A 57,671-nucleotide genomic window follows, 5' to 3' on the forward strand; every position below is an offset into this window, starting at 1 on the left:
TATCAGCCCCACTAGAATCCATAATAACAAATCCAGATGCATCTACTACTAAAATCCTAGCCCCATTTTCACTACTTTTACTAGAAATTAAAGTTTTAAATAAGTTATAGTTACTATTATCTATTAAATAGTTACCTTCCTTAACTTGAGTAGCTACCATATTAGCTTTTCCTAACCATCCCTTTTCACTTTCTGTAAGATAGTAAGTCTCCATACGGTCTAAAATAACAGAAGAGAAAAACATAAGAGGTATATAGCTAATAATGAAAAATAAAAATAAAAGTTTCCATCTTAAGCTATGAAACCATTTCATCTTAATCTTTAAAATAGTAACCTACCCCCCATTTTGTATAGATGTATTCAGGTTGTCCTGGATTAGGTTCTATTTTTTCACGTAAACGTCGTACATGAACATCTACCGTTCTTACATCTCCCGGATATTCTCGTCCCCAAATAGTATCTAAAAGCTGGTCTCTACTATACACCTTACCTGGATGTGTAGCAAATAATTCTAGCATGTCAAATTCTTTAGCAGTTAAATTCATTTCTTGATTTTTAATAAAGACGCGACGACTATTTACTTCTAAGCGTAATTCTCCCACTTCTATTGTTTTTTTATTCGGCACTTTTTCAGCATGTTGTGATCGTCTTAATATAGCTTTAATTCTCGCTTTAAGCTCTAAAATATTAAAAGGTTTTGTTACATAATCATCAGCACCATACTCAAGTCCCATAATTTTATCCATGTCTTCACCTTTAGCTGTAAGCATAATAATAGGAATATTAGAAAATTCTCTTACCAACTGACATACTTGCAAGCCATCATATTTAGGTAACATCACATCTAAAAGCATCACGTCATATTTATTATTTTTTACATAATTAAGGGCTTCTTCACCATCATAAGCTGCATCTACTTCCCAGCCTTCTTGTTCTAAACTAAACTTAATGCCTTTAACAATTAACTTCTCATCATCTACAACTAAAATTTTGCTGTTCATTCCCTCTCCTCCTCTTTTGTTAAATAGTAACTTCATACTGTAATAAGTGCTTTTAATTTATCAAAGGTCTTATCTCCAATACCAGAAACTTCTTTTAGATCATCAATACTTCCAAAAGCTCTTACGGTTTTTCTGTAATCAATAATGGCATTAGCTTTAACTTCTCCAATACCTGGAAGACTCATTAACTCAGTACTGTTTGCTGTATTAATATTAACAAGAGTTGACTCTCTTATATGACTCTCTTCTTTATTGTCATATGAAGTAACTGTTTTGTCAATTTCTTCTCCTATTTTAGGCACAATAATTTTCTCATTAGGTACGATAGAAGCGGCTAAGTTAATTGCTGTCATATCCGCTTCCTCACTGAATCCACCACTTAAACGGATTACTTCATCCACAATAGCCGTAGCTGTTACATAATATACTCCAGGTACCTTGACAGCACCACAAACATAAATCGGTACCTTAGTTGGTATAGTAGGTGAAGGCATCACTGCTATAGATTCACTTACTCCTATCTCACTCTTCGTAGGAGTTACGGCACTTTTTAAATCTTGTTCCATCAAGTTTTCGGTACCCTCATGGGTCGTTTGTGTACTAGCTATATTTTCACTTGGAACAGTAGTAAGCTGAATAGGATTCTCTTTATTGGTTTGGTATAATAAAACACATAAATTAATAATAAATAAGACACCAAATAAAATCACTATTTTATAGCGTTTAACTAATTCTACCATATTATCACTCCTTATACAAAAGTGTTAACATATTTTTGATAAATTAGACGGTTTTACTTACTAAAATGTTAAAAATCTGTTATACTATTAGCTATTGAAAGGAGTTATTTTACGAATGAAACGAAAAGTCTATTTATGTTTAAGCTTAATCTTGACATTATTTTTTTCATGTCCAATTATTCAAGCAGAAGAAACAGCGCCACAAATAGAAGCAGAGTCTGCTATTTTAATTGATGCTACAACTAAAACTGTTTTATATGAAAAAAATGCCTATAGTAAACAATATCCAGCAAGTATTACCAAGCTTATGACAGCTTTATTAGCTATAGAAAACCTACAACCTACAGATACCATTACTTTTTCAAAAGAAGCTATATTTGGTATTGAAAGAGGAAGTAGTCATATTGGTATGGATGTAGGTGAACAAATTACTGTGGATCAAGCTTTACATGGTTTATTACTTATGTCGGCTAATGAAGTAGCAAATGGTCTTGCAGAAGCTGTTAGTGGTTCAATTGATGCCTTTGCAATACGTATGAGTGATCGTGCTAAGGAGTTAGGTGCACTTAATACGCACTTTGTAAACCCTCATGGTTTACATGATGAAAATCACTATACCACTGCTTACGATATGTCTTTAATTGCTAGCTACTTAGCAGATAATGAATACTTTCTAAATATTATGAAGGATTATATTTACCAAATTAATGGTACTAACAAAACAGATGAAATCCGCTACCTCTCTCAGGACCACAAAATGTTCAATCCTTTAAAAGATGCCTCTATTTTTAGAGAAGATGTTATTGGTGGTAAAACAGGCTATACAGATCAAGCTAGACATACTCTCGTAACTATTGCCAAAGAAGGAAAAACAACTTTAGTTGCAGTGGTAATGAAATCTGAAAAAGGTACCTTGTATTCGGATACTAATACACTTTTAGATTACGGCTTTAATTCTTACCATTCATTAGCATTGCATAGCCCAAATGAAACCATTAAAACATTACCTCTTTATACGATTAAAAGTGGTCAACCTTACCAAGCAGGGAGTTGTTCTATTGGTGTAGAAAAAGACTTATCTGTTCTTGTTCGCAATGATACAACTCTACAAGAGATTACTACCAGCCTAGAATTACCTGAATATATTGATATGACAGCTAAAGAAGGTGACGTTATTGGCGAGATCACTTATATGGTTCACTCCAAAATTCTAGGAACAAATAAACTGGTTATTCAAAAAATAGATTATCAATCATCTCCATATACAGCAGTCGTTCCACCTATAGAAAAAGCCCCGGCTCTTACATTTGTCTATGTCATTGGTCTTATTGCTGTTCTTGTACTCATTCTTATGTTAATCTTATTGATTAGAAAAAAACGTAGACAACGCTCTAATCAATTAAAGTTCAAAAAGCTATTTAAATAAAAAGATAGTTCTACTTAAAAATAAGTAGAACTATCTTTTTATTTAAATGAATCATTAATTTAAAATTCTATTCTTATGGCATCTTGCCAAAGCCTCGATAAACCGTAAAATTGAGCATGCTCTTCATCTAAAATATGAACGATAACTTCTCCATAATCTAATAAAATCCAATTTGATGTTTGATAGCCCTCTTTATGAATAGGTATTCTCCCATATGACGCTAAACATTCTTCAACTTCATCTGCCATTGCCTTAGTTTGTTTAACGTTGGCTGCAATAGCAATAATGAAAAGTTCTGCTAGCGGTGTAAGTTGTGCTACATCTAATACATCTAGTTTTACTACCTTTTTATTATTGATAGCTGTCGCAATTTGTTTACCAAGTGTGTAAGTTTCAGTATTCAAAAGTATAAATTCCCCTTTCTTAAATAGCTGCCAGATTTAACTGAGAAATAATCAAGTAGCCATAGTAAATAATAAATAGCATTAAAAAGCTCATACCTTCTTTTTTTGAAATTTTTTTGTCTGTTATACTAAAGAAGAAAAGAATAATGGTGGTAACAATCATAACAATTAAGTCTAATCCTATAGGATCCTTAGGTATAATACTGCCAAATAGAGCAGCCGGAAAACCTGCAACAAAGCAAATATTGAATATATTACTACCTATTATATTCCCAATAGCTAAATCTTGTTTACCTTTTTTTGCAGCTATAATAGAAGTTACTAATTCAGGTAAGGAAGTTCCAAATGCTACAATGGTTAATGCAATAAAACGTTGACTAACACCTAGAACTTCAGCAATGGCAGTAGCTGAACTTACTACAAAATTACCACCAATAATAATGGCAGCTAATCCTAAAATAGAATAAACTATAGCTTGTTTAAGAGAATACTTACTTTCAATTTGTTCTGCCTCTCCGCCTTTAGCCAATGTAACTAAATAATAAATAAATATAGAGAAGAAAATTAAAATTGCTATGCCATCCGCTCTTGAAATCATATTGACGCTCCCATTTCCTAAAGGAATGTCCATAATAAGTACACTCATTAATAAAGAAACTAAAAATAAAAATGGTATTTCTTTTTTAATCGTATTATTTTTCACATGAATAGGGGCAATCATAGCTGAAATACCTAATATTAATAATATATTTAAGATATTACTTCCTAAGATATTTCCCATCACCATATCACTGTTTTGGCTTAGTACAGCTTTAATACTTACCGAAGCTTCAGGTGCACTGGTTCCAAAAGCTACAATAGTTAATCCAATTAAAATATCTGGCACATTGAGATGTTTTGCAATCGAGGAAGCACCATCTACAAAAGTATCTGCACCTTTAATCAGTACCACAAAACTAACAACTAAAATAATCATCTGCCACAACATATGCTAGTCTCCTTTAATTAGTTGATTATTTCTCTACATCAAATTGTTTATAATAAGCTAACAGTTCATGCGTAACAGGATGAACGTCTTGCTTCAAAATATTAGTTACATAATTATAAGAAGAATAAAGTGCTTTGTACATAGCACGGTCTAAGTTATACTGGGCCAAATGCTTAATCTGCTCTTTTCCTTTATAGGAACTTCTACCTTCTTCTGTCATATCTGCTAAATAAATAACCTTTTCTAAGTCTGTCATATTTAGTCTGCCTACTGTGTGATATTTTATACTATTAATAATAGATGGCTTATGAATCCCCCACTCATGTTCTAGAATAGCAGCTCCTATTTTTCCATGTGCCAAATGCAAATGTGATTTTTCAAAATCATCTAAATCAATTTGATAGCGTTCACATAGTCTCAAACTTTCTTCTTTAGGCAATTCCTTCGCAATATCGTGGAACAGTGCGGCAATAAAGGTTTCATCATAATCTAATCCATTTAATTTAGCATATTCTAGTGCCATCTCTACAACACCTCTTGTATGCGCATAACGTTTAGGCGAAAGCCTAGAGGCTACATAACTATACATCTGGGCTTTTTCATCTTCAGTTAAATGCAAATCATAATCATATAAACTATGCTTCTTAATGTAGTTTTCAACCTCTTCTGGTACTAAATATTTAATAGGCTTTAACTCGCCGATTCTTTTTCTAATATTAGACGAAGAAATGGCTAAAGCAGGTACCTCTAAGAAATGGATATTCGTTTCATATGTTCGATTGAGTTCTTCAACTTGTTTAAGAAGTTCATCTTTATTATAACCTGGTCTTGTCACAGCAACAAAGTCACAAATCTGCAATAACTCACTGCAATCCTTCCAACCTAAAATTTTGTGAATAGCATCTGCTCCTGTAATAAAGTATAATCTTACATTCTCGCCATAAATACGTTTTAGCTCTTTAATGGTATCAATCGTATAAGTAACACCTTCACGCTCTATTTCAATGCGTGATACCTTGAAACTAGGATTAGCAGCTGTTGCTAATACCGTCATCAAATAACGATGTTCACTAGTAGTCATATTGATATTAGATTTATGTGGTGGATGTCCTGTTGGTACAAATAATACCTCATCTACACCAAATTCATGTCTTACCTCTTCCGCCGTTACAAGATGTCCTATATGTATGGGGTCGAAGGTACCACCCATAATCGCTAATTTTCTAATTGCTTTTTGCTTGTACATAACAAAGTCTCCTTAACTTAAGTTCAACATCTCTTCTATTATACCCGATTTTTAGCAAAATTAAATAATAAAATAAAGGTATCTAGAAGCGGCTAACTTCTAAATACCTTTTTATCGTGTTGATATTAAACTAATGTAATTTTTGGATTCTTTTTAGCTGGCTTGTAAAGCACAATCTTTTTTCCAATGACTTGTACAACTACTGATTTTGTACGCTCTGCTAACATGATACTCATTTCTTTTGGGTCTTCAAGGCAGTTTTGGAGTACACTTATTTTAACTAATTCCCTTGCATCTAGTGCAAGCGCTACTGCTTCCGTTACTTCAGGTGTTAAACCATTTTTACCAATTTGAAAAATAGATTCTGTTTTTTGTGCTAAAGATTTTAAATAAGCTCTTTGTTTACTTGTAAGTGTCATTAGACACCTCCCTCTTTATTTAACGTAATCAAACTCTAAATCATAAATATTAACGGTATCGCCTTCCTTGATACCTGCATTTTCTAATGCTTCTATAATGCCTTTTTCACGTAAATATTTTTGGAAGAACGCAAAGCCTTGTTCTGTATCAATAGCTGTATAACCCATCATACGCTCGATACCATGACCTTCTACAACGAAGTAGCCTTCATTTACTTCTTCTACAGTGAATGGTTCATTAGACATTGTACTAATTTCTTCGAATTCAGGCTCAAAGACAATGTTTTCGCTAGGCACAGTTGCTAGTAAGTCTGCGACATCTTTTAAAAGTTCTTGCAAGTTTTCATTACCTGCAGCTGAAATAGGAAGTACTTTAATTCCTTTTGGTTCAAATTCAGCTTTAAGACGTGCTATATTTTCTTCACAGTTACCCATATCTATTTTATTGGCTGCGATAATCTGTGGCTTTTCTTCTAAAATTTTAGGATTGAATAATTCAATTTCCTTTTGAATAGCATAAATATCCTCTACTGGATCTCTGCCTTCACTACCTGCAGCATCTACTACGTGTAAAAGTACCTTTGTTCTTTCTACATGGCGTAAGAAATCATGCCCTAAGCCAATGCCTTCTGCAGCACCTTCAATAAGTCCTGGAATATCAGCCATAACAAATTGCTTACCATACTGGTTTGTTACAACACCTAAATTAGGTGCAAGTGTTGTAAAGTGGTAGTTAGCGATTTTAGGCTGTGCATTACTTACCATAGAAAGTAATGTAGATTTTCCTACATTAGGGTAACCCACTAAACCAACATCTGCTATCATTTTTAATTCTAGGATAAGCCAGTATTCTTTAGCTGGTTTACCTTTTTCACTATAACGTGGTGCTTGTCTTGTTGCTGTGGCAAAATGTTGATTACCACGACCACCTTTACCACCTTTAAAGAGTATCTCTCTCTGACCTGCTGCATGTAAGTCTGCTACAACGTGTCCTGTTTCGGCTTCACGAATAACAGTCCCTTGAGGTACTTTAATAATGAGATCTTCTGCATCTTTACCATGACAACGCTTTTTACCACCGTTTTCACCATCAGCAGCTTTGAAATGTCTTTGATGTCTAAACTTCATAAGTGTATTGCACCCTGAATCTACTTCAAAGATGATATGGCCTCCACGACCACCATCTCCACCATCTGGTCCTCCATTAGGAACGTATTTTTCTCTTCTAAAAGAAACGTGTCCGTCTCCACCTTTTCCCGATCTTACAAATATCTTGACTTTATCTACAAACATGTTGTCACTCCCTTCTTTCTTTAGTTTGTACAACATTTAATTATTTTAAAATAAATCAATCTCACATTTATTTGCCTACCCTCTTTTTATGATATAGAGCCTAGTCAAAATAAATATCCCTATACCATAAAAAGAAGGTTTCAACAAATGCTGAAACCTTCTCAAAGTTAACTATGCTTCTTGTGCAACTGGATATACAGAAACTTGTTTTTTGTCTCTGCCTTTGCGTTCGAATTTAACTCTACCATCCACTAAAGCAAATAATGTATCATCGCCACCGCGACCTACATTGTTACCTGGATGAATTTTAGTTCCTCTTTGACGGTATAAAATATTCCCAGCTTTAACGATTTGTCCATCGGCTCTTTTAGCACCAAGACGTTTTGATTCTGAGTCACGACCGTTGCTTGTTGAACCTTGTCCTTTTTTATGAGCAAAGAATTGAAGGTCTAAACGTAACATGTGATCCACCTCCTATTTATTTAGAATATTAATGTATTTTTCTCCGTACATTTCCTTGACGGTCTCAAGACCTAATATCATACTTTTAATAAGTAGTTCGGCTTCTGGTGCATATTCCCCTGTCTTACGACGTGGAAATTCTACATCAATAACGCCTTCTTTTTGATTAATACAGATTTCTTTAAAAGGCTCATCTGTATAAGATTCTATAGCATTTAATGTGTTTATGGTAAGCATGCTAATTGCAGCACAAACAACATCTTCACCATGTTCAGCAAAACTAGCATGTCCGTCTACTCTAAAGCGATAAACATGTTCGTCTTTCTGATAAAATGTAACCTCCGTCATAACAATTAAGCTTCAATAGCTTTGATTGTCACTTTTGTGAAAGGTTGACGATGACCACGTTTTTTGTGGTAAGATTTTTTAGCTTTGTATTTGTAAACGATGATTTTTTTACCTTTACCTTCAGCTACTACTTCAGCTTTAACTGTTGCATTAGCAACAACTGGAGTACCTACAGTTAAAGAATCCTCTTTACCTACTGCTAAAACTTTGTCAAAAACAACTTCTTCACCAGCTGCAACATTTAATTTTTCAACGATAATGCTGTCTCCAACTTTAACGTTGTATTGTTTGCCACCTGTTTCAATAATTGCGTACATGTGTACACCTCCTTATTCCGAAAACTCGCCGAATACGGTACTGCCAAGACAGTTTAGACCTCTTCGTGCGGCTTAAAACACTTAAGTATTCTATCATAGGGCATCTATCCTGTCAACGCTTATCTTTGATAAAATTGACATAAAAACATTTTTTTTGAACTTGCAGTGCTTCTTTCTATTTGAAGTTGTAAATTATAAGCATTTTCTAATTGTTCAATACAATTATTTTTAAGAAGAAATTGATAAAAAATCGGAGCTACTTCCACAAAAACAGCTGTATGCTCTGTTTTTTCACTGATGTCCTTAATGGTCTTCTCTAGCTCCATCATATAGTAGGATAAGCTATTTTCACTATAGGGGGCTTCACATTGTATACAACTTGTAAAAAGTTGTTGTGGAAGTCCAATATACTTTTTAGTTCGAGAAAATTGTAATAAACCTAAATCTGTGAGAGGATAGACCTTTGTTCTTCTATCTCCCCACTTATTGAGTAATTCTTTGGCGTATTCATAGATGTACTGTTTATCTTCCTGACTAGGCATTTCAACTAAATCAATCACAATTATTCCAGATAAATTACGTCTAAGCATTTGCAATATACTTTCTTTAACAGCCAAAAGATTAAGATCTAAAACAGCCTTTTGAGGATTCTTAGTTAAAATGGCCTTAGCGCTATTCACATCAATAACTGTCATAGCTTCTGTATAATCTATTACTAAATTACCACCATTCTTAAGCCATATCTTCCTATTTAAGAGTTGTGTTCGCTTTTTTTCAATATCATAAACCTGAAAAAGTCCTTCTATCTCATTACATAACTTGAATGAAATGTGCTCCTCATCATCTTCTTCTCCTATATCAGCTTGAATAGCCGATAATACACTTTGTTGATTACAGATAATTTCTACTTTCTCCGCACCTTCTAGCTCTTCTCTAACAATCTGCATGAATAAAGGAGGATCTTCATAGAGCTGGGATCCCTTTGATAGATAATCTTTAGCTTTCATAAAAGCATCTGCTTTTTCTATCAGTTCAAGTGCATCTTTTTCTAAAAGTGATTCGCTAGCATTCTTAGCTGTAGTTCTCACAACAAAACCATACTTGCCATTAGACAAGCACTGTAACTTTTGTTTAAGTACTTCTCTAATTTCTTGTTCTTTTATTTTTTTAGAAATGTTTATACCCGTTTCAAAAGGTAAACAAACTAAAAATCTCCCCATCAAATTAACTTTCCCAGTTAATTTATAGCCCTTTTCCCCACTATTTTGCTTAACAACTTGTACAGGTAATCTACTACCAGGCGAAAGTTTATTTTGATAGCATTCGGGTACTTGTTTTATATGAAGTAAACCATTTTTTTCTTCTCCAAAATTTACAAAAACAGCTTTTAAATTTTTAACAACTTGTTCTACTTGTCCTACAACAATGCGATTTTGTTTATCACTCTTTATACAAGTCTCTAAATAAAAAGAAATAAATTCACTTTCTTGAAGAATAGCAATCTGTGTTGATAAAACATTTTTTTCAATTAAAATTTGTTTTCTCATTCAACTCTACCAAATGTATCAATTGCCTGATAGCCTTGGTGCCCTTCTGTATACATTTCCTTCCTTGTCACCTGAATCTCATAGTCTGTTGTATATTCTTCAATTAAGGCTTTTACTAAAAGTTCAGGATTTAAGTTTTGGCTACTCCCTGCTAATACCTGACTTTGAATATGAATACCATCTTCACACGCTACAATATTACAACTCAAAATAAGGGGTTTAATATCAATTGGTTTAATACCCTTCTTCCCTTTTTTCATAACTGTTAATTCATCTGAGCGACTTAATCGTTCTTTTAATAGCTCGGCTGATAAACTATCATTTTCTTTTAAAACAAGTCTAATGTCATAATCAGCAGCAGCTACTAAACTCATAAGTGAATCTCCCTTATCTTCTACTTGCCATGATTCTAGGATACAAATACCACCTACAAGTACTTTATTTAAACGATCCATAACGCTTTCAGGTGCTATATCTTCTGCTGTAATAATCTCCATATATTCTCCTGTACTACTTACACCCACGCCTAAAGGCAAGGCAAAATAAACAAGAGAATGAGGACTAAAACCTTGTGAATAAGCAACAGGAATGCCGGCTACCTTAATAGCCCTTTGGAAAAGGCGCATTGTGTCTAAGTGTCCTACATACTTTACTGGTCCTTGTTTTGTAAATTTCAATCTAATTTTCATGACATAATCCCTTTCCAAATCTACTTGCACCACATCCTGTACATTTTTCTCGGCAGTTTGGCGTAGTGGCTGCTGCCTTTGCTCTTTCATTCTCGCGTATTAAAAATTGTTTTGTAACGCCAATATCAATATGATCCCATGGTAAAATTTCTTCATAACTACGTTCACGGTGCGCATAAAACTCAAAATCAACCCCTGTTTCCTTAGCAGCTTCTAACCAAGCCTCTGGTTTGAAGTGCTCTGACCAACTATCAAAAGTACACCCTTTTCGATAGGCTTTATAAATAAGTTCAGCTACTTTTTGGTCACCTCGAGCAATCACCGCTTCTAAAACACTGGTTTTAGCATCATGGTGATTATACCTAATTTGTTTTCTTTTAATGGCACCTTTTAAAAGTTTAATTTTGTGTTTGAAGCTTTCTTCACTGTCTTGTGATGCCCATTGGAAAGGTGTAAACGGCTTTGGCACAAAACAAGAAGTACTTACAACTAACTGTAAGCCTGGTGCACGTTTTTCTTTATCAACTCCAAAATAGGTCATAGCAATCTTTTCTGCTAGTTCAGCAATTCCTAGAACGTCGCTTTCTTCTTCATTTGGTAAACCTAACATAAAGTATAATTTAACACGATTCCATCCACCCTCAAAAGCCAATTTACAACCACTTAATATTTCTTCTTCTGTTATATTTTTATTAATCACATCTCTTTGTTTTTGTGTACCTGCCTCGGGTGCAAAGGTCAAACTACTTTTTCGTACTTCCTGAACTTTTTGCATTAAATCTACTGAAAAAGCATCTACACGTAAAGATGGAAGAGAAATATTAACACACTCACTAGTGCAAAGTTCCATGAGTTCATTTGTAAAAGCTTCTAAATCTTCATAATCACTAGTACTTAAAGATGCTAATGATAATTCATCATAACCTGTGCTTGCTAATAAATTCTTAGCATGCTTTAACAGTGTTTCTTTGTTCTTTTGCCTTACAGGTCTATAAATCATTCCTGCTTGGCAAAAACGACACCCTCTGATGCATCCTCTAAACATTTCCAAGGTTGCCCTATCATGCACTGCACGGATCCAAGGTACCACCTGAGCTTTTGGGTAAAATGCTTCATTCATATCTGTCACAACTACTTTACGAATGGTATCTGGTGCATCTGGATGTAAGATTACACGCTCTTTAATAGTTCCATCTTCATGATAAAGCACTTCATAAAAGCGAGGTATATACATACCTGGTACTTTTAAAAGTTGAACTAAAAAGCTTTCTTTGTCACCGCCATTTTTCTTCCAAACTTTATAAAGATCAAAAATCTCATCATAACTTACCTCACCTTCTCCGATATAAAAAATATCAATAAAAGGTGCTAAAGGTTCTGGATTATAAGCACAGGGGCCACCTGCAATAATAAGAGGGTCCTCCTCAGTTCTATCCTTACTATAAATAGGGATATGAGCTAGCTCTAGCATATTAAGAATGTTTGTATAACTCATTTCATACTGTAAAGTAAAAGCTACAAAGTCAAACGCTTTAAGAGCTGTATGCGTCTCCAGACTGAATAATGGCAACTTTTCTTCGCGCATAATTTGCTCCATATCTGTCCATGGTGCAAAAACACGTTCACAATAAACATCTTCCCTTCTATTAAAGAAGTGGTATAAAATTTGCATTCCTAAGTGGCTCATACCTACTTCATATACATCAGGAAAACAAAATGCTACCCTTGTTAATTCCGGTGTTATTTCCTTTTTACTACTATTCAGCTCACCACCAATATAACGTGCGGGCTTATCTACTTTATTTAAAATCGAATCTGGTACTACTACTTTTGTCATTTTATCCTCCAGTATTTGTCACTCATTTCTTCTAGTTCATATATAAACTGTTTTACATCTTCTATTTCAACTGTTTGTGTTAACTCCTTCTTGATTTGTTCCTCAAACATAGTATTAGGCTCCATATACTTTAAAAATAATACCGCAATAATCATTATTATACAAATAGATGTTTGAATAAAAAAGCCATTTCCTCGAGTAGTTATACTGTTGGACTCAGTAGCTTCCTTCTTGTTATCTTCGGTAATATTTTTATTAACCTCTTCAATACTCATCTTTGATTTTTCTTCTCTTACTTGGTGCATATTAAGTCACCCCATATCTTTTTATACTATATATATGGACAATAGAAATGACTTATGCACCTGGCATTAAAATACCCACAAAATAAAAAAGACTTTAAAAAAGTCTTTTATCTCATTACCTCACGCCAGCTTAGATCACCTCTCTCTAATGCTTTTACAAGCAATTCTGCAGTGGCTAAATTTGTGGCAATAGGTATATTATGAATATCACAGAGTCTTTCGATACTGCCTAAATCAGGTTCATGAGGTTTCTGTGAAACAGGGTCTCTTAAAAAAATCACCATATCGATTTGATTATGAGCAATTTGTGCTCCTAATTGTTGTGCACCACCTAAATGACCTGCTAAATACTTATAGATATTCAAATTGGTGGCTTCCTCTACGAGTCTACCTGTAGTACCTGTTGCATACAAAGTATGTTTTGTTAAAATATGTCTATAAGCAATAGCAAAGTTTTCCATTAATTTCTTTTTTGCATCATGTGCAATTAATGCAACGTTCATATAATCACCCTCTCTAAAACATCTTTTCTTCCCTGCGCATTGCAACATTAAGGACCAATCCTAATCCCATCATATTAGCCCATAGAGAACTTCCTCCATAACTAATAAACGGAATAGGGATACCTGTATTAGGTAATAAATCTGTTACAACTCCCATATTGACAAAGCCTTGCATTGCAATCATTCCCATATAACCTACCACAATAAACCGACCTAAATCATCTGGTGCACCTCTAGCAATCCAAATGCCACGTAATATAAAAGCAAGTAAAAGAACTACTACACTTACTGCCCCTATAAAGCCGAATTCTTCTCCAATAACTGCCATAATAAAGTCGTTGTGAGACTCTGGTAAATAATTAAGTTGACTGATAGAACCCTGGTATAATCCCTTGCCTTGTAAACCACCTGAACCTATAGCTTGTACGGCTCGTTGTGTTTGATATTTATCAGCTGAAGCATCTCCACCATTTACTAAGCTCATAATACGATTACGTTGATAATCTTGAATAAGCTTTTGATCAGGATTTTTAACAATATATACAAAAGCTATTACAACTACTAATAAGCTGACAACTGTTGCAGTAATAATATACTTAAAATCTATTTTTGACATAAATAATTGTATCACTAAAATCACAACAATGACAATACTAGTTGATAAATTAGGTTGTTTATTAACTAAAATAAATGGAATAAATTCAAATGCACCTATTATTAAGATTGGCCATAACTGATTAATACGGTTGTTATATTTATTAATGATTGTAGCGCCACATAAAATCATTCCTATCTTAGCAAACTCAGAAGGTTGAATTCTGATAGGACCAATTTCAAGCCATCTAGTAGCACCATTTACGTTTTTTCCCAAAAAGAAAACTGATGCTAATAAAATGATAATGCCAACATATATAATTAAATACCAATTAGCTAATAAGTGATAATCTATACTCATAACAATCAACATCAGTACTAATCCTGCAATAAAGAATGTTATTTGATTTTTCACATTAGAAGTGTCTCCAGAATATGCTGTGGCACTATTAATAGCTACAACACCTACTCCAAATAATATAAGCATTAATAAAATAAGCCATAAATCAATTCGTTTAATAAGTTCCTTAATGTGCATTTTTTAATATTAAGTCCTTTCAATTCAATAATTACTTAACTTTCTTTAAGTTCTTGATTGGAATATTGGCTGATAGCACAGGTGCTTTCTTTCCGCCTGCTTCATATTCCATATTAGAAATTTCAATATTTAGTTCTTCTGTATCTATATCTACATATTTGCAGATAACAGCAAGTATATCTGCTCTCATCATCTCAAGTAACTCTGTTGAGCAATTCATACGATCATGAATTAATACCAATTTAAGACGATCTTTAGCTACATTACTAGATTTATTCTTCTTTCCGAATAAAGTATTAAAATCTAACATCCCCATGCTTGTCCCCCCTTAGTTAGTTTCCAAATCCAAATACTTTTTTAATGCGTCCCATCAAATTATTGTTGACATTCAAATCCAAGAATGGAACATCTTCACCCTGTACACGAGCTGCAATATTTTTAAATGCTTTACCAGCTAAAGAGTTACCGTCTGCTGAAGCAGGTTCACCCTTATTAGTAGTGATAACAATATTCTCATCATCTGGAACAACACCTATTAGATCAATGGCTAAGATTTCAACAACATCTTCCATCGCCATCATGTCACCACGTTTCACCATATTCATTCTTACACGATTGATAATAAGTTGCATATTAGATACACCATGTGATTCTAATAATCCAATAATACGGTCTGCATCTCTTACAGCAGAAACTTCAGGTGTTGTAACAATAAGTGCACGATCTGCTCCTGCCACTGCATTTTTAAAGCCTTGCTCAATACCAGCCGGGCAATCCAAAATAACATAATCAAATTCTTCTTTTAAAGAATCACAAAGTTTTTTCATTTGTTCTGGACTTACTGCATCTTTATCTCTAGTTTGAGCTGCTGGTAGTAAAAAAAGACCTTCAAAACGCTTATCTTTAATTAATGCTTGTTTAAGCCTACATCTTCCTTCAACAACATCTACTAAATCATAGACTATTCTATTTTCGAGTCCCATAACAACATCTAAATTTCTAAGTCCTATATCTGCATCCACTAAAACTACTTGTTTTCCTTGTAATGCTAATGCTGTTCCAACATTTGCCGACGTCGTTGTTTTACCAACGCCACCTTTGCCTGACGTAATTACTATGACTTCACTCATCATTTTGCCCCCTATTATTATTTTACCTTAGCATATGATTTAAACTTTTTGCATCTAGAACATCTACGTATATCTGCTCTTCATTTAAATAAGCAATCTGTAGATCTTTACCATCCTTAGATCCAAAAGATTCACCTCGCGGTGCTTGTGCAATAATATTGCCTATACCAATTTGTATGGGATCCATAACCTCACTAATAATAAATGGATGTGGGTAACTATTATCTAATCCTGCATGGACCTTTCCTTTAAGACTTCCTAAAATAATCACATTTCCTCCAGCAGTAATAAGTCCTCCTGGATTGACATCGCCTAATACAATTACATTCCCTTTATAATCAATATGATTTCCAGAACGTACAATGCCATAATGAAAATGTGTTAAAGATCCTTGCTTACTTTCCAGCTGATCCTTTATCCAAATCCAGTCCTTATCATAATGAGTTTCTTCTCCTTCAAACTGATGGACAAACGAAATATTTAAGATATTTTGATGTGCCAGTAGGTCCATTAATTCTTCCTGCTGTTCTTTACTTAAAGAACGTCCTTTAAAACGTATACTAATTTTAGAACCCTTAAAAAATTGCTTAGATTCTTCTAATTTTTGTTTGAAATGGCTTATCACCTGTTCAAAGTCAGCTTGATTATCTAAGAGTACAGTAATACCATCAACTGTTCCTTTGAAAACGACAAGATTTCCCTCTCCCATATTTCCCCCTCTATTCTATATTAAAATAATGACTTATATTTTTTGCTTAAAATAACAAGATATTAAGTCTTTTGCAACCTCTTGACCATAGCTTCCTAAACGGTCTGTATCATACAGCGTAACCACAACAGCCATCTCAGGATTATCCGTAGGTGCAAAACCAACAAACCAACTGTGTGCATGATTGCCTTCTTCTGCTGTTCCTGTCTTAGCAGCTATACTTATACCTAAGTCTTTAAGCATTCCATAAGCTGTACCATTTGGTTCAGAAGTAACAGCTGACATGCCTTCATGAATGGCTAAGATAGTTTCTTCTTTTAAGTCTAAAAGTGTCTTTTTGGTATCTAGCTGAGTATAATACGTTGCCTTGGTATAATCATACATACCTTTAACAAGTGTTAGGTCACACATATACTTACCATTAGCTATAGCCGCAATATATCTTGCAATTTGCACTGGAGAAAAAGTATTATCTCCTTGACCTATAGCGCTACGTACGGTAATGCCATCACTCCACTTTAATTCTACACCATCTAGTAAGTCATTGACAATTATATTTATCATATTTTGTCTTATTTTTAATAGAATATCTTCAAAATTATTGTTTTTTAATGTTTTTATCCTTTGTAATTGTATTTTAACAACGTTAGCTTCTTCCTTCTTATCTGAGTTCCTAATAAGCTGGCGATATAACTGTGTATAAGTCGTTTCATAAGCATCTAGTATTTCATCATTATTCATTGCATCTTGTACATCGTCTAAATGAGCATCTAGTATTTCTCCAACCCATGTTTGTATGTCAGCTACCATACTCTGTTTAATTGTTGTTTCTATCTTCTTAGTATCCGCACCAATTAGTGCTTTCTCAATCCACTGCTCTATAAATAGTGATGCATTCTCTTTTAACCTCAAATCTATTGTCTTGTAGATTTCTATAAGAAGTTCCTCATAAATAGGTGTTAGCTCTTTTTGAACCATAGGCTCGATTGCCAATGCTAATCGTTGCTTGTAATATTTTGCTTGTTCAGTGTCCATAGGAAAATCTATTGGCAATTCATTTAAAATACCTTGGCGCATTATTTCTTTTACACTTTGAATACGTTTTATCCTATTCTCAGCTATTTCGCCTTGATAAGTATTTAAAGCTGTTTTAAGTTGTCTATTTAAAAAAGCAGATGGATTAGAAATACAAGGCTCACTTTCTTCTAGCTCAATTCCTGTTACATGGTCTAGCCCTAGCTTCTTACCATAATAGGAAAAAATATTAGCTGCATCAAACGGTTTTTTACTTAAATTTTCTAGCCGCATAGCTACTTCATAAAAATAATAATTACACGATACAGCCAATGCCTTTTTTAAATTGACTTTTCCATGAGTGGTTCCGTTTGTATTGGCTACCCAACATTTTGGATACGGAACACCTGCTTTTTTATAAATACCTTCATCTAAAATCTCATCCTCTGGTGTTATTACACCTTCCTCTAATCCAGCAATAGCTGTTAGCATCTTAAAAGTTGACCCCGGTGCTTTTAATGTCTGCATACTTCTATTCCATAAAAGACTGCGAGAATCACTATTAACAATGGGCCAGTACTCACTAAAGGAACTTACCATCTGATTATTATCATAAGTTGGATAACTTACTTGGCTCAATACCTCCCCCGTTTTAACATTAACAATAACAGCAGCACCACTCGAGGGGGTAACATCTACTTGAGATGGTTTTAAGCTACCTGATTTAAACAAAGTTATTATATAATCTTCTGTAGTACCCTCTAAATCACTTTTTAATAAGCTCATTTGCTTTAGACTTAAAGAGATTACTTTTTGTTCATTTAAAGCTAACAGTATTTCCTTTTCTTTAACTAACGTCCCATTACTGAATCCTTCTAATAATAAATCTTTAAGACTAATAGTAGAGGCTATAACCGGATCAAGTGCATTATACGCTACCATGAGACGTTGATAAATATCAAATTGCATAGTTCCTTCTGAAGCTTGCTGCATTAAAGCAATTTGAAGTGTATTACATCTAATAATTGAACACAACACTTCCTTACTAGTGAGTGGATTAGATTTTTGTGATAAGCGTTCTATGATGGCTTCACTTAATCTTTTCTCTATGCTTTTGTATGTTGCTAATTGAAGATCTGCATCTATAGTAAGATATATACTGGCACCAGTACTAGCTTCCTTTGTATTTAAAGTAACTGCCCTTTGACCCTTTTGATTAACTGCAATAACTTCCTCTCCTGATTCACCGTGCAAACTAGCTTCAAGACTTTTTTCAAGTCCCATCTGGCCTACATCTTCCCATAAATGATAGCCTTTTGAAATATAATTTTTAGATTGCACGCTGGTTATTTTTCCCGTATACCCTAAAATACTACTTAAAGCTTCACCATAAGGATAAGTCCGCCTTGCTTCAACTTCTACAGTAATCCCCGGAAATACTTTGCTTTGCTCTTGAAGATATAAGGTAGTTTGAGAAGACACTTCATCTGACAATTTAACACGTTCATATTGTTTATACGAATAAGCATATAATTCATACTCTATCCCTATAAGCTTTCTAACTTCTTCCATAGTGTACGTATCAGCTATTTTAAATCGCTTTTTTAAATAATTCAGAAGTTCCTCCGCTGTATAAGTTTCTAGTTCTTCACGCTGCAAGTCTGTGTCATAAGGCACGCCATATAAAAAATTCCTAACTTGACTCTTACCAGATGTATAAAGAAAAGGTGATTGTTTAGAGATAGGTACTTTATCTATTAGACTATCTCCATTTTCTTCAACTACTTTTTCTAATTGAATAAAAAGCTTATGTTTCTCTTCTATAGAGGTTTGTTTTTCTAGATTGTAATAAATAACGTAAACCGGTTTATTAGTAGCTACTTCTTTTCCATTACGATCATAAATCGTTCCACGTATTCCTGGAATATGAATGGTTCTCTGTATACTATTATTAAGTGCATCAACATAATAATGGTGTTTTATTATTTGTAATTCATAGAACTCAAAAACCACTATTCCAAATGCTAATGTGACACCTATACTTAATAAAAATAGGCGATTTTTTAAAAAAAGGAGAAGCTTGTTTAAGATTTTACTCAACGTTGCTCCTCCTTTCATTAAGATATATGCTTTTAAAAAATATTTCTCGTTTTTCGTTCGCTAATTTCAATTTTTTCATTAATTAAATAAGCTATCTGATAAACAATAAGTGATATGGTGATTGTATAAATAAGTTCGGGTATAACAATCGCTTTAAAGAAATAAACAAAGCTTAGCTTTCCTCTTAGCATGAGGGAAAATATATTGGTGCAACTATAAAATAAACTACTAAACATTGTACAAATAAACGGTATAATAAAATTTTCTCTATAGAAATTTTTATTAAATTTTCCACATACATAACCAATAGCCGCATAGCTTATTATGGTGGGTCCAATGGTTAATCCAAATGATATATCATTTAACAATCCTGCTACTACCCCTACCAAAGCACCTTCTTTACTTCCTCTTAATAGTGCAAATGATACAATGATCATAATCATGAAGTTAGGAGCTATATTGCCAATTCTTAGGTTCTGAAAGAGGGTAGCACTTAAGGTATGCACAACCACTAATAAACTTCCTATTACTGCAACTCTCATATTAACTCCTTCTTTAATCATTATTAATGACTAAAACTTGTTCTAGATGTTTAAAGTCTACAACAGGCCTTACATAAGCATAATGAACTAAGTCATTATTACCTGCTATGACTTCTTCTACTGTGCCAATTAAAATCCCGGGTGGGTAAATTGAACTTAAATGAGAAGTAATAATTTGATCACCCTTAACAACTTCTGATTCACTATTAATTTCTAAAACGCATAATCCTTCATTGGCTAATTCAATATCACCTTTGATAATACCCACATCCCCTGTACGTACCACCTTAGCACTTACTGCACTTCTACTATCAATAATAGAAATAACTTTTGAAACCGTATCTGTTGCTTCATCTACGTGTCCAACTAAACCACCATTAGCTAGTATAACGCTATTATTACCTACACCTTTTCTTGTTCCCTTATCAATGGTAAAAATCTTATACCAATTGCCAATTTCTTTACCAATAACATTAGCTCCAATACCTTCATAGGCCTCATAACGTTTTTTCATTTCCAAAAGTGTTCTCAAATTATCATTTTCTTCTTGATATTGATTCAATATCGTATTTTCATAACGAAGTCTACTTACTTCATCTTCTAAGTCTTCATTACTCTTTAATAATTCATCTACATTTTGAAAATGCGCCACAATATTTTTCGTTTTATCCGAAACAAAATGAATACTTTTTTCAAAAGGATACAGTATATAATTAACGCCTGTACTAAGAACGGGTATATCGAATTGCTTACCAATCACAATGGCTATGATTAAAAGGCCACCGCCAATAAGTCCCATTTTCTTTACCTTTTTATTAAGTTTCAAGGCATTCTCTCCCTATACTATTTATCATCAGCAAAAATTGCAGACCACTTCTCAATATTTTCTAACGCATAACCTGTTCCTTTAGCAACACAATCTAGTGGATCCTCTGCTATTTTAACTGGCATCCCTGTTTCTAAGCTAATAAGTGTATCAAGCCCTGTTAAAAGCGCACCACCACCTGTTAGCATAATACCACTTTCCATAATATCCGCTGCAAGTTCTGGTGGTGTTTTTTCAAGTGTTAATTTAATGGCATCAATAATAGAATTAACAGGCTCTTTGATAGCTTCTGTTACTTCTGTTGATGTAATTGTAAGCACTTTAGGAAGACCTGTTACAAGGTCACGTCCTCTAATCTCCATTGTTTCATCTTGACCTGTTGGGTAAGCTGCGCCAATACTAATTTTAATTTGCTCAGCAGTTCTTTCACCAATCATTAAGTTGTATTCTCTTTTAATATAAGAAACAATGTATTCATCAAATTCATCACCTGCAATACGAAGTGATTTGCTTGCTACAATACCACCTAATGAAATAACAGCTACGTCTGTTGTTCCTCCACCAATATCTACAACCATATTACCTGTTGGTTCTTCTACACGAAGATGTGCACCGATTGCTGCAGCCATCGGCTCTTCCATAATTAATGCTTTTTTAGCACCTGCTTTTTCTGTAGCTTCTTCAACAGCACGCTTTTCAACAGATGTCACACCTGATGGCACACATACAATAACACGTGGTTTTGAAGCAAATAAAGATTGTTTGTATGCTTTACCAATAAAATAACGTAGCATAGCTGAAGTAGTTGCAAAGTCTGCAATAACACCATCTTTAAGCGGTCTAATAGCTACAATGTTACCTGGTGTTCTACCAATCATTTGTTTAGCTTCATCACCAACTGCTAATACTTCATTCGTTTTTTCTTTGATTGCTACTACTGATGGTTCATTAACTACAATTCCTTTTCCTTTAACAAAAACAAGTGTATTGGCTGTACCTAAGTCAATACCCATATCTTTTCCAAACATATAAAATCCTCCTAATTCAATCTATATAATGTGTTGTTTGCAAAATCTCATATTTAACATCATACCTTTTTTTCATCCAATTATCAACATCTAGAGATAACTTTCTTCTTTAAAACTCTTATAAATACCATCTCCAATAATAATATGGTCTAAAAGTGGAATGCCTACTAGATCACCTACCTTTTGAAGACGTTTAGTCATCTGTAAATCTTCTTCACTAGGAGTAGGATCTCCACTAGGATGATTGTGAACAGCAATAATACTATGTGCTGACTTCTGAATAGCTATACGATAAACTTCTCTTGGGTGAACAATGGAAGCTGTTAAACTGCCTTTTGATACCGTTTCATAACCTATCATTTTACACTTGGCATCCAGTAAAGTAATAATAAAACGTTCTTCACGACTATGTCTAAGTTCTTCCATAAAATAACATGAGAGGATAGCTGGTGAAGTAATCTTCTCACCTGATTGATATTTCTCTTTTGTTATTCTTTTACTTAATTCTAATAATGTTAGGATTTGTATGGCTTTTACTGGACCAATTCCATTAATACTCATAAGTTCGTTATAGGATATATGATAAAGACCAATTAAAGAAGGAGTCTTTATATGTTCTGGTTTTTCTTTTTCCCCATACGTTAATAGATGCCATGCTAGTTCCTCTGCATTATATGTCTTAGTTCCAGAACGTAATAAAATAGCAAGAAGTTCTGCATTAGACAAATAATCAGGTCCATATTTGCCAAATTTCTCATAAGGCCTTTCTTCTATCGGTTGATCTTGAATTCTCATCGTATACCCCCTTTACCTTCAAATTATTGCCGTCATTTTCACACTTCATACACCCAAATAAAAAAAAGGCCATATGGCCCTAATTTTCTAATAATCTCTTATAAATTTGATGAATTGGGAGTCCTACTACATTATAATAATCCCCCTCTATGCTTTCTATAAAAATTGCCCCCTTACCCTGAATACCATATGCACCGGCCTTATCTAAAGGTTCTCCTGTCGCAACATAATGATCTATTTCCTGCTTACTTAATATTTTCATTTGAACATAAGTTGTTTCACAAAAAGTACTGACTTCATTTTTCTTAATAAGAGCTACACCTGTAATCACACGATGTCTTTGCCCAGATAACAATTGTAGCATTTTTCTAGCCTCTTCTTCATTCTTAGGCTTTCCTAATATATGACTTTGCAAACATACCATTGTATCAGCACCAATAATCCATTCAGCGCTATATTCCTTTGCTACTGCTTCTGCTTTTAGCCTAGCTAAATATTTGACGTTCTCTTCTGGAGAAAGTTGCGGATTAATGATTTCTTCCACTTCTCTAGTATGAATTTCAAATGGATAGTCTAATAATTGAATCAATTCTCTTCTACGCGGAGAACTTGAAGCTAGTATTATTTTCTTCATATCGGTCTTCCTTTATTTTATTTTTTTATATACAAACACGCCCGCAAGCATGCCCAGAATAGCTGTTAATGTAATCTTAAACTTAACCTGTAAAGAAAACCATATCACACCCAAGTCAACTTGTACAGGCTGATCAAGGCCAAAAGAACCTGTATAATTCATCCATTTTAAGAAACTTACACGATCACATAAATTGCCAACAAAATAACCTACAGTTAATCCTGATAGCATGCAAAGTAACAAAATCCAAAATTGCTCTGTTTTTTGATTTGCCATATATAACTCCCCCTTTGTATTACGACTCTATTTATATGGAATAAGATTATAAAACAACTCAATTTTTCAAAATGTAGCATAACCATTAAGATTATGCTACATTTTCATTACTCCATTATTCAATTATACTACCACGCTACTACTTGATGCTGATATAGCATTGTTTTCTTGCTTTAATACTTGTTTCGAAAGATTAGAGATAGCTTTTGTTGGGCATTTAGCTTCACATTTACCACAACTTACACATTTAGTCATTTCTATAACTGCATGATTATCTACAAGTGTAATAGCACCTTCCTCACATTGCTTAACACATATACCACACCCTATACAACCCACTTCGCATGCAGCTTTAACCTCTTTTCCTTTATCTTTTGAGATACAGTTTACATGATAGGTTGTACTCATAGGAAGGATCTCAATAATATGTCTAGGGCAAGCATTCTTACAAGCACCACATCCTACACACTTTTCCGGATGAATAATAGGAAGGCCTTCCTCCATAGTAATAGCGCCAAATGTACATGCTTTTTGACAACTTCCATATCCTAAACAACCATAGGCACATACTTTAGGACCTCCACCTATTAAATGAGCATCCATACAATTAGCTATACCTTGATAATTATATTTTAATTGGGCATGAACATGATTTCCTTTACAACTAACAACAGCTATTTGCTTTTCTGAAGCACTGGCTGCTATTCCCATTATTTTTGCAATGGCTTCAATTTGAGCTTCATTACATACTGGACAGGCATTAATATTACTTTCTCCTGTTACAATTGATTTCGCCATAGCTTCACAACCAGCTAACCCACAGCCACCACAGTTAGCACCCGGTAAGAACTCTTTAACCGCTTCTACTCGCTCATCTATAGGAACGGCAAACTTTTTAGCTGCAATACCTAGTCCTATTCCAAATAAAAGTCCCATTCCACCTATAGCTATGACAGGAGAAAAGATTGCTGATAAATCCATCTAAATCCCTCCTTATTTGATCATATTTTGAAAACCAGAAAAAGCAATAGCCATAAATCCTGCAATCATTAATGCTAATGGCAAGCCCTTAAATCCACTAAGTACATCATTATCTTCAATACGTTCTCTAATGCCTGACATAAGTAGCATAGTAATAGTAAACCCTATCGCCGCACCTAAGCCATTAACTACTGATTGAATAAGTGAATAATTCTGTTGCATATTGAGTACAGCTACACCTAGTACAGCACAGTTAGTTGTAATAAGTGGTAAGTAGACACCTAATGCACTATGAAGTGATGGACTTACTTTTTGAATAACCATCTCAACAAATTGAACTAAAGAAGCAATTACCAAAATAAATGCAAGTGTGTATAAATACTCTAGTTCTAATGGTACTAAAATATAACGATACACTAAATAAGAGAACATAGAGGCAAGTCCCATAACAAAAGTTACTGCTGCTCCCATACCAAGTGACGTCTCTACTTTTTTAGAAACACCTAGGAAGGCACATATTCCTAGGAATTTAACAAGTACAAAGTTATTGACTAATGCTGCGCCAATAAAAAGTAATAATAATTCCATTTATTTCCCCTCCTATTGTTTTTTAGCTTTAATCGTGTTCAATATGGCCATCAAAATACCTAGTGTAAAGAAAGCACCTGGCGCTAGAATCATAATGGTAGCTGGTGTATAAAAACTAGGTGTTACCGGATACCCCATAAAAGTACCCGCTCCTAATATTTCCCTAATGCAACCAATAACTGTTAAAGAAACTGTAAAGCCTAGTCCCATCCCTATTCCATCAAAAACAGCTGCAATAGGCGAATTTTTAGAAGCATAAGCTTCTGCTCTTCCTAAGATAATGCAGTTAACAACAATAAGTGGGATGAATAAACCTAAAGCACTATATAAACTAGGTATATAGGCTTTTAATAAAAATTCTATAACAGTTACAAAACTAGCAATAATAACAATAAATGCTGGTATTCTAATTTTAGAAGGTATTACTTTTCTTAAAAGACTAATAACAAAATTTGAACAAATGAGTACTGCTGTAGTAGATAATCCCATACCAATAGAGTTGGTTACACTTGTTGTTACCGCAAGTGTGGGACACATGCCTAATACTTGAACAAAGGTGGGATTATCTTTTATTAAACCTGCTTTTAGTCGTTCACTTATTATACTCATTGCACGCTCCCCCATTCATTTTGGTGTTCTGCCACAAAGGCTATTGCTGCATTAACACCGTCTGTAATAGCCGCCGATGTAATTGTAGCTCCTGTTATGGCCTGTATCTCATCTTCTTTTGGGCTTGTTTTGGTTACTTTGATAGTTCCTTGCTTTCCGATATATTGATCAATAAAACTTGGTTTTTCTGCGTTAGCACCAAAACCTGGTGTTTCTGAATGACTTAGTATCTTAACACCTTTCACTGCCTTATTTTGATCAAGTCCTATTAACACGCTAATAGCACCACCATAGCCTTTTGGCTCTACGTTCAAAATATAACCAACTACGTTATGAGAAGCTTTAGCTACAAATACCTTTTTAATAAGTGTATCTGAAATAGCATCTATCTGAGTAAAAGTATCTGCTTCACTTAAAAGTTGCTTCATAGAATCTTGCTCTATCTTAAGGTTATTAGCTTCAATAATAGGACGTGTTATCTGATTAACTGTCCCTAATAATCCTACACAAATTCCCGTTATGAGAAAGAGGATTGCACCTAATTTTAATGCTTCTTTCATGCTTTAACCCCTCCTCCAAAACGACGTTTTCTTACATACATATCAATAAGTGGTACTGTTAAATTCATAAATAAAATACTATAACTTACACCTTCTGGATAACCACCATATAATCTGATGAGTGTCGTAATAATACCAGCTCCTATAGCAAATATCACCTGACCTTTAGGGGTCATTGGTGTAGTCGTGTAATCTGTAGCCATAAAGAAAGCTCCTAAAATAATACCACCTAAGAATAGTGAGTAAAATGTTTGATAAAGAAGCTCTAATGAAAATCCTTGACTAAATCCACTAAAAATAAAGGTGAGTCCAAAAATAGTCCCTATGTAACAAGCAGGAATATGCCATGAAATTACTTTTCTAATAATAAGATAAGCTGCACCTATTAATAAAGCCAGTGCACTGGCTTCGCCAATACAACCGCCTATATTACCTATCAAAGCATCCGTGAAACTTGGTAATCCCTCTACCACTCCATTTTTAATAAGTTCTAAAGGTGTAGCTCCTGTCACAACATCAACTCCTAAACCTAGTGAACCTTGTGTTGGTACTGGAAAGCTTCTCATATGACTTGCATAAGCCGATAGTAAAAATGCTCTGGCTGCTAAAGCCGGATTAATGAAATTTTGACCAATCCCTCCAAAAACTTGTTTAGCTAAAATAATAGCCACAAATGCGCCTACTATAATAACAAAAAGAGGAACATTTGCAGGTAAATTAAATGCTAATAATAAGCCTGTTACAACTGCACTTAAATCTCCAACTGTACTCGGACGGTTAAAAATCTTCTCCCAAATCCACTCAAACCCTATACAACTCACAACACTTACTAATGTAACTAAAAGTGCTCTTAAACCGTAAAAATAAGTACCCGCTAGAAGGGCCGGTGTCAAGGCAATGATTACATCTCTCATAATAGTATGGGTAGTGTGAGAAGCTCTTACATGAGGCGAGGAAGAAACTACCAACATTTTATCCATTTCTCATTCTCCTTTTCTATTTTTTCGCACGTATAACTGCTTTAGCAGTACGTATACTTTGCACAATATCCCTCTTAGCAGGACAGGTATAGGAACAGCATCCGCATTCTATACAATCCATACCATAATAATCCATAAACTTATCATAATGTTCATGAAGTGCATGTCTATGAAGAGTATTAGGAATCAAATGCATCGGACATACTGTTACACATTTACCACAATGCATACAATGAGTCGTAGGAACAGATGTTACTTCTTCATCTGTAAAACATAAAATGGCAGACGTCCCTTTCATCACAGGAATATTAACATCTGAAATAGCAATCCCCATCATAGGACCTCCGGCAATAATCTTTACCGTTCGTTCCATATCCCATTCAGCATACTCTAAAACTTCCTTAAATGAAGTACCTACTTTCACTTCAACATTACAAGGTTTCTTTACGCCACTACCAGATACAGTTACAATACGTCTCATAACAGGTTGACCTTTTGTAACAGCGCGGCAAACAGCAACCATTGAATCAATATTCTGCACAATACAACCAATATCTATAGGTAGTTTGCCACTTGGTACCTCTCTCTTTGTAATCGCATAAATTAAATGTTTTTCTGAACCTTGAGGGTATTTAGTATCTAAAGTCACAACTTCCAAGCGTTCTGTATTTTTAGCAAGCATTTTCATCTGCTTGATAGCATCCATCTTATTATTTTCGATGCCAATAATAGCTTTAACTTCTTTATATACTTCTAACAAAATTTTAATACCTTCTATGACTTCTTCACCATTTTCTAGCATGACCCTGTGATCTGAGGTCAAATAAGGTTCGCATTCTGCACCATTAATAATAATGTATTCTACTGTTTTATCTGGTGGGGTAGATAATTTGACATGAGTAGGAAAAGTAGCCCCCCCCATTCCAACCAAACCAGCTTCCTTAACTAAACCTATAAGTTCTTCTTTAGTTAAGTTTTTATAATCGCTTTTAGCAGAAGTCGCCATTCCAGGTGTTTCTTCATACAAATTATCGTTTTCAATCACTATACTATTTTCCTTATTACCTCTAAAGGTTAAACGATTTTCTATACTTTTTACTGTACCTGATACAGAACTATGTATGGCAGCAGAAATAAAGCCACTGGCTTCACCAATCTTTTGCCCTACTAAGACACGGTCACCCTTTTTTACAATAGGTGTGCACGGTGTGCCAATATGTTGTGACATTGGAAATACAAGTTCACTTCCCGGTAGCATCACTTCAATCTTCTTATCACAGGTGATTTCCTTATGATAATTGGGATGAATACCTTTTTTGAAGGTTAATCCTTTCATACTGCGCCCCCTTTAATTATCTTAAATAGTTAAATCCAATCATAAGAATTATAGCATATTATCAAAGAATTTATCATTTATTTTTAGTATTTCAGCAAAATATAAAATAATTTATTTTTTAACAGAGTTCATATTTTCTTCAAGGTATTCTTTAAGCCATGCCAAAACATCTAAATTATCAATAGCTACATCTCCTAAAATTTTTTTCACCTCTGCTGTTTCAAAAGCAAAACTTTTTTCTTCATACTGATAGTTATAAATAAAATTGATTTTAGGATTGCTTTGTATAAGGATAATGAGTGTACTAACTACATCACCTAAAGGTACCCTATCAATATGCCGATAAGCCATAGTTGCTTTTATAATAGTTCCCTTACCTTGTTCACTATCAATACTTAATTCACCCTCGCTATTTTCACAATTCTGTTTGAGTAAGGGGATGCCCAAACCTACACGCCTTAGAGTACGTGTTGTAACAAAAGGATCTGTGATTTGTTTAGCAAGTTGTTTCGGCATACCGCTTCCATTATCTTCTATAGATAAAACTAACTGATTTTTACTTGGCATTTCTTCAATGCAAATATGTATCTCATCAGCATGCGCTCTGATACTATTTTGAGCAATATCTAGTATATGTAAAGACAAATCCTGCATATTGAACCTCCTCTTTGAATACCTCTTTATTTCTTTTCAATAAAAGAAAGGAACTAAGAGTCCTCTTAATTCCTTTCTTTACCTTCTAAGTTTATATATGACTTATTATTTAGTTAATATACGTACTTTAATGACATTATCAACACTTTCAATTCTTTGAATATCCTCCTCAGAAATGCTAGTGTCTGTATCAATTAAAGTATAGGCATAGTCACCACGGCTTCTATTAGTCATATCTTGAATATTGATACCTTGTTCAGCAATAATAGCTGTAATTTTGCCTAAAATTGCTGGCGTGTTTTTATGAGCAATAGCAAGTCTAGCGCTTGTATTCCAAATCATAGAACATTCAGGGTAATTAACAGAGTGCGTGATATTTCCTTGTTCTAAATAATCTTTAATTTCTTTAACTGCCATAACTGCGCAGTTTTCTTCAGATTCTTCTGTTGATGCGCCTAAATGAGGAATAGCAATAATGTTTTCTTGATTAAGAACATCTTCTACAGGAAAATCTGTCACATACTTAGCTACCTTACCTTCAGCAATGGCTACCTTCATATCCTCATTTTGAACAAGTGTATCTCTAGAGAAATTAAGAACAGCTACGCCTGTCTTCATTTTATCAAAAGCTTCTTTATTGAGCATGTGTTTTGTGCTATCCAAAAGAGGCACATGTATTGTAATATAGTCTGCTTCAGCATAAATTTCATCTAAAGTATTAGCATGCTTAATATGACGTGAAAGCCCCCATGCAGCATCTACTGAAATATAGGGATCATAGCCGATGACTTCCATTCCTAAAGCTTGTGCGGCATTAGCTACCATAACACCAATAGCACCCAGACCAATAACACCTAGCTTTTTACCAAGAATTTCTCCACCGCCAAAAGCACCCTTACCTTTTTCTACTGTTTTAGCTACATCTGATTCTAAGGTTTTAGCCCAATTAATGCCATCTACAACTTTTCTAGAAGCAAGTAAAAGACCACACAGTACTAACTCTTTTACTGCATTTGCATTAGCTCCTGGTGTATTAAATACAACAATCCCCTTTTCTGCATAAGCTTCAATAGGAATGTTGTTAACACCTGCTCCCGCTCTAGCAACAGCTTTAACACTTTCTGGTAAAACCATATCATGCATTTTTGCACTTCTTACAAGAATGGCATCAGCATTATTTAATTCATCAGATACCTTGTAAGCATCTCCGAGTAACGCTAAACCATTTTGTGAAATCTTATTTAAAGTATGAACTGTATACAAAACGTTCCCCCCTAGTTTTCACTTTCAAATTTCTTCATAAATTCTACTAATTTTTGTACACCTTCAAGTGTCATAGCATTATAAATGCTAGCACGCATACCACCTACACTTCTATGTCCTTTTAGATTTACAAAACCAGCAGCTGTTGCTTCTTTTACAAATTTAGCATCTAGCTCCTCATTACCTGTTACAAAAGTAACATTCATTAAAGAACGGTCTTCTTTATTGGCTGTTCCTTTAAACATTTTTGATTCATCTAAATAGTTATAAAGCACTGCTGCTTTTTCTTTATTTCTCTTTTCTAAAGCAGCTACTCCACCTTGTGCTTCAATCCATTCAAACATCAGTTTAAGCATATAAATACCATAAGTTGGTGGTGTATTATACATGGATTCATTTTCTACCATTAATTGATAATTAAGCATTGATGGTACAGTTTCTTTGGCATGACCAACGAGGTCTTCACGAATAATAACTAGTGTTACACCTGCAGGTCCTAAATTCTTTTGTGCGCCTGCATAAATAATACCAAAACGACTTACATCAACTTGTTCTGATAAAATACATGAAGACATATCTGCTACTAATGGCACATTACCAGTATCAGGATACTCATGATATTTTGTTCCATAAATCGTGTTATTAGCACAAATATAAGCATAATCTGCTTCTGAATCAAATTGATCTTTTGTTACTTTTGGTATGTAAGCATATTTATCTGCTTTTGAAGAAGCGACAACATTAACCTTTCCAAACTTTTGAGCCTCTTTAAGTGCTTTAGATGCGAACATACCAGACTCAATATAATCAGCTTTATATGAATTTCTCATTAAGTTTAATGGAATCATGGCAAACTGAAGGGATGCACCACCTTGTAAAAATAACACTTTATAATTGTCAGGAATGTTCATAATTTCTCTGAGTTTTGCTTCAGCGCCTTTGATAATTGCGTCATAAGGTTTCGAACGATGACTCATCTCCATAACACTCATACCGCTATCTCCATAGCATACAAGTTCTTTTTGAGCTTTTTCAAGTACTTCTAGTGGCAATGCACCAGGTCCTGCTGAAAAATTAAATACACGCATGATACCCCTCCTATAATTTTAAAAATAATCTCCACATTATATCTAATGTTTATAAAATTATATTTAATTTATTAAAAATAGTCAATGTAAAATTTTACACATAATTTTAACATATGATTTTTTGTCATAACTCAGATTCATATTCCCTCTAAATTTTTGTCTATTTATACAGTTTTTATATCATTGCATTGTTTCAGATTAGCTTAAAGTTGCTACCATGACGGCTTTAATAGTATGCATACGATTTTCTGCTTCATCAAATACAACAGAATAACTGCTTTCAAACACCTCTTCCGTCACCTCATAGCCCTTCACTGCAGGCAAACAATGCATGAAAATCATGTTTGGATTTTCAACTTTTGCAATAAGCGCCTCATTCACTTGATAAGGTTTTAAAAGTGCAATGCGTTCCTTAGCTTTATTTTCTTCTCCCATAGAACACCAAACATCTGTATAAATCACATCTGCACCTTTCACAGCTTCAACAGACTCTGTAATTTCTACTTTGGAACCAGAAAGCTTTGCATAACCCTCACAAACTTTTACATGGTTTTCTTCTGGCCATAAAGATTTTGGTGCAATAATCGTAATATCTACTCCCATCTTTGTGCAACCAATTAATAAGCTATTGCCCATATTATTACGTCCATCTCCTATGAAAACGAATTTCTTTCCTTTTAGTTCGCCTAAATGTTCTTTCATAGTCAATAAATCTGCTAAAATCTGTGTTGGATGATACAGGTCTGTTAAACCGTTATAAACAGGTACACCACTGTACTTAGCTAAATCAGTTACAACTTCTTGTGAGAAACCTCTGAATTCTATGGCATCAAATAAGCGCCCTAATACACGTGCTGTATCAGCTACACTTTCTTTATGACCTAATTGAATGTCGTTCTTTCCTAGATATTCTGGATGTGCACCTTCATCTACACAAGCTACAGTAAAAGCACAACGTGTACGTGTAGAAGGTTTTTCAAAAATAAGAGCTACATTTTTTCCTGTAAGTAGGTCTCCTTTTATGCCCATTCTTTTTTTATTTTTTAATTCGCCTGCTAAAGTTAATAAGTAATTAATTTGTTCTGACGAAAAATCATGTAATGTCAAAAAAGATTTTCCTTTTAATCCAAACATTTTTATTCCCCCTTAAGTAATCTTTATAAATATATTTATAATTATACATACAATTAATAAAAATTCAACTTTTTATTAATAAAAACTTTTTATACTTCTGTTGAAATAAACGGCCTACTCTCTAAATACTAAAAACACCTTTTCTTGAAAGCTTTATAAACAAAAAATGATTAACATACTTAACTGTCTGCTAATCATTTTCTTAACTTATTGAGTTTGTGTAAGTAAATCCAATTCTTCTTTTGTAAGGGTGCGGTAATTCCCTAAACTTAAATCTTCTGGCAACTCAAGTCCACCCATTTTAATACGTTTCAAATAGACGACTTCTTTTCCAACTGCCTGAACCATACGTTTTACCTGATGAAACTTTCCTTCGTGGATAGTCACATAAATTTCTGATTCCTCATCACTTCTGATAATTTCTAGTTTTCCTGGTGCATACTTTGTACCATCAGTTAAAGTGATTCCTTCAGCAAACATTTTTATGTCCTCTTCTGTCATTTTGCCAGCCACCCTAGCATAGTAGATCTTATCAACATGACGTTTAGGAGAAAGTAAACCATGAGCCATCTTGCCATCATTTGTTAAAATTAGTAGGCCTTCCGTATCTTTATCTAGTCTTCCTACTGGAAAAACTTCTTTATTCTGATCTCTTTCCTCTAATAGGTCTAAAACTGTTTGATCACGTCCATCTTCTGTTGCTGTAATATAACCTCTGGGTTTATTCAGTATAAAGTGATAAAACTCTTGGTAATCCATTCTTTCACCATTTACTTCTACTATACTTGTTAGAGGGTTAACAGCTGTTTCGGGTTTTATAATGACTTGGCCATCTACCTTAACTTTTTTACCTCTGATTACCTTTTGAACGGTACTACGAGTCCCATAACCTACATGTACTAAATATTTATCTAAACGTATCTTTTTTCCACTCATTTTTTCCACCTATACCATTCTCCAAGTTGCTGGATATTGATTTTTGAGCCTTCCGTCTTGAGCCTTTACCCATCCTAAAGGCTGATCATCTACACAAATAACATGATACCCTTTATGTGCCTCATGTAAAAGCGTTTCTCCTTTTAAATAACGTATAACTTCTTCATCTGTACTTTTATAACAGATAGTATTTTTAAACGTTTCTTTTCCATAAGCTAACACTAAGGCATGCCCTGGATCAAAACGCTTATTTTTAATTTCACCCAGTAATACCCCACATCTAATCACACGAATACCCATTAAAGGTGGATTGTCTGATGGGACTTGGTACAATTTCCCCTTAATCTCTACAACAGGTAAATCCTCAGGTAAATAGGTTTGTTCCTTTAAAAAGGCGTACGCTTCAGAATAATCCTTTAATCTTTTATAAAGCTGTGGTTTATATGATAATTCATGATTTTTATTTTCACGCTTTAATAAACAAACGAAATGTCCTTCACCTTCTATATGATGAGGCCATAATCTTAATGCTCCCTTTAAACTAGCTGGAGCATCTATCCACTCAGGTTTACCTTCTTGTATCCCTCCTACAGGCAATAACGGCACTACTTTAAAATCTGAATGCTTTTTTAAAAACGCACCAATCATCCCTTCATTTTCTTCAGGTGAAAAAGTACACGTAGAGTATAATAACATACCATCAGGTTTTAACATAGTAGCGGCATCTTCTAAAATAGTTTCTTGAAGCTTCATACAATAATCAACACCATAATTCTCCCAACTTTTAACTGCGGTTTCATTCTTTCTAAACATACCTTCTCCCGAACAGGGGGCATCAATTAAGATCTTATCAAAATAACCTGGCCACTTACTAGCAAGTTTCTCAGAGGTTTCACTCGTAACAATAGCTTGCCTAGCGCCAAAGTTTTCTAGATTCTTCAAAAGCGCTTTCGCTCTTGAAGCACTGATATCATTAGATACCAATACGCCTTTTCCTTGCATACGTGCTGCTATTTGTGTACTCTTTCCTCCTGGTGCTGCACATAAATCAAGTACACGATCTCCAGGAACAATTGGTAAATAAGCGCCTGGTGACATAGCACTTGGTTCTTGTATATAATAAAGGCCAGCATAATAGTATGGATGTTTAGTCGGTTTCTCTTCCTTGTCATAGTAAAAACCTTCCTTACACCATGGGACTTCTTTTAAAGTTGCAAAGGGATTTATTGTTTCCCATTGTTCTAAATCTACCTTTAATGTATTAATACGAATCCCCTGATATTGAGGTAAATGATAAGAAGCTAAATAATCCTCGTATTCATCTTTTAACAACGTTTTCATCTTTACTGTAAAAGTTTCTGGTAACTTCATTTTCTCTTCTCCATTATTGATATAGTATCATTACTTGTTAGATCTTTAAGTATAGGCTTATACTTCTCCTAAATAAAGTGGATCAAATTGCAAGTAATCAGCCGATACAAGCTCATAAGTAATTCCATCATACACACCTCTTAGACTTTGTCCCCAAGAAATTTCATCATGCAAGTGACCATAAATCACTTTCGTTACGGGGTAACCGGTTAATTTCTCTATTAAAGAGGAGGTATGCTCCTGCTGAGTAGTTGGTGGATAGTGAAGCATCACCCATATTTCCTTTGCCTCTTTTGCTGCTTTAAGAGAAAGATCTAATCTCATTAGTTCTCGTTCATATATTCTTGAATCTTCCTCTGTAAAAGAGGATGTATTAGGACTAATCCATCCTCTTGTCCCACAAATAGCTACCTCTCCTATTCGATAAGCTGTATTTTGCAAAAAAACAATTTGTTTATAGTACTCATTCAGCTTTTTAGGTCGATCCCACCAATAATCATGGTTTCCTTTAATACAGATCTTTTTGCCCGGAAGCGCTTCTAACCAATCTAAATCGACTTGTGCTTGTTGAAAACGCATTGCCCAAGATATATCTCCAGGAATAAGCACCACATCTTCATAACTAATATTCTTTCTCCAATTCTTTTCTATGCGCTTGTAATGATTTTCCCACCCAGCACTAAATATGTTCATAGGCTTATTAGCGCTAAAGCTTAAATGTAAATCACCAATAGCAAATATCTTCATGACCTTCTCCTACCCTATTCTAAACTTAAACAACTGTTAAAACGCTTAAGAGCCTTCCCATTTAAATAATTGCATAGATCGCCTTGCTTATAACCATGCTTTTCCATAGTAGCTACAATATCATCATGTATTTTCCACCAACTGGTATTCCAGTTAGCATATAAAGTATGCTCTTCCGGTGCTCTTCCTATAATACGCTGTACGACAATATCGGGTGATAAATATCTTAGAAATGTAATCACTCTCTCTTTATAGCTTTCTAAATCTATAAGTTCTAATTCACCTTTTTCATAAGCAGCGCCTAAAACGGTATTTTTGACAATGTACAACGCATGTAATTTAACATAATCACTTTTTAATGCACTCATACATTTGGCTGTTTCAATAACATCTTCCATTGTATCCCAAGGTAAATCTACAATAATATGGGTACATAAAGTAAAAGGATAAGCTTTAATCTGCATAATAGCATCTAAATATTCTGCCAAACTATGCCCTCGATTAATGATTTTTAAAGTATGATAATTAATTGTTTGTAATCCTAACTCTATACATACTTCCTTCTTATAGGTAGTGGCCCACTCATGTAATGCATCTAAATAAGCCTTATTAATACAATCAGGTCTTGTTGATACTGAAATACCTACACTATCTGGATGATTAAGTTCTCCTAATACCTTTTTAAAAGTGTCAAGAGGCATATACGTATTACTGTAGTTTTGTAAATAGGGAATAAAATATCTTGCCTTATATTTATTTTTAATTTTTTCAATGTTTTTTTCTAACTGTTCTGCAACACTTTCTTTACTACTACGCATTTCATATCCTGCACCTACGTCTCCGCAAAAAGTACATCCCCCATAAGCTACTGCTCCATCACGATTAGGGCAAGTAACTGGTAAATGGATTGGGATTTTATAAACCTTATCTCCATACTTTTCTTTTAAATAAGTTGAATATTTATGGTAAACTTCCAAATCAAATGACTCCTTCTCTTATGTCCTTTTGCGCACATTTGATAATAGGCCATGTACGTCTTATGATACTTTCTGCCTGACTAACTGAAATGGGATTTTCTCCTATACCACATTCAATTGTAAAGCCAGGTTTTTTATAAGTCGCTATAAACCAATCTTTATATCCACCAGATGATGCTGCTTCTTCTGGTTCATCTAGTAAATAGCCACTTGCTTCGGAAAACATTATAGCATATTCCTTAGCAGTTGGCACCTCAACATTCCCATAATTCCAATAGATCACTTCTCCTTGAGTATGATAAGCTAAGACCATATCATATAATCGTTTTCTGGTGAGCATTGCTAAAGCCTTACTTTCTGGTTCACTCTCGGGTGCCATACCAGCATAATACGCATAGCTTGGTCCTTTTTTTTCACTATTTTTCTTATAGCTTGCAAAACCTGCATCATAATTTCGATTTAAGTCTACCCCACGTATATTAGCTTTCCATCTTGAAAAATTATCAAATCCCTCATTCATTTTTAATAATTTTTCTTTTTGCTTACTATAAATAGTGGACTGTAGACCATATAAAGAAAGCTCAACGCCATCAGGATTAACCATTGGCACAAAGTCAAAATTGATTTGTTCTAGTTTTACTTGTCCAATCCTTACTTCTTCACAAAGCTTTTCTACGGATTTCATTACAACAAAACTAGTTACCCATTCATTGGCATGATGACTACCATTGATATGTATTTTTCGTTTTCCATTACCTAAGTGAATAAGATAAAGGGGACGCTCCATAACACTTTTACCTATCATTTGTATTTTTAAAAAGGGATACTGATTTTCAAGTGCTTTTAATTGCTGTAACATGATTAGATAACTATACATTTGATTTTCTAAATAAACAAGACTTTTGGAAATATATGACATACTTTTCTCCTTATTTCGTTTATTTTATTTATATGGACTATCAAATAACTTTATGTACCTACCATCTTATATTTTGGTAATAATATCCATACCTTATCACAGCGTATAATGAATAAATTTTGATAATATACACATAATACAAGTATCATCTTGCTTTGCTATAAAATATCAGAAAGGTGGTTACTTCATTATGAGATCTAGAACTTGGGATTATATTGCTATTACACTTATTATCATCGGTGCAATTAACTGGGGACTTATTGGCTTTTTCCAATTTGACCTAGTGGCATTTATTTTCGGTGGTATGAGTTCATGGGTAAGTAGAGTTATTTATGCGGTAATTGGTATCGCAGGTCTTTACTGTCTTACACTTTATGGACGTGTTTACGATCAACCTTATTCCAATAATTAATATGTTTTACTAGAGCCACTTTTTCTAAAGTGGTTTTCTTTTTATTATCTGGAGTCTTTTATCATTTATACCTATATCAAATCATAAAGCTTAAAAAGCATATTACTTTTTTCCTAAAAAAAGAGGTATTTTGAAAAAAAAATTGAATAAATATAATAATAAAAACTATTTAAGAGGTGATGTGTATGATCAAAATTATAACAGGTCAAACAGGCGAAGGTAAAACAAAAAAAATGATTGAAGCTGCCAACCAAGCTGTAACACACATTAAAGGTCATGCTGTTTATATTGACAGTACTAATACTCATCGTTATGCCCTATCTCATCAAGTACGTCTTATTGAAGCCTCTACCTTTCCTTTAAAATCCCAAACGGATTTTTTCGGTTTCTTGTGTGGTATTTTATCTGCTAATCATGATATTGAAATTGTGTTTATTGATGAACTTGTAAAACTTACCCATTGTTGCATTGACGACTTGACTCAGTTATTTGATCGCATCAGGGAACTCTCCGATAAATATCAAGTTGAATTCATCATTGGTACCTCCTGTTCCCATGGAGACATTCCAAAACACCTCACCCCTTATCTTATTGCATAATGAAAAGTCAAGGGGCTATTGTGATGTATAACGTTTAATCGTTCATCACAATAGCCCTCTTTATTTTATCCTATCTTTTTATAATTTATTTCTTTAAAAAGACAAATACTATAAGGCTTTACCTCATAATTTGTTTCTTCTACCATCTCTTCATTAATGATGTCTTCTATTTCCTTATTTGCTGTATCAATCACACGGCACCACTTCTGATTAGAAGGAGGCATTTCAAATCTTAAACTTTCATAGTGGCTATTTGCCACTAAAAATAAACTTTGATCTCCTTCAATAAAACAAGCAATACTCTTTGAGTAATAAGACCAATCCGGCTGATTATACCGTATACCGTGCCAACTTATTTTATAGTTATTTTTATCAGCTGTTTTAAAATAGTCTAGACTTTTTCTGAGCGCAATTAATCTTTGGACAAATAAATACTGCGATTTAAACGTTGTTACTCTTTCCCAATCCATCCAAACAGATGCATTATTTTGACAAAAAGCATTATTATTACCTCCTTGTGTGCGTCCTATTTCATCTCCCATAAGAAGCATAGGTACCCCTTGGGCAAGAATAAGTAAGCACATTAAGTTGCGCATCCCCCGTTTTCTGGCTTCTAAAATATTGGTATCTTCTGTCGTTCCTTCCACTCCCCAGTTGTAACTATAGTTAGCATTGTGTCCATCTCTATTTCCTTCCCCATTAGCTTCATTATGCTTATCATTATAAGATAACAAATCCCACATAGTAAAGCCATCATGAGCTGTAATGAAATGAATCATATGAGAAGTCCCTTTCGTTAGATCTGTAAAATAGACTTCTTTTCCCTGAATACAATCAGCCAAGGCTTTTATCTTTCCTTGGTCACCTTTCACAAATTGTCTCATGGTATCTCTAAAGTAGTCACTCCACTCTCTAAAAGGATAAGGCATTCTTCCTACATCATAACTCCCTTTTGCATCCCAACTTTCACTAATAAGTTTAACTTTTCCGAGTAAAGGATGCTCAGCAATCTCATTAAGCAGCGATGTCTTAATCCATCTACCACATTCATCCTGCCCTAAAATAGACGCTAAATCGAAACGAAAGCCATCTACACCGACCTCCTCACTCCAATAAACTAAACTATCTATAATGAATTTTTTTACGATGCTATGATTCGTATTTAAAGTATTTCCTGTTCCTGAACAATTTAAAAATTGCCCTTTATCATTGTACTTGTAGTAGACTTCAGGAGCGAGGTATTTAAAATGAAAAGCTGTTCCGTCTTCCCCACCTTCACCTGTATGATTATATACTACATCTAATATAATCTCTAGGCCCTCTTCATGAGCTTTTTCTACTAAAAGTCTAAATTCATCAATAGCTTTTGAACTCTCTTTACTTACACTAAACCTCTCATCTACACAAAAAAAACCTACTGGATTATAGCCCCATACATCCTCTAGGAGTTCCCCTGTCTGTGGATTTCTATTTTTTAAAGTATAGGCATTCCACTTAAAAATGGGCAAAAGCTCTAACGTCGTTACACCTAATTGTTTTAAATACGGTAACTGTTGCATTAAGCCTATAAATGTCCCTCTTGTTTCTTTAGAAAGTGTCTTATTATTCATCGTAAAATGTCCTACATGCATTTCATAAAGAATAGTCTCTTCCCATGGAATCTGTGGTTTAGGGAGATGATACCTCTTAGTTTTCTTTATGATATTTCGCCACTCTCCTTGAAAAAAGAATGTTCCTTTAGCATACGGATCCATAATAGATGGAGAATATGAATAATCTTCGTGAACGATACGCCATACATAGGCCATTCCTTCTTTTAAATCCTCTATCTGTATACTAAAAACATTATCCTTTTGATAGGTTGCCGCATCCATAATAAATTTAGTAATAGGTACAATACTTTGTGCTTCCTCGTATATTTCTAAAAGCATTTTTGAAGCTCTCGTCGTATAGACACCTAAATGAGTCCTCATTTCTGTAAAATGACATCCTATTACGGATTGCCCTACAGATGAACCATACATATACTTAACCTCCCATTTAAACCCAATCGCTGTTTATCATTCACTGATTATTAATTATTATACTCTTAATATTTTGAAGTATATGGTTTTATTTTGCAAGGTAATTTATTATTTTATCAAAACTTTTTTACTCCCTCTTGAAAATCAAAAATGTCTATGTTAAGATAAGCATTAATTAAATAGTCATAAAAACGATGATAAAGTCTTAGTAGTAAACTAATGTATGGGTTCAGCGAGTGTGTGGTTGGTGTGAACACATCCCTAATTATTTATGAATTACAACTTTGGAGTTGAATTATTTCGGTTGTCGCCGTTATCGACTTGAGGCAAACTTACTTGGTTTGTGAATTAAGGTGGTACCACGGGTTATCTCGTCCTTATTGGATGAGGTAACCCTTTTTGTTGTTTTTATGATAACCATTTATAACATAGGAGGCAAAGTAATGAATGTATTAGACATTTTAATGGAACGTGGGTTTATTGAACAAATGACTCATGAAAAAGAAATTAGAGAGCTTTTAGAAAAGGAAAAAGTTACTTTTTATATAGGTTTTGATCCTACCGCTGACAGTCTTCACGTAGGTCACTTTGTAACCGTTATGGCTATGAGCCATATGCAAAAAGCCGGTCATAGGCCTATTGCTCTTTTTGGTGGTGGAACTGCTATGGTTGGTGACCCTACCGGAAAAACAGATATGCGTAAAATGATGACAACAGAAATAATTGACCATAATGTTGCATGTTTCAAAAAGCAAATGTCACGTTTTATTTCCTTTGAAAATGATGAAGCGATTATGGTTGATAATGGAGATTGGCTACGTAACCTCAACTATATTGATTTTTTAAGAGAGGTTGGTGTACATTTTTCTGTTAATCGCATGCTTACTGCTGAATGTTTTAAACAACGTCTTGAAAAAGGATTATCATTCCTTGAATTTAACTATATGCTTATGCAGTCTTATGACTTTTTAGAACTCTATCGTCGTTTTAATTGTAAGTTGCAATTGGGTGGCAATGATCAATGGTCTAATATACTAGGTGGTGTGGAATTAGTTAGAAGACTTCATGGAGACCAATCCTTTGGTATGACTTTCTCACTATTAACTAATAGTGAAGGTAAAAAAATGGGTAAAACAGAAAAGGGGGCTGTTTGGCTAGATCCTGAAAAAACATCTCCTTATGAGTTTTATCAATACTGGAGAAATGTAGCTGATGCTGATGTTAAGCGTTGCCTATCTCTTTTAACTTTTATTCCTATGGATGAAATTAATAGCTTAACAGCTGTAGAAGGTTCTGCAATCAATAAAGCTAAAGAACGTCTTGCTTTTGAAGTTACTAAAATTGTTCACGGTGAAGAAGAGGCTCTCAAAGCTGATACAGCCGCAAAAGCTCTTTTCTTAGGTGGTGCTCATGGTGGTTCTATTCCTACTACAGAAATAAATACCGCCGACTTCGAAACAGGTATGGATATTCTTTCTTTATTACAAGAAACAAAGCTTGTTCCTTCTCGTTCTGAAGGTCGTCGTTTAGTCACTCAAAATGGTATCAAATTAGATGGTGTGGCAATAACAGATCCTAATAGCCTCATAACTTTAGACTACTTTAAAGATAATGAATTAATGATTCAAAAAGGCAAAAAAGTATTCCATAAAGTTATTTTAAAATAATAGACTCACAAAAAGACACCTTATTATTCCTTAATGGTTATAATGAGGTGCCTTTTACTTTTTATATGTGGTTATTTCTCTTTTATTTCTTCTTTGGCCTGAGAGGCTATTTCCTCCTCTAGTACTTCTTCTCCATCTGGAAACAGTTCTGTTACGTATCTGAGTAAAACTAATCTAATGAAAGCTGCCACTGGTACACCAATAAGCATTCCCATTAAACCAAATAAATTACCACCAATTAAAATCGCTAATAATACAATAACCGGGTGAAGTTTGACACACTCTCCTACTACTTTAGGGACAATAATCCATCCATCTATTTGCTGAATGATCAAAATAGCTATTGCTCCATAAACAGCTTTCATTGGATTAGGATCTAGAATGCCAATAATGATGGCTAAAATAAAACCTACAATAGGTCCAAAATAAGGAATCAAATTGAATATGCCTGCAATAACACCAATAATAATAGCAAAGTCCAGCTGAATAACTGTTAAAGCCAAGCTTGTTAATACAGCTACAATCATTGCATCAATAATTTGCCCTCTAATATATCCTGAAAAAACATAGTCAATGTCATGACAAAGTACCATAGTATGTCTATAAATTTTAGGTTTTAACAGTGTGTAGCTGGCTTTTTTAACTACAGCAATGCAACGCTGTTTATCTTGAAGCAAATAAAAAGCTATAACGAAAGCTAACAAAAGATTCATAGTATTTAATCCTATGGTCGTTAAGGAGTTTAGAAGTTGGTTAGACAATCTTAAAACAAAATCATTAATAGCACTATAAACCTTCTGAACAATTCCCTCTTGTCCTCTCAAAATCCCCATTTCATTCGTAAACCGATTGACGCCTTCTAACATATTTTCAAAATAAGCTAAATAGCGATTGATACTTTCTTTGATTCCAAGCAAGGAAAAGTTGCCTGCAATAGCTTCTATATTCATTACTATGATTAAAATGAACAAACCTAATACCATAATAACTGTTAAAAATGTAAAAAGCGTTGGCACAGTTCTCATATGCCAACGCTTTGGATGATTTAAATCACTTTCGGCTTGGTCTTTCTTACTATGAAATAATTCTTTTCCTTTTATCTTATGGCATCTATTTTCATAAAACTCCACAATTGGATCCAAAAGGTAAGCAATAACAAACCCCAAAATAAGCGGTTTTAATAACCAATAAATAAGCCCAAATACTTTACAAATAGCAGCCCATACCTCCTTAAAATGAAGTACGGCTAATATACCAATGACGGTTACTAGACATGCTCCTACAGCATATGCCGCTATTGTAAAATAGCGATTATTTTTTTCGATTTTCATAGTAAGTAGCCTCCCGTATTTAGTACGCTACTAGGTTTTCCAAAAGTTTAACAAGATATTCATAAACGCGAGCCATAGAAGAAATACTTGCCACTTCTTGTGGTGAGTGAATATGTTTCACATTAGGCCCAAACGAAATCATATCAAGGCCCGGTAATTTCTCAGCAATAAAACCGCATTCAAGTCCAGCATGAATAGCTGTCATGATAGGTTCCTTACCGTACATCTTCATATAAAGTTCACCTACACATTCTCTAATACGAGAATTTTCATTATATTGCCATGCAGGATAATCACCTTTTACTTCAAATTTTAAATTAAAAGCTCGGCTAAAAGCTTCTAATTTTGCAAGTAACTCTACCTTGCGAGAAGCAACACTGCTACGCACTGCACTTCCTAATTCGATGCGGTCACTATGCATTTGTAAAATTCCCAAGTTAAGTGATGTTTGAACTAACCCTTTCATGTGTTGATCGTAACCCATAACGCCATTAGGAATCATTACAAGAATATCTATGAGTCTATTTAAACAATCGTCTATTAGCACCTCTTTAGGAACTGCAACTTCTTCTAATGTAAGGCAAATATGTTCCTCTTGGGCACTGTATTCTTTTTGAAATACCTCTACCATTTCATAAGCTGTAGCTTTCAATGTCTCTACTTGTTCTTTTTTAACGGCTATAGTCACTTCACATTCACGAGTGATCACATTATCCTTAGATCCACCTATTATTTCAGCTAGTTTGAAGTCTATTTTACTTTTTAAAGCATATAGCATACGCCCCATTAAAATATGTGCATTGGCTCTTTCAAAGTGAATATCCGCACCTGAATGCCCACCTTTTAAACCATTTAAAACTAAACGATAATACACTAATTCATGACTAGCTGCTTCTTTATCTAAAACCATGGTCAGATATGCCTTGGCACCACCTGCACAGCTTAATAAAAATTCACCTTCTACATCTGTATCTAAATTTAATAGCACCTTACCTGATAAGTACTCAGGATGTAAATGAGCAACACCGCTCATGCCACGTTCTTCATCTGTAGTCATTAAACATTCAAGTGCAGGATGCTTAAGGGTATCGTCTGCTAAAACTGCCATTTGATATGCAATAGCAATACCATTATCAGCACCTAACGTTGTTCCTTTGGCACCGATCCAATCCCCTTCTATATAAAGCTCAAGACCATCTTTTTCAAAATCATGTGCCGTTTCTTTGTTTTTTTCACACACCATGTCTAGATGTCCCTGTAAAATCACTGTTGGTGCATTTTCATAACCTGGGGTTGCAGGCTTTTTAATATAGATGTTATAAGCTTCATCTTGCTTTACCTCTAATCCAAGATCAGTAGCAAATTTCACCATATAATCACTAATGACTCTTTCATTTCCTGAACCACGTGGAATGTTACTAATTACTTCAAAATACTCAAATACTTTCCTAGGCTGTAATGCTTTTAAAACGTCTGACATAAGTATTTCTCCTTTTAACCAAATTAATTTTTAAAACTATGAATAGGCGCTGGTATTCTACCACCTCTTGCTATAAAGGCATCACATTTATAGTTATTAACTGGCATAATAGGTGCATAACCTAAAAGACCACCAAACTCTACTTGTTCGCCTACACCCTTCCCAATAACTGGAATAATTCTAACAGCTGTCGTTTTAGCATTAATCATACCAATAGCCATCTCATCAGCTAAAATTCCCGAAATAGTAGCTGCACTTGTAGCTCCTGGAATAGCAACCATATCAAGCCCCACTGAGCACACACAAGTCATAGCTTCTAGTTTTTCGAGTGTAAGAGCACCTCTTTCAGCTGCTTTAATCATAGCGTGATCTTCACTTACAGGAATGAAAGCACCACTTAATCCACCTACATAAGATGAAGCCATAACGCCACCTTTTTTTACGCAATCATTTAAAATCGCAAGGGCAGCTGTTGTTCCTGGTGCCCCAGCACTTTCGAGCCCCATTTCTTCAAAAATCTCAGCAATACTATCTCCTACCGCTGGAGTTGGTGCTAAAGATAAGTCGATAATTCCAAAAGGTATATCTAATATGCTAGACGCCTCTTTGGCTACCATTTGGCCTGCTCTTGTAATCTTGAAAGCTGTACGTTTAATAGTTTCACATAAAGTTTCGAAATCAGCACCTCTTGCAGTCTCTAGTGCTTTTTTTACAACACCCGGGCCACTAACACCCACATTAATAACGGTATCTCTTTCACCTACACCATGAAAAGCACCTGCCATAAATGGATTATCTTCTGGTGCATTACAGAAGACAACTAGTTTAGCACAACCAATGCTACCACGGTCTGCTGTACGCTCTGCGGTTAATTTAATAATTTCACCCATACGTTTAACAGCATCCATATTAATACCTGTACGTGTTGTTCCTACATTCACAGATGAACATACATTCTGTGTTACCGCGAGTGCTTCTGGAATAGACTCTATAAGCACATTATCTGCATTTGAGCATCCTTTATGCACAAGAGCCGAAAAACCCCCAATAAAGTTAACACCTACGGTTTGTGCCGCACGGTCTAAGGCTTTAGCAATAGGTACATATGAATTAGCTTTAGTAGCTCCACCTACTAAAGCAATAGGTGTAACTGAAATACGTTTATTAACAATAGGAATGCCATACTTCTTAGAGATTATTTCTCCTGTTTCTACTAAATGCTCAGCTTTGCTTGTGATTTTTTCGTAGATATTATCACATAGTTTATTCATATCATCTGATATACAATCCATCAAATTAATACCCATGGTAATGGTACGAATATCTAAATTATCTTCTTGAATCATTTTATTGGTTTCTTGCACTTCATATCTTGAAATCATGGTTTTTATTCCTTTCTTTTTGAAAACACCTTCTCACATCATTTCCCCTGAATGTTTTAAATACGGTGCATATTGTCAAAAATATCTTGATGCTGAAGACGAATGTCTACGCCAATCTCCTGTCCTAATGCAACAAGTGCATCTACCACTTTCTCAAAATCTTTTTCTATTGCCGTAATATCTACAATCATCATCATATTAAAGTAATCTTGAACGATAGTCTGTGAAATGTCTAAAATATTAATATTTTCACCACTTAAAAAAGTACACACCTTTGCAATAATCCCTACTTTATCTTTTCCTACTACTGTAATAATCCCTTTCATTTTCCTATCCTCCTGTTATTTCTTCCAAAAAATTTTAAGTACATCCCCATCTTGTAAAACATCTGTTAAAGCACCAGGTTGACCATTTCTCTCTAACTGAACTGTTCCTTGAGGTTTACTTAAATCAAAATCTATAAAATCAAATATACTCGCAAAAATGTAATCGGACTCTTTTTTAGGCAAAGCAACAGTCTTATCATTTGCAATAATATACAGATTTTCACTCATTACTTTCTCTGACACCCTACTACTTTGATGAGATTCTTCTATTATTGGTGTCTCTTTTTCTTCAGGTATCCTTCTTTCTGTTACCGATGCTGCATTTTGTTCCTGCATCCCCTTCACTTTTGTATCAATAAGCAAAGCATCTCCATCTTTTAGGACATAATCTAAATTAACCGGTTCAAAATCAACTGTAATCAGTTTATTTTTAGGATCTATTGACATAGCTTCTAAAAGTTCTGCTACTGTTTGAATCGATTGTACTTCAATTAAGTCATTTGACATAATCTCATAATTCCCAGAAACAATATGACCTCCAACCTTTACTAAAGGCAAAGTCATATTTTTTCCTTCTATACTTATTTTCTTTTCTATTTTACAGAAGTCTGCCAAATTTGCTTTACCAGGTCTCCCATTTACACCAAATTCTACCTGAATTGTATCTCCGTCTTGAATATGGTCATGAATGGTTGCAGTTTCACCATTTAATAAAATAGAAGCTGGTATACCATTCTCCCCTTTAATGCGCCTTCTTTCACCGTTTAATTTGAACATTAATGTCTCACCTTTTTTAGGGAATATGGCTGTATGTTCTATTCCCATAGCTACAATAGCATCTAATACGGTTAGCTTCTTGGCATTTAAAAGCTGTACTTTTTGACCATTTAGATTAACGAATGTAAATTGACTATATTTATTTTGTATCGTCGTCATACAAATGCCTAGTGGTGTAATCATTTCAGGACTATCAATCATGCCAATTTCATCTTTTATATGAACCAAGTGTGTCGTACTACGAACGGCCACTCTTTGTTCTGCTAACTTTAAATGCTGAGCTAGACGAGTAGTAAAACCAAACATCTGGCTGCCTCCTCCTACACAGAACACAGCATTAGGTGGATTATTACCGTTGAGTTCCACAATCTTAGTTGCAATTTGTAAGGTAAGTGTATCAATTACTGGTGCCATTACCTTTTTTAGTTCTTTAGTCGTTATTTTTTGAGTAAGTCCTAAGATATCTGTAAAAGTAATACTCTCTTCATTTAAGGCTTGTATTTTGATACGTTCTGCCGTTTGAAAATCAACTAAGTATTTATGTATAATCGCTTCTGTTACTTCATCACCAGCAGTAGGAATCATTCCATAAGCTACAACACTTCCTTCTTTTGTAATGGCAATATCAGAAGTGCCTGCCCCTATATCTACAAGAGCAAGATTAAGTAATCTAATTTGTTCTGGAATAACTGCATTAATAGCTGCAATAGGTTCTAAGGTCAAATGGCTAACTGCGAGTTCAGCTCTCTCGGTTACCGCATATAGGCTATCAATCACTTGTTTAGGTAAAAAAGTAGCTATCAGCTTTGCACCAATACTATGACCTTTATGTCCTTCTAAATTAGCCATCACATAATCATCTAGAAAATATTGTATAACCGAATACGCAACACAGAAATAATCTGCATCTGTATTTTCACTTTGTTGCATTGCCTTCGCTTTTTCTACACCTTCTAGTTCCAAATGATGAATATGATTTAAGTTAAATTCTTGGACATCTTCATAATTTTGAGCTACATTTACAATTTGTGTACTTAAAGCACGACCAGCTGCTGCTATAGCTACTTCTTTAAGTTCTAATTTCAAGCGTTTTTCTAAAGCTGTTTTAACTTCATAAACCACCTTAGATACCTTTTGAATATCATGAATTTGCCCATCCATCATAGCTCGTTCTTCATGAGCCATGCATTCATAGTCTACCAAGACAAATTCATTACCTTCCTTATAACCTACCACACCTATAACGGTACGGGTGCCAATATCTAAACCAAAGCAAAGTGTATCTCTTATATAGTCCTTCACGCGTACATCACCTATCCCTGTAATAGTTGTTTTATTCTTAAAGCATATTGTTCCCTATCTATCATTAAAATATGGCAATGGGTAGCAATTTCAAAACCTGCAATATGACCTATTCTCATCATTAATTTAATATGAAAGTGGTATTGCCACTCCCCTCTTAAATCACCACTCATCATACAAATATTAAAAGCACCCTCTGGCAAAAGGATATCGTAAACCATTAGTAATTGTTTGAGTAAGTTTCCTAATTCTACTACTTCCTTTTGTACTAACTCTCCAAAGTGTTGTCTATGACTTTTAGGTACTAACCAAATTTCGTAATTAAACTCAGGGTTTGGTGGTATAATAAGCCTCCACAATGAAGTTTCTTTTATAAGAATTGCCTCTTTTAAATGATTTCTTTCACATAAAAAGCATGGGCTTTCTTTTTGTTTTTGATATTTTTCATACTGTGAAATCATGCCATAAGGAATCTTAGTCATAGCTACTAATTGCCAGTGGGAATGATAAATACTGGCTCCTGCTAGAGAGCCATGATTTTTAAAAATTTGTATAAAAACTATTTTTTCATTCTTGCTTAGTTGTTGCCATCTTTTTTGCATCGTTAAAAGTAATACCTGCCAATGCTCTGGAGAAAAATCTTTAGGATGCTCCCAATGATTAGCTGTATCAATAATGACATCATGTAAGCCTGCATAATCACCTTGAATGGGTATAACAGGATATTTATTTGCTAAAATGCGTACAAGAAGCTTTTCTCCTTCCCATACTTCATCATAAATCACTTCTAACTCCTTTTCATTTTCCTTGCAAAATGGACAAGCTTCATTCTGCTTTCCCACCATAGGGCGGTTTATTCTTGACGGAGCAACAATGCTATCATTAAAAAAATAGTTGCGATATTTACTCATAGGCCATCGCCTTTCTTTTTACCATTTTACACTATAGTTATTTAAATTTAAAGTAATAATATGCATAAAATCAAAAGAACAAGGCATCCCTTGTTCTTTTGATTTTATTTTCTAGTCCATTTTTCTACATTAGAAAAAATATTTAATGGTGTAGGTTTAATGTCACCTTGAATTTCATTATGGGTAATTAAAACAGATTTTTTAAAATACAAACTAATATAAGGTGTCTGTTTTACAAAATATTGTTGTAATTTTTGATAAGCATCTATTGCTGCTTCAGGTGTTGCTAAAAAAGCCTGTTGCAATAGCTCATCCATTTGTGGATCTTTATAACTTGTATAGTTTTCCCCATTTAAAATACTAGATGAATGAAGAGCAAAACTTAAATCTGTTGCATAACCTAACTGATAACCTCCTAAAAAAGCATCAAATTGCTTTGTCTGAATACGTTCTAAATAAGTGGTTTCATTTACGGCTTCTACCTTAAGATCGATACCTATTTCTTTATAAATAGTTTGTATTTGTTTAGCAACTTTCATGCGATCTCGATTTTCTTCATTAACAAGTAAGGTGAAACTAAGTGGCGCACCATTTTTACTCAAAAATCCAGTATTTCCATCTTTCTCATAGCCTTCTTGAGTAAGTAAAAGCTTAGCTTTTTCTTTATCATAACTTTTTATTTCCAATGTTCTATCATATAAATAGGAAATAGGACTAATAGGTGTATCTGTTACAACCGCATGGTCAAGATAAAAAAGATGAACCATTTCCTGTCTGTTAATGCCATAAAGTAATGCTTCCCTAATAGCTGCATTTTGAAATAACACTTTGTTGTGATTAACTCCCATGAACTCATAAACAGGAGATATCATCTCATATGCCGTGGAAGCTTCATCATTGATATATTTACCCCATTCCGTTTCCTTAGTATAGATTACATCAATTAACCCCTGCTTAAAAGCATATAACATACTTTGTTGATCTGGAATAAAGTTGATTTGTACTTCCTCAATTTGTGGTTTTCCTTTAAAATAACCTGGATTTGCTTTGAGCATAATAGACTTAGCTGGCGTGGTACTTTCATACATATAAGGACCGGAACCTATTGGTGTAATATTTAATGTATCTTCACCTGATACGTTATAAATATGTTCAGGTATAACAGGGAAAAATAAGGTTTGTAACACGCCACTATAACTCCCTTTATAGACGAGTTTGAAAGTCGTATCATCCAATTTCACCATTTCTTGCAAGTTAGCTACTGTATCTTTATAAGGACTATCAGGAATAGATTTTATTTGATTCAATGTATATAGTACGTCATCCGTTGTAAGAGACATACCATCATGCCACTTTATATCTTTCTTTAGGGTAATGGTTATAGCTGTATTACTTTCATTAACCACCCAGGATTCCGCTAAATTACTGCTAATTGTTCCATTTTCTTCAATATTAATAAGCGGACTAAATATAAGGTATAAGGCTTGTTCTACTGTTTCTTGTGTATTATAAAGAGGATGTAAGGTAACTGGTGTATCCATAGCAATCACCATGCGGTTATCAGGTGTTTTAGGAGCTGTTGTTTGCTCTACTTCTACTTCATTAGGCTCCTGTTTGCCTTCCGCTAGTTCTCCTCGTCCACAACCAACTAACGAAAACGCTAATAAAGTCATAACACCTATTATTTTATGCCACTTTTTCATCCTATTTCCTCCTCCTCAAGTGCAATTAAAATTTGCTGAATTTGCATTTTAGTAGCTTCTAAAGAAATACTGTTATCGATGATATAATCAGCTACCCTTTCTATTTCTTCCCACTCTTTTTGTGCTTTAAGCCTGCGAATCATTTGTGTTTCATCAATGCCATCCCGCATCATAACACGTTTGGTTCTCTCCGATACTTCTGCATAAACAGCAATCACTACATCCGTCAATTGAATCAAACCGCTTTCGATTAAAAGAGCAGCTTCTAAAACAATATGTTGACTAGGTGCTATTTGCTGATAACTCACTATACGCTCCTTAATAATCTCTGTAATAAGTGGATGTGTAATGGCATTAAGCTTTTCTAAACGCTCTGGATTTCCAAATACCATTTTACCTAAACGCTCTCTTACAATTTCTCCACTTTCATCTAAAATAGACTCACCAAAAGCTTTTATTACTGGCCCATACCCCTTTTGGCCTTTTCGTAAAATTTCATGACCAATTAAATCTGCTGATATACTATGAATAGGTTTTATTTCATTCATCAGTGCTACCACTGTTGATTTTCCCGCACCTATTCCCCCTACTATTCCAATCACTTTCATTTCTAATCTCCTATTTTACTGCTAACCAATTGGCCCCCTGATGTACATCTACTACAAGTGGCACGCTTAAATCAGCTGCATGTTCCATCTCTTCTTTTAAAAGTTTTTTAACAATTTCAACTTCATCTTTATGGGCATCAATTAAAAGTTCATCATGAACTGTTAAAATAAGTTTTGACTTAAGACTGTGTTCTTTAAGTTTTTGATGTACACGAATCATAGCAATCTTAATAATATCAGCCGAGGTTCCTTGAATAGGTGTGTTCATAGCAACACGCTTCCCAAACTCCCTCATATTATAATTGCTTGCTAATATCTCTGGAATCTCTCTTTTTCGATGATATAAGGTTTCTACATAACCATTTTGCATAGCGAAATCAATAATCTCATCTAAATAGGCTTTAATACAAGGATATTTTTCAAAATAGCCATCGATATATTTTTGAGCTTCTTTTTGGCTAATTTTAAGATCCTCTGACAATGCAAAGGCACTAATACCATATACAATACCAAAATTAACAGCTTTTGCATTACTACGCTGCATACTTGTCACGTCTTCAAAAGGCACATGAAAAACTTGCGAAGCTGTTAGCGCATGAATATCAATATTTTCTTTAAAAGCTTTGATAAGCGTTGGATCTCCCGACATATGGGCAAGTACTCTTAGCTCGATTTGAGAATAATCTCCATCTAAAAAAATATGGTTTTCTGAGCTAGGTACAAATAGCTGACGAATTTTCTTACCCATTTCAAATTTAACAGGGATATTTTGTAAATTAGGTTCTGTGCTACTTAAGCGTCCTGTAGCTGTAATAGTCTGATTAAAGGTAGAATGAATCTTATTTTGTTCAGTTAGTACATTTAACAGCCCATCTACATACGTGGATTTTAATTTAGCATACTGACGGTATTCTAGAATCTGTGCCACAATAGGATAGTCATTTTTTAAAGCTTCTAGCACCTCTGCTGCTGTAGAATAGCCTGTTTTCGTTTTTTTAGCACATGGAATACCTAGTTTTTCAAATAAAATAACACCTAATTGTTTAGGTGAATTTATATTAAAACTTTCACCAGCTGCTTCATAGATAGAAGTTGTCAAAGTATCTAATAACCCCTGTAGTTCTTCTCCATAACTTCTGAGCCCTTCTGGATCCACTTTAATTCCCTCAACCTCCATATCAAAAAGAACATCAATAAGTGGCATTTCTATATCATAAAATAATCTAGTCATGTTTTGTTCTTGAAGTGCTTCTTTCATAGCTTCTGTTACACTTAAAGCTAACTGCGCCCTCTTTCCTAAATTATTTATACGTTCCTCATCTTCTAGCTGTAACCATGTTTTTTGGCTTTTTCCTTTCCCTAATAGGTTTTCTAAACTCATTAAGCTTTGTTTATTAATGAAAAGTTCTTCTAGTTCTGCTAGATCATAGCTCTTATTAGTTGGATGTAATAAATACGCTGCAATGAAAGTATCAAAGCAAACACCATTTAATCCCAATCCTACTTTTAAAAGTTCATGTTTGAAATTTTTACTATCATGAACGATTTTTTGATAAGTCGCACTTTCTAGAAACTCTATCAAAACAGCTTTAGCTTCTGTATCTGTTAAGTCCCACTCACTATACCCTACTCGCTCTCCTATAGCAACACCCAAACCTAATGTATTATCTTCTACAAAATAAGCTATCCCGACCATTTGGTCCTTGCTTTCCTGTAAAAACTTTTCAAAATCTGTTGTCTTCCACTGCTCTACTTTAACTTCTTCTGCTTCTGCTATAGCTTCATTTTCCATCTTGGGTAGTTTTGTTAAAAGGGACTTAAGCTCTAAATCTCTAAATAGTGCTGTTGCTTCACTATCTAGAGCTAAATCAAACTCAAAATCGCTCCATTTATAAACTAAGGGAACATCACAAATAATAGTAGCCAACATTTTACTGTCCCTAGCATCCTGCGCATAAGTCATTAAATTTTCCTTAAGTTTCTTTTGTGTAATTTGATCCACCTGATCTAGAAGATTCTCAATACTACCGTATTCCTTAATAAGTTTAATAGCTGTTTTTTCACCAATACCTGGTACTCCTTTAATATTATCAGAAGCATCTCCCATAAGCCCTTTAACATCCACAAAAGCTATTGGTGACACACCATAGGTTTCTACAACGTCTTTGGCAAAAAAGCTTTCGATTTCTGTTCCTGTCTTTTTTGTACGAGGTATCTTAATCTCAATCATATCCGATGTAATTTGGAATAAGTCTCGATCTCCAGACACAACAGTTACTTGCATCCCTGCTTTTTCTCCAGCTTTAGCCAAGGTCCCTAAAACATCATCTGCTTCAAAACCTTCTTTTTCAATAATGTGAATATGCATTGCTTTGAGTACCTTTTTAAGCAACGGAATCTGTACCCTAAGCTCTTCTGGCATACCTTTTCGATTCCCTTTATAATCTGCTGAAAATTCATGTCTAAAGGTTGGTACACTTAAATCAAAGGTAATACCTAAGTAATCAGGTTTTTCTTTTTCCATAATACTTAACATCATATTTAAAAAACCATATATCGCATTGGTATATTGACCGCTTTTATTCGTTAATAAAGGCACCCCATAAAAGGCACGGTTGGCAATACTATGCCCATCAAATAATAATAATTTCTGTTTCATATAGCACCTCATTCATTTATTTAAAAGTAGTATAACATATTTTCCCTCATCTCGTTATGTTAAACCATAAGTTATTCATTTTCTTTTATAGTATACCCTATGTGCTAATTTTTTACAGTATTTCTTACAAGAATTTAAGCTTTCCTTCACTAAAACTAAAAAATATTTATTATTAATTAAAAAACAGACTTAGTCTGTTAGTTTTCAGATTAAGTCTGTTCTATAATTTTTCTAATCTCTCAATAAAATCAAGCGTTTTAAAAGGCTTATCAACATAATACGGTACATAGTGATTACCTACAGCATCTAACTCTTTTTGTACTTCTTCACTGATTTGAAAATGATAAAGCTGCTTTAAAGAGACGGTTAAGATATATTGCAGGGTATATAATGTACTATAACTTAAAGAAACTACATCCTCATAAGTTCCTTTACACCCTTTGCAAACAAGTCCCCCCGCTTCTGCTGAAAAATAATAATGTGCTTCCGCTTTTTCATCTATTGCCAAACCACAATCTACACAAGCAAAAAGCTGAGGCATAAAACCTAACAGGCCTAGAGCTCTTATTTCAAATACTCGCCTAATCCGTTTGTAGTCTGCCTCTGATTTACTTAAAGCTTGCAAGGTCACTAGTGTGAGCTTCAATAATTCACTTTGTGATAAGCCTGGTTCGGTCACATAATAAATAAATTCCATCATATAACTCGCATAGCTTAAAGCAGATAAATCGTTTCTAATATTATGAAACATCTCTATCAGATCTACTGATACTAAACGATATGTATCTTTATAAGAAGTCAGCATAAAATCTCCATAAACAAATAATTGAGTTGCCGAAGCAAATCCTTTATCTGACTTTTTAGCTTTAGGCGCAATAGCTTGAATGCGTCCTAAATCTTTTGTAAAGAGAGTGATATATTTATCACTCTCTCCCACAATGTATTCTTTAATGACTAATGCTTTTGTTCTTACCATCATGTTACAATCATCCTACCTCATGCGTTTCTTTAGGCAGCCCTTGGGTGCCAATATGACTATGATACTCTCTTTCATATGCTTTGTAATTCATATACGCATCAATATTACCTGTTGTCATAAAATAACTCCAAAATTCTTGTAACATTTTATAACCCCCTATTGGTTGATTTATAGTTAAGTTACGCAATTTTTACGAAGCTATCCTACAAAAAAACTACCAATTCAAAAGGCCTTGACAACTTTACATTAAATCTCTTTTATCATATCCATAGTTTTTAATAAGAAAATCACTATCACGCCAATTCTTTTTCACTTTTACCCAAAGCGTTAAATAAATTTTCGAGCCTAATAGACGTTCCATATCATAACGCGCTTTAGAGCCAATAGCTTTAATCATTTGTCCTTGTTTACCTATAATAATTCGTTTATGGGAATCTCTTTCACAAACAATAGTAGCCTCTATATCTACAATGTCTCCTTCTTCCCTTTTTCTCATGGTTTCAATCTCTATGGCAATACCATGTGGAATTTCCTTATCTAATAGATGAAGGGCTTTTTCTCTAATCATTTCTGCTACAATTTGACGCTCAGGTTGGTCAGTCAGCATATCACTTGGGAAGAACTGTGGTCCTTCTGGTAAATAAGCTGGCATACATTTTAAAATAGCATCTACATTGGTATTTTCATATGCTGAGATTGGAATAATCTCTTTAAAGTCATAGGCCTCACGGTATGTTTCAATGGTTTTAAGAACTGTTTCTCTAGGAACACTGTCAATTTTATTAATACATAGGAAAACAGGTGTTTGAATGCCTTTTAAGCGTTCGATAATCTCTTGATCCGTTTTTCCTATAAATGGCTCTGCTTCTACTAGATAAAAAATAGCATCTACTTCATTTAAGGTAGTCATAGCTGATTTTACCATAAATTCACCTAGCTTATTTTTAGGTGTATGAATACCTGGAGTATCAATAAAAACAGCTTGATAATGCTTAGTTGTTAAAACAGTTTGAATACGGTTACGTGTCGTTTGTGGCTTATTTGACATAATGGCAACTTTCTCGCCAATCAGCTTGTTCATAAGAGTTGATTTTCCTACATTAGGTCTACCAATAATAGAAACAAAGCCTGACTTAAATGGTTCTTTCATTTTTTCCTCCTATGAGTATTGCTACTCTTCTTTTAATAAATCTACTTTTGTAAACGTATAAGGGAACATTTCCGCAAATGGAATAACTTTCATTTCACCTTCTGCATTTTCAAAAATAAAATCTCCCTCACTCATAAACTCAGCAATGACTTGTCTACAAATACCACAAGGATAAGTAAACTCATTGTGACTTCCTACAATGGCAATAGCTGCAATTTCATGTTCGCCTTCTGATACAGCTTTAAAAATAGCTGTCCTCTCAGCACAGTTAGTTGCACCAAATGAAGCATTTTCTATATTGCAGCCTGTGTAAATTTTACCACTTTTCATCAGAACAGCTGCACCTACTTTGAATTTTGAGTAAGGTACATAAGCTTGTTCTTGTGCCTCATGTGCTTTTACTAATAACTCTTTATATTGTTTCATGTTAATCATCCTCTATCTTAATATGGAAAGACATTGTAACACACTTTCCTGCTTTCTGACCATAGTTTTTTCATCTTCTTC

General features: G+C 34.2%; 61 protein-coding genes and 1 other annotated feature (2 of these 62 only partly in view). Of the genes, 4 read left to right on the forward strand and 57 right to left on the reverse strand.

Annotated features, from left to right (window positions below):
• The 3 genes in view from QTL86_RS07120 to QTL86_RS07130 are tightly spaced (at most 32 nt apart) and all read right to left on the reverse strand, a layout consistent with a single transcriptional unit that may run on beyond the window.
• On the reverse strand, positions 1–313 hold the 5' end (the start) of the coding sequence (locus QTL86_RS07120; protein ID WP_127066595.1) for a HAMP domain-containing sensor histidine kinase. The gene continues 1,115 nt to the left of window position 1, outside the view; only the first 313 of its 1,428 coding nucleotides appear in the window; the start codon lies at positions 311–313; the stop codon falls past the left edge of the window.
• Between the two features lies 1 nt (position 314).
• Positions 315–1,001 carry a response regulator transcription factor gene (locus tag QTL86_RS07125; protein ID WP_013657125.1) on the reverse strand — a complete coding sequence of 229 codons (687 nt, stop codon included), beginning with the start codon at positions 999–1,001 and terminating at the stop codon, positions 315–317.
• A 32-nt stretch (positions 1,002–1,033) separates the two neighbouring features.
• Complete coding sequence (locus QTL86_RS07130) at positions 1,034–1,741, reverse strand: helix-hairpin-helix domain-containing protein (protein WP_127066594.1); 708 nt, start codon at positions 1,739–1,741, stop codon at positions 1,034–1,036.
• A gap of 115 nt (positions 1,742–1,856) precedes the next feature.
• Here QTL86_RS07130 and QTL86_RS07135 point away from each other — a divergent pair, with 115 nt between their 5' ends.
• On the forward strand, positions 1,857–3,167 hold the full coding sequence (locus QTL86_RS07135; protein ID WP_410496869.1) for a D-alanyl-D-alanine carboxypeptidase family protein: 1,311 nt from the start codon (positions 1,857–1,859) through the stop codon (positions 3,165–3,167).
• 59 nt (positions 3,168–3,226) lie between these two features.
• Here the strand turns inward: QTL86_RS07135 and rsfS are convergent, their stop codons facing one another.
• The 39 genes from rsfS to QTL86_RS07330 all read right to left on the reverse strand — a co-directional run bounded on the left by rsfS (position 3,227) and on the right by QTL86_RS07330 (position 37,854).
• A complete protein-coding gene (gene rsfS / locus QTL86_RS07140; RefSeq protein WP_127066593.1) occupies positions 3,227–3,571 on the reverse strand; it encodes a ribosome silencing factor in 345 nt (114 codons plus the stop codon).
• Positions 3,572–3,590: 19 nt separating this feature from the next.
• Positions 3,591–4,559 (reverse strand): calcium/sodium antiporter, encoded by a 969-nt coding sequence (locus QTL86_RS07145; protein ID WP_013657121.1) that lies wholly within the window; start codon positions 4,557–4,559, stop codon positions 3,591–3,593.
• Positions 4,560–4,584: 25 nt separating this feature from the next.
• The gene (nadD, locus tag QTL86_RS07150; RefSeq protein WP_013657120.1) at positions 4,585–5,805 is read right to left on the reverse strand and encodes a nicotinate-nucleotide adenylyltransferase; all 1,221 of its coding nucleotides are present in this window, start codon (positions 5,803–5,805) and stop codon (positions 4,585–4,587) included.
• 125 nt (positions 5,806–5,930) lie between these two features.
• Positions 5,931–6,224 carry a ribosome assembly RNA-binding protein YhbY gene (gene yhbY / locus QTL86_RS07155; protein WP_013657119.1) on the reverse strand — a complete coding sequence of 98 codons (294 nt, stop codon included), beginning with the start codon at positions 6,222–6,224 and terminating at the stop codon, positions 5,931–5,933.
• Positions 6,225–6,239: 15 nt separating this feature from the next.
• A complete protein-coding gene (obgE, locus tag QTL86_RS07160; protein WP_013657118.1) occupies positions 6,240–7,517 on the reverse strand; it encodes a GTPase ObgE in 1,278 nt (425 codons plus the stop codon).
• A gap of 171 nt (positions 7,518–7,688) precedes the next feature.
• Entirely contained in the window at positions 7,689–7,979 is a 291-nt protein-coding gene (gene rpmA, locus QTL86_RS07165) for a 50S ribosomal protein L27 (RefSeq protein ID WP_013657117.1), read from the reverse strand.
• A gap of 12 nt (positions 7,980–7,991) precedes the next feature.
• Positions 7,992–8,327 (reverse strand): ribosomal-processing cysteine protease Prp, encoded by a 336-nt coding sequence (locus tag QTL86_RS07170; protein WP_013657116.1) that lies wholly within the window; start codon positions 8,325–8,327, stop codon positions 7,992–7,994.
• Between the two features lie 5 nt (positions 8,328–8,332).
• Positions 8,333–8,644, reverse strand: a complete 312-nt coding sequence (gene rplU, locus QTL86_RS07175; RefSeq protein ID WP_013657115.1) for a 50S ribosomal protein L21 — start codon at positions 8,642–8,644, stop codon at positions 8,333–8,335.
• 119 nt (positions 8,645–8,763) lie between these two features.
• Entirely contained in the window at positions 8,764–10,191 is a 1,428-nt protein-coding gene (locus QTL86_RS07180; protein ID WP_127066592.1) for a ribonuclease E/G, read from the reverse strand.
• Entirely contained in the window at positions 10,188–10,880 is a 693-nt protein-coding gene (locus QTL86_RS07185; protein WP_410496870.1) for a TIGR03936 family radical SAM-associated protein, read from the reverse strand. Before QTL86_RS07185 ends, QTL86_RS07180 begins: the two co-directional genes overlap by 4 nt.
• Positions 10,870–12,717, reverse strand: coding sequence for a TIGR03960 family B12-binding radical SAM protein (locus tag QTL86_RS07190; RefSeq protein ID WP_127066590.1), 1,848 nt, complete (start codon positions 12,715–12,717; stop codon positions 10,870–10,872). Before QTL86_RS07190 ends, QTL86_RS07185 begins: the two co-directional genes overlap by 11 nt.
• A complete protein-coding gene (locus QTL86_RS07195) occupies positions 12,714–13,022 on the reverse strand; it encodes a hypothetical protein (RefSeq protein WP_013657111.1) in 309 nt (102 codons plus the stop codon). Before QTL86_RS07195 ends, QTL86_RS07190 begins: the two co-directional genes overlap by 4 nt.
• Before the next feature lie 107 nt (positions 13,023–13,129).
• Positions 13,130–13,525, reverse strand: coding sequence for a methylglyoxal synthase (gene mgsA, locus QTL86_RS07200; RefSeq protein WP_013657110.1), 396 nt, complete (start codon positions 13,523–13,525; stop codon positions 13,130–13,132).
• A gap of 13 nt (positions 13,526–13,538) precedes the next feature.
• Entirely contained in the window at positions 13,539–14,657 is a 1,119-nt protein-coding gene (gene rodA / locus QTL86_RS07205; RefSeq protein WP_127066589.1) for a rod shape-determining protein RodA, read from the reverse strand.
• 31 nt (positions 14,658–14,688) lie between these two features.
• Entirely contained in the window at positions 14,689–14,973 is a 285-nt protein-coding gene (minE, locus tag QTL86_RS07210; protein WP_013657108.1) for a cell division topological specificity factor MinE, read from the reverse strand.
• Positions 14,974–14,989: 16 nt separating this feature from the next.
• Positions 14,990–15,787: a septum site-determining protein MinD gene (gene minD / locus QTL86_RS07215; RefSeq protein ID WP_013657107.1), complete on the reverse strand. Its 798-nt coding sequence runs from the start codon at positions 15,785–15,787 to the stop codon at positions 14,990–14,992.
• 22 nt (positions 15,788–15,809) lie between these two features.
• A complete protein-coding gene (gene minC, locus QTL86_RS07220; protein WP_127066588.1) occupies positions 15,810–16,496 on the reverse strand; it encodes a septum site-determining protein MinC in 687 nt (228 codons plus the stop codon).
• Between the two features lie 33 nt (positions 16,497–16,529).
• A complete protein-coding gene (locus tag QTL86_RS07225) occupies positions 16,530–19,610 on the reverse strand; it encodes a penicillin-binding transpeptidase domain-containing protein (RefSeq protein ID WP_410496872.1) in 3,081 nt (1,026 codons plus the stop codon).
• 32 nt (positions 19,611–19,642) lie between these two features.
• Entirely contained in the window at positions 19,643–20,152 is a 510-nt protein-coding gene (gene mreD, locus QTL86_RS07230) for a rod shape-determining protein MreD (RefSeq protein ID WP_013657104.1), read from the reverse strand.
• Positions 20,153–20,165: 13 nt separating this feature from the next.
• Entirely contained in the window at positions 20,166–20,978 is an 813-nt protein-coding gene (mreC, locus tag QTL86_RS07235; protein WP_013657103.1) for a rod shape-determining protein MreC, read from the reverse strand.
• 17 nt (positions 20,979–20,995) lie between these two features.
• Positions 20,996–22,006, reverse strand: a complete 1,011-nt coding sequence (locus QTL86_RS07240) for a rod shape-determining protein (protein ID WP_013657102.1) — start codon at positions 22,004–22,006, stop codon at positions 20,996–20,998.
• A gap of 90 nt (positions 22,007–22,096) precedes the next feature.
• Complete coding sequence (gene radC / locus QTL86_RS07245) at positions 22,097–22,801, reverse strand: RadC family protein (RefSeq protein WP_410496873.1); 705 nt, start codon at positions 22,799–22,801, stop codon at positions 22,097–22,099.
• Between the two features lie 79 nt (positions 22,802–22,880).
• Positions 22,881–23,435, reverse strand: coding sequence for a Maf family protein (locus QTL86_RS07250; protein ID WP_013657100.1), 555 nt, complete (start codon positions 23,433–23,435; stop codon positions 22,881–22,883).
• Positions 23,436–23,447: 12 nt separating this feature from the next.
• Positions 23,448–23,711: a DUF4321 domain-containing protein gene (locus QTL86_RS07255; RefSeq protein WP_013657099.1), complete on the reverse strand. Its 264-nt coding sequence runs from the start codon at positions 23,709–23,711 to the stop codon at positions 23,448–23,450.
• 123 nt (positions 23,712–23,834) lie between these two features.
• Positions 23,835–24,692, reverse strand: a complete 858-nt coding sequence (locus QTL86_RS07260) for an RnfABCDGE type electron transport complex subunit B (RefSeq protein ID WP_127066583.1) — start codon at positions 24,690–24,692, stop codon at positions 23,835–23,837.
• Between the two features lie 12 nt (positions 24,693–24,704).
• Positions 24,705–25,280, reverse strand: a complete 576-nt coding sequence (gene rsxA, locus QTL86_RS07265; protein ID WP_013657097.1) for an electron transport complex subunit RsxA — start codon at positions 25,278–25,280, stop codon at positions 24,705–24,707.
• 12 nt (positions 25,281–25,292) lie between these two features.
• Positions 25,293–25,889, reverse strand: a complete 597-nt coding sequence (gene rsxE / locus QTL86_RS07270) for an electron transport complex subunit RsxE (RefSeq protein WP_013657096.1) — start codon at positions 25,887–25,889, stop codon at positions 25,293–25,295.
• The gene (locus tag QTL86_RS07275; protein WP_013657095.1) at positions 25,886–26,449 is read right to left on the reverse strand and encodes an RnfABCDGE type electron transport complex subunit G; all 564 of its coding nucleotides are present in this window, start codon (positions 26,447–26,449) and stop codon (positions 25,886–25,888) included. Before QTL86_RS07275 ends, rsxE begins: the two co-directional genes overlap by 4 nt.
• Positions 26,446–27,429, reverse strand: a complete 984-nt coding sequence (locus QTL86_RS07280) for an RnfABCDGE type electron transport complex subunit D (RefSeq protein ID WP_410496874.1) — start codon at positions 27,427–27,429, stop codon at positions 26,446–26,448. The genes QTL86_RS07275 and QTL86_RS07280 overlap by 4 nt, the downstream gene beginning before the upstream one ends.
• Before the next feature lie 16 nt (positions 27,430–27,445).
• Positions 27,446–28,765, reverse strand: a complete 1,320-nt coding sequence (gene rsxC / locus QTL86_RS07285) for an electron transport complex subunit RsxC (protein WP_410496875.1) — start codon at positions 28,763–28,765, stop codon at positions 27,446–27,448.
• 111 nt (positions 28,766–28,876) lie between these two features.
• Positions 28,877–29,419, reverse strand: a complete 543-nt coding sequence (locus QTL86_RS07290; protein WP_013657092.1) for an ATP-binding protein — start codon at positions 29,417–29,419, stop codon at positions 28,877–28,879.
• Between the two features lie 105 nt (positions 29,420–29,524).
• Positions 29,525–30,682: a phosphoglycerate dehydrogenase gene (locus QTL86_RS07295; RefSeq protein WP_013657091.1), complete on the reverse strand. Its 1,158-nt coding sequence runs from the start codon at positions 30,680–30,682 to the stop codon at positions 29,525–29,527.
• An 11-nt stretch (positions 30,683–30,693) separates the two neighbouring features.
• Positions 30,694–31,773 (reverse strand): 3-phosphoserine/phosphohydroxythreonine transaminase, encoded by a 1,080-nt coding sequence (gene serC, locus QTL86_RS07300; protein ID WP_041712959.1) that lies wholly within the window; start codon positions 31,771–31,773, stop codon positions 30,694–30,696.
• A 195-nt stretch (positions 31,774–31,968) separates the two neighbouring features.
• Positions 31,969–32,904 (reverse strand): ornithine carbamoyltransferase, encoded by a 936-nt coding sequence (argF, locus tag QTL86_RS07305; RefSeq protein WP_127066579.1) that lies wholly within the window; start codon positions 32,902–32,904, stop codon positions 31,969–31,971.
• Between the two features lie 207 nt (positions 32,905–33,111).
• Positions 33,112–33,840, reverse strand: a complete 729-nt coding sequence (locus QTL86_RS07310) for a pseudouridine synthase (protein WP_410496876.1) — start codon at positions 33,838–33,840, stop codon at positions 33,112–33,114.
• Between the two features lie 9 nt (positions 33,841–33,849).
• On the reverse strand, positions 33,850–35,211 hold the full coding sequence (locus QTL86_RS07315) for an RsmF rRNA methyltransferase first C-terminal domain-containing protein (RefSeq protein WP_410496877.1): 1,362 nt from the start codon (positions 35,209–35,211) through the stop codon (positions 33,850–33,852).
• A gap of 57 nt (positions 35,212–35,268) precedes the next feature.
• Positions 35,269–35,958, reverse strand: a complete 690-nt coding sequence (locus QTL86_RS07320; protein ID WP_410496878.1) for a metallophosphoesterase — start codon at positions 35,956–35,958, stop codon at positions 35,269–35,271.
• Positions 35,959–35,972: 14 nt separating this feature from the next.
• On the reverse strand, positions 35,973–36,935 hold the full coding sequence (locus QTL86_RS07325) for a TIGR01212 family radical SAM protein (RefSeq protein WP_127066575.1): 963 nt from the start codon (positions 36,933–36,935) through the stop codon (positions 35,973–35,975).
• A 1-nt stretch (position 36,936) separates the two neighbouring features.
• Positions 36,937–37,854 carry a M14 family metallocarboxypeptidase gene (locus tag QTL86_RS07330; RefSeq protein WP_127066574.1) on the reverse strand — a complete coding sequence of 306 codons (918 nt, stop codon included), beginning with the start codon at positions 37,852–37,854 and terminating at the stop codon, positions 36,937–36,939.
• 190 nt (positions 37,855–38,044) lie between these two features.
• Here QTL86_RS07330 and QTL86_RS07335 point away from each other — a divergent pair, with 190 nt between their 5' ends.
• On the forward strand, positions 38,045–38,266 hold the full coding sequence (locus tag QTL86_RS07335) for a DUF378 domain-containing protein (protein WP_127066573.1): 222 nt from the start codon (positions 38,045–38,047) through the stop codon (positions 38,264–38,266).
• A gap of 185 nt (positions 38,267–38,451) precedes the next feature.
• Positions 38,452–38,865: a twitching motility protein PilT gene (locus QTL86_RS07340; protein WP_410496880.1), complete on the forward strand. Its 414-nt coding sequence runs from the start codon at positions 38,452–38,454 to the stop codon at positions 38,863–38,865.
• Positions 38,866–38,930: 65 nt separating this feature from the next.
• Here the strand turns inward: QTL86_RS07340 and QTL86_RS07345 are convergent, their stop codons facing one another.
• On the reverse strand, positions 38,931–40,889 hold the full coding sequence (locus tag QTL86_RS07345) for an alpha-amylase family glycosyl hydrolase (protein WP_127066571.1): 1,959 nt from the start codon (positions 40,887–40,889) through the stop codon (positions 38,931–38,933).
• 185 nt (positions 40,890–41,074) lie between these two features.
• Positions 41,075–41,271 (forward strand) — a binding site (T-box leader).
• 61 nt (positions 41,272–41,332) lie between these two features.
• Here QTL86_RS07345 and tyrS point away from each other — a divergent pair.
• A complete protein-coding gene (gene tyrS / locus QTL86_RS07350) occupies positions 41,333–42,556 on the forward strand; it encodes a tyrosine--tRNA ligase (RefSeq protein ID WP_410496881.1) in 1,224 nt (407 codons plus the stop codon).
• 71 nt (positions 42,557–42,627) lie between these two features.
• Here the strand turns inward: tyrS and QTL86_RS07355 are convergent, their stop codons facing one another.
• The 14 genes from QTL86_RS07355 to ybeY form a co-directional block, all read right to left on the reverse strand.
• Positions 42,628–43,887, reverse strand: a complete 1,260-nt coding sequence (locus QTL86_RS07355) for an AI-2E family transporter (RefSeq protein WP_127066569.1) — start codon at positions 43,885–43,887, stop codon at positions 42,628–42,630.
• 19 nt (positions 43,888–43,906) lie between these two features.
• Positions 43,907–45,367 (reverse strand): aminoacyl-histidine dipeptidase, encoded by a 1,461-nt coding sequence (locus tag QTL86_RS07360; RefSeq protein ID WP_410496882.1) that lies wholly within the window; start codon positions 45,365–45,367, stop codon positions 43,907–43,909.
• A gap of 23 nt (positions 45,368–45,390) precedes the next feature.
• Positions 45,391–46,749: a PFL family protein gene (locus tag QTL86_RS07365; RefSeq protein ID WP_013657077.1), complete on the reverse strand. Its 1,359-nt coding sequence runs from the start codon at positions 46,747–46,749 to the stop codon at positions 45,391–45,393.
• Between the two features lie 56 nt (positions 46,750–46,805).
• Positions 46,806–47,075, reverse strand: coding sequence for an ACT domain-containing protein (locus QTL86_RS07370; protein WP_013657076.1), 270 nt, complete (start codon positions 47,073–47,075; stop codon positions 46,806–46,808).
• Positions 47,076–47,090: 15 nt separating this feature from the next.
• Positions 47,091–49,154, reverse strand: coding sequence for a cell division FtsA domain-containing protein (locus tag QTL86_RS07375; RefSeq protein ID WP_410496883.1), 2,064 nt, complete (start codon positions 49,152–49,154; stop codon positions 47,091–47,093).
• An 11-nt stretch (positions 49,155–49,165) separates the two neighbouring features.
• On the reverse strand, positions 49,166–50,065 hold the full coding sequence (locus tag QTL86_RS07380; RefSeq protein ID WP_127066566.1) for a DUF4931 domain-containing protein: 900 nt from the start codon (positions 50,063–50,065) through the stop codon (positions 49,166–49,168).
• A gap of 104 nt (positions 50,066–50,169) precedes the next feature.
• Entirely contained in the window at positions 50,170–51,768 is a 1,599-nt protein-coding gene (locus tag QTL86_RS07385) for a peptide ABC transporter substrate-binding protein (protein ID WP_410496884.1), read from the reverse strand.
• Positions 51,765–52,376: a dephospho-CoA kinase gene (gene coaE, locus QTL86_RS07390; protein WP_013657072.1), complete on the reverse strand. Its 612-nt coding sequence runs from the start codon at positions 52,374–52,376 to the stop codon at positions 51,765–51,767. The genes QTL86_RS07385 and coaE overlap by 4 nt, the downstream gene beginning before the upstream one ends.
• A 10-nt stretch (positions 52,377–52,386) precedes the next feature.
• Positions 52,387–55,035 carry a DNA polymerase I gene (polA, locus tag QTL86_RS07395; RefSeq protein ID WP_410496885.1) on the reverse strand — a complete coding sequence of 883 codons (2,649 nt, stop codon included), beginning with the start codon at positions 55,033–55,035 and terminating at the stop codon, positions 52,387–52,389.
• Between the two features lie 220 nt (positions 55,036–55,255).
• The gene (gene recO, locus QTL86_RS07400; RefSeq protein ID WP_127066563.1) at positions 55,256–56,014 is read right to left on the reverse strand and encodes a DNA repair protein RecO; all 759 of its coding nucleotides are present in this window, start codon (positions 56,012–56,014) and stop codon (positions 55,256–55,258) included.
• A gap of 7 nt (positions 56,015–56,021) precedes the next feature.
• Positions 56,022–56,159 carry a YqzL family protein gene (locus QTL86_RS07405; protein WP_013657069.1) on the reverse strand — a complete coding sequence of 46 codons (138 nt, stop codon included), beginning with the start codon at positions 56,157–56,159 and terminating at the stop codon, positions 56,022–56,024.
• 96 nt (positions 56,160–56,255) lie between these two features.
• Positions 56,256–57,164 carry a GTPase Era gene (era, locus tag QTL86_RS07410; RefSeq protein WP_013657068.1) on the reverse strand — a complete coding sequence of 303 codons (909 nt, stop codon included), beginning with the start codon at positions 57,162–57,164 and terminating at the stop codon, positions 56,256–56,258.
• Between the two features lie 21 nt (positions 57,165–57,185).
• On the reverse strand, positions 57,186–57,590 hold the full coding sequence (locus QTL86_RS07415) for a cytidine deaminase (RefSeq protein WP_013657067.1): 405 nt from the start codon (positions 57,588–57,590) through the stop codon (positions 57,186–57,188).
• A gap of 12 nt (positions 57,591–57,602) precedes the next feature.
• Positions 57,603–57,671, reverse strand: partial view of an rRNA maturation RNase YbeY gene (gene ybeY, locus QTL86_RS07420; protein WP_410496886.1) — the end only. The gene runs 444 nt beyond the window's last position; 69 of the gene's 513 nt are visible here — the last part of the coding sequence; the start codon falls outside the window, past its right edge; the stop codon is at positions 57,603–57,605.

It is taken from the genome of Cellulosilyticum sp. ST5 (genome assembly GCF_046529625.1).
Classification (GTDB): Bacteria; Bacillota; Clostridia; order Lachnospirales; family Cellulosilyticaceae; genus Cellulosilyticum; species Cellulosilyticum lentocellum.

Excerpts from the sequence above, each read along its gene's own strand:
- QTL86_RS07130 (WP_127066594.1), bottom strand. The coding sequence starts at position 1,741 with ATGGTAGAATTAGTTAAACGCTATAAAATAGTGATTTTATTTGGTGTC.
- QTL86_RS07255 (WP_013657099.1), bottom strand. The coding sequence starts at position 23,711 with ATGGCAAATCAAAAAACAGAGCAATTTTGGATTTTGTTACTTTGCATG.
- QTL86_RS07385 (WP_410496884.1), bottom strand. The coding sequence starts at position 51,768 with ATGAAAAAGTGGCATAAAATAATAGGTGTTATGACTTTATTAGCGTTT.
- obgE (WP_013657118.1), bottom strand. The coding sequence starts at position 7,517 with ATGTTTGTAGATAAAGTCAAGATATTTGTAAGATCGGGAAAAGGTGGA.
- QTL86_RS07260 (WP_127066583.1), bottom strand. The coding sequence starts at position 24,692 with ATGGATTTATCAGCAATCTTTTCTCCTGTCATAGCTATAGGTGGAATG.
- era (WP_013657068.1), bottom strand. The coding sequence starts at position 57,164 with ATGAAAGAACCATTTAAGTCAGGCTTTGTTTCTATTATTGGTAGACCT.
- minE (WP_013657108.1), bottom strand. The coding sequence starts at position 14,973 with ATGGGGATGTTAGATTTTAATACTTTATTCGGAAAGAAGAATAAATCT.
- QTL86_RS07185 (WP_410496870.1), bottom strand. The coding sequence starts at position 10,880 with ATGAAAATTAGATTGAAATTTACAAAACAAGGACCAGTAAAGTATGTA.
- QTL86_RS07380 (WP_127066566.1), bottom strand. The coding sequence starts at position 50,065 with ATGAGTAAATATCGCAACTATTTTTTTAATGATAGCATTGTTGCTCCG.
- QTL86_RS07405 (WP_013657069.1), bottom strand. The coding sequence starts at position 56,159 with ATGTTACAAGAATTTTGGAGTTATTTTATGACAACAGGTAATATTGAT.
- mreD (WP_013657104.1), bottom strand. The coding sequence starts at position 20,152 with ATGAGAGTTGCAGTAATAGGAAGTTTATTAGTGGTTGTGCATACCTTA.
- QTL86_RS07135 (WP_410496869.1), top strand. The coding sequence starts at position 1,857 with ATGAAACGAAAAGTCTATTTATGTTTAAGCTTAATCTTGACATTATTT.
- QTL86_RS07320 (WP_410496878.1), bottom strand. The coding sequence starts at position 35,958 with ATGAAGATATTTGCTATTGGTGATTTACATTTAAGCTTTAGCGCTAAT.
- minD (WP_013657107.1), bottom strand. The coding sequence starts at position 15,787 with ATGAGTGAAGTCATAGTAATTACGTCAGGCAAAGGTGGCGTTGGTAAA.
- QTL86_RS07355 (WP_127066569.1), bottom strand. The coding sequence starts at position 43,887 with ATGAAAATCGAAAAAAATAATCGCTATTTTACAATAGCGGCATATGCT.
- tyrS (WP_410496881.1), top strand. The coding sequence starts at position 41,333 with ATGAATGTATTAGACATTTTAATGGAACGTGGGTTTATTGAACAAATG.
- QTL86_RS07315 (WP_410496877.1), bottom strand. The coding sequence starts at position 35,211 with ATGAAGTTACCAGAAACTTTTACAGTAAAGATGAAAACGTTGTTAAAA.
- radC (WP_410496873.1), bottom strand. The coding sequence starts at position 22,801 with ATGAGAATTCAAGATCAACCGATAGAAGAAAGGCCTTATGAGAAATTT.
- QTL86_RS07275 (WP_013657095.1), bottom strand. The coding sequence starts at position 26,449 with ATGAAAGAAGCATTAAAATTAGGTGCAATCCTCTTTCTCATAACGGGA.
- QTL86_RS07195 (WP_013657111.1), bottom strand. The coding sequence starts at position 13,022 with ATGCACCAAGTAAGAGAAGAAAAATCAAAGATGAGTATTGAAGAGGTT.
- QTL86_RS07170 (WP_013657116.1), bottom strand. The coding sequence starts at position 8,327 with ATGACGGAGGTTACATTTTATCAGAAAGACGAACATGTTTATCGCTTT.
- argF (WP_127066579.1), bottom strand. The coding sequence starts at position 32,904 with ATGTTTGGATTAAAAGGAAAATCTTTTTTGACATTACATGATTTTTCG.
- QTL86_RS07190 (WP_127066590.1), bottom strand. The coding sequence starts at position 12,717 with ATGACAAAAGTAGTAGTACCAGATTCGATTTTAAATAAAGTAGATAAG.
- rsxC (WP_410496875.1), bottom strand. The coding sequence starts at position 28,765 with ATGAAAGGATTAACCTTCAAAAAAGGTATTCATCCCAATTATCATAAG.
- QTL86_RS07345 (WP_127066571.1), bottom strand. The coding sequence starts at position 40,889 with ATGTATGGTTCATCTGTAGGGCAATCCGTAATAGGATGTCATTTTACA.
- polA (WP_410496885.1), bottom strand. The coding sequence starts at position 55,035 with ATGAAACAGAAATTATTATTATTTGATGGGCATAGTATTGCCAACCGT.
- recO (WP_127066563.1), bottom strand. The coding sequence starts at position 56,014 with ATGATGGTAAGAACAAAAGCATTAGTCATTAAAGAATACATTGTGGGA.
- QTL86_RS07280 (WP_410496874.1), bottom strand. The coding sequence starts at position 27,429 with ATGGATAAAATGTTGGTAGTTTCTTCCTCGCCTCATGTAAGAGCTTCT.
- QTL86_RS07365 (WP_013657077.1), bottom strand. The coding sequence starts at position 46,749 with ATGATTTCAAGATATGAAGTGCAAGAAACCAATAAAATGATTCAAGAA.
- rsxA (WP_013657097.1), bottom strand. The coding sequence starts at position 25,280 with ATGGAATTATTATTACTTTTTATTGGCGCAGCATTAGTCAATAACTTT.
- mgsA (WP_013657110.1), bottom strand. The coding sequence starts at position 13,525 with ATGAACGTTGCATTAATTGCACATGATGCAAAAAAGAAATTAATGGAA.
- QTL86_RS07180 (WP_127066592.1), bottom strand. The coding sequence starts at position 10,191 with ATGAGAAAACAAATTTTAATTGAAAAAAATGTTTTATCAACACAGATT.
- nadD (WP_013657120.1), bottom strand. The coding sequence starts at position 5,805 with ATGTACAAGCAAAAAGCAATTAGAAAATTAGCGATTATGGGTGGTACC.
- QTL86_RS07360 (WP_410496882.1), bottom strand. The coding sequence starts at position 45,367 with ATGTCAGACGTTTTAAAAGCATTACAGCCTAGGAAAGTATTTGAGTAT.
- QTL86_RS07290 (WP_013657092.1), bottom strand. The coding sequence starts at position 29,419 with ATGCAGGATTTGTCTTTACATATACTAGATATTGCTCAAAATAGTATC.
- QTL86_RS07415 (WP_013657067.1), bottom strand. The coding sequence starts at position 57,590 with ATGAAACAATATAAAGAGTTATTAGTAAAAGCACATGAGGCACAAGAA.
- coaE (WP_013657072.1), bottom strand. The coding sequence starts at position 52,376 with ATGAAAGTGATTGGAATAGTAGGGGGAATAGGTGCGGGAAAATCAACA.
- QTL86_RS07145 (WP_013657121.1), bottom strand. The coding sequence starts at position 4,559 with ATGTTGTGGCAGATGATTATTTTAGTTGTTAGTTTTGTGGTACTGATT.
- QTL86_RS07370 (WP_013657076.1), bottom strand. The coding sequence starts at position 47,075 with ATGAAAGGGATTATTACAGTAGTAGGAAAAGATAAAGTAGGGATTATT.
- minC (WP_127066588.1), bottom strand. The coding sequence starts at position 16,496 with ATGGGAGAGGGAAATCTTGTCGTTTTCAAAGGAACAGTTGATGGTATT.
- rplU (WP_013657115.1), bottom strand. The coding sequence starts at position 8,644 with ATGTACGCAATTATTGAAACAGGTGGCAAACAATACAACGTTAAAGTT.
- yhbY (WP_013657119.1), bottom strand. The coding sequence starts at position 6,224 with ATGACACTTACAAGTAAACAAAGAGCTTATTTAAAATCTTTAGCACAA.
- rsxE (WP_013657096.1), bottom strand. The coding sequence starts at position 25,889 with ATGAGTATAATAAGTGAACGACTAAAAGCAGGTTTAATAAAAGATAAT.
- QTL86_RS07125 (WP_013657125.1), bottom strand. The coding sequence starts at position 1,001 with ATGAACAGCAAAATTTTAGTTGTAGATGATGAGAAGTTAATTGTTAAA.
- QTL86_RS07310 (WP_410496876.1), bottom strand. The coding sequence starts at position 33,840 with ATGAGTGGAAAAAAGATACGTTTAGATAAATATTTAGTACATGTAGGT.
- QTL86_RS07330 (WP_127066574.1), bottom strand. The coding sequence starts at position 37,854 with ATGTCATATATTTCCAAAAGTCTTGTTTATTTAGAAAATCAAATGTAT.
- rodA (WP_127066589.1), bottom strand. The coding sequence starts at position 14,657 with ATGCACATTAAGGAACTTATTAAACGAATTGATTTATGGCTTATTTTA.
- QTL86_RS07340 (WP_410496880.1), top strand. The coding sequence starts at position 38,452 with ATGATCAAAATTATAACAGGTCAAACAGGCGAAGGTAAAACAAAAAAA.
- QTL86_RS07335 (WP_127066573.1), top strand. The coding sequence starts at position 38,045 with ATGAGATCTAGAACTTGGGATTATATTGCTATTACACTTATTATCATC.
- QTL86_RS07250 (WP_013657100.1), bottom strand. The coding sequence starts at position 23,435 with ATGAAGAAAATAATACTAGCTTCAAGTTCTCCGCGTAGAAGAGAATTG.
- QTL86_RS07240 (WP_013657102.1), bottom strand. The coding sequence starts at position 22,006 with ATGTTTGGAAAAGATATGGGTATTGACTTAGGTACAGCCAATACACTT.
- rpmA (WP_013657117.1), bottom strand. The coding sequence starts at position 7,979 with ATGTTACGTTTAGACCTTCAATTCTTTGCTCATAAAAAAGGACAAGGT.